Source organism: Amycolatopsis sp. NPDC088138 (genome assembly GCF_044741685.1).
Taxonomy (GTDB): domain Bacteria; phylum Actinomycetota; class Actinomycetes; order Mycobacteriales; family Pseudonocardiaceae; genus Amycolatopsis.
Genome location: NZ_JBIUTB010000008.1, coordinates 80,209 through 135,973, shown reverse-complemented (window position 1 = coordinate 135,973; position 55,765 = coordinate 80,209). Strand labels below are relative to the sequence as shown.

Below are 55,765 nucleotides of genomic sequence, written 5' to 3'. Positions count from 1 at the left end.
GGGCCGTGGGTCTTGCCGAAGGTGTGCCCGCCCGCGATGAGCGCCACCGTTTCCTCGTCACCCAGCCCCATCCGCCGGAAGGTCTCCCGGATGTCGCGGGCCGCGAGCCGCGGGTCGGGGTTGGTGGCCGGGCCCTGCGGGTCGACGTAGATCAGCCCCATCTCGGTGGCGGCGAGGGGTTCGTCGAGCTCGCGCAGGCCGCTGTAGCGGTCTTCGGCCAGCCATTTGCGTTCCGGGCCCCAGTACGTCTCGTCGGGCCCCCACACCTCGGCCCGGCCGCCGCCGAACCCGAAGGTCCGGAAACCCATGGACTCCAGCGCCCGGTTGCCGGCGAAGACCATCAGGTCCGCCCAGGAGATCCGGCGCCCGTGCTTCTTCTTGATCGGCCACAGCAACCGGCGCGCCTTGTCCAGGTTGCGGTTGTCCGGCCAGCTGTTCAACGGCGCGAAGCGCTGCATGCCGGCCGCCGCACCACCCCGGCCGTCGCTGACGCGGTAGGTCCCCGCGGCGTGCCAGGCCATGCGCAGCACGAGCGGGCCGTAGTGCCCGAACTCGGCGGGCCACCAGTCCTGGGACGTCGTCAGCACCTCGTCGACGTCCCGCGCCAGTTCGCCGAGGTCCAGCGTCGCGAATTCCGCGGCGTAGTCGAAGTCCTCGGGCCGGCGCCGGTGCAGGGCCGTCAGGTCGACCCGGTGCGGCCACCAGTCGTTCGGGTCACCGCTCGCCACCGGAGGGTTCCGCAGCCGGGCCGCCCGGGTCCGGCCCAGGATCTCGTCGTAGGTGCGGTAGACGTGGGTGTCGGGATTTTCGGGCATCCGGTGTCACCTGCGGTTCAGCCGAAGGCCAGTGGCAGCAGGATCGCCGCGCCGAGCAGCGCTATCCCGCTGAACAGGTCGGACCGGACCCGGACGACCTTGGCCGCCAGCCGCCCCACGTACAGGCCGGCGAACGACATGATCACGGTCATGCCGCCGAAGGCCAGCATCGGGACGATGAGGGAGAACCCGGCGATGCCCAGGCTCGTGCCGGCGATGAAGTTGTCGATGCTCAGCGAAAGCGGCATCCCGAAGAGCGTCACCCAGGGGTGGTCCATGTCCTCCGGTTCCGGGTGCCGGATCGCCCCGACGATGAAGTACACCCCGTACAGCCCGAGCGCGGCCGCCCCGACGTACTCCGCCCAGTCACCGAGGAAGTCACCCAGGAAGTGCCCGAGGAACCCGCCCAGCAGCGGCCCCACCGCGTCCCACACCCCGAAGACGAGGGCCACCTGCAGGGCGCGCCGCCAGCCGAACGGGATGGTGCCGATGGCGATCGACGAGCGGAAGTTGTCGAGGCTGAGGCCGAAGGCGAGGGCGATCAGCGGCAGGAATTCAAGCGTCACTCGAACCACCTCGGGAGAAGGACCAGGGTGGCGGAAGGCCCCGGTCGGATTCCGGGAGCCGGGGCCCTACGCCGACGCGGGGACTCTGCGGTCAGCCCCGGTAGAAGTAGCCGGTGACCTCAGCGCACACCTCGACGATCGTGTACTCCGGAGTTTCCCATTCCATGTCTTCCTCCTTTTCGCGGACTCGAAGAGCATCTGGGATCCGGCGGAGGCGCAACAACCGATCTTGGACCAGCGGTCGGCAACCGGTGCCGAACGGCGCCCCGGCACCCACGAGTGGGACTACCGCTCGCGCGCCGGAACCTTCGGCCTGCGGTAGATGAGCGGCCCGCTGGGATCCTCCTGGTTGGCCCGGAGCACGGCGTCCTGCACCAGGTGGTGGTCCGGCGAGAGCCGGCACACCGGATCGGTGCGTGCCGCGTCGCCGGTCAACGCGAAGGCCTGGCACCGGCAGCCGCCGAAGTCCAGCTCCTTGCGCGGGCAGCTGCGGCACGGGTCGGGCATCCAGTCCGTGCCCCGGAACGCCTCGAACGCGGCCGACTTCGCCCAGATCCACGCGAGGTCGTGGTCGCGCACCGAAGGAAACTCCATCGTCGTGATCCCGCCGGCCACCGGGCAGGGGTGGACCACGCCGTTCGGGGCCACGGTGAGCGCCGTGCGCGCCCAGCCGCCCATGCACGGCTTGGGGTAGGTCTCGTAGTAGTCCGGGAGGATCCAGAGCAGCTCCAGCCGCTCCCCCAGCTCGGCCTTCCGGCGTTCGTAGACGCCGACGGCGTCGTCCAGCTGGGCCCTGCTCGGCATCAGCAGTTCGCGGTTGCGCAGCGCCCAGCCGTAGTACTGGGTGTTGGCGAGCTCCAGCCGCTCGGCACCCCACTTCACGCAGACGTCGATGATCGCGTCCAGCCGGTCGAGGTTCAGCCGGTGCAGGACGACGTTCATGTTCAGCGGCAGCCCGGCGTCGCGGATGACGCGCGCGGCCGCTTCCTTCTTGTCGAAGCGCTTGCTCGCCGCGACCAGGTCCGTCGCCTCGGCGGCGTCGCCCTGGATGCTCAGCTGGGCGCTGTTGAGCCCGGCTGCGACGAGCGATTCCGCGCGGCGCTCGGTGAGCCCGAGGCCGCTGGTGATCAGGTTGGTGTACAGGCCGAGGCGGCGGCACTCGGCGACCAGTGTCTCCAGGTCGCCGCGGACGAGGGGTTCCCCGCCCGAAAAGTGGACCTGCAGGACCCCCAGCTCGGCCGCCTCGCCGAGCACCCGCAGCCAGTGCCCGGTGTCGAGCTCGTCCTGCTGTTCGAGCAGCGTCAACGGGTTCGAGCAGTAGACGCAGTGCAGCGGGCACCGGTGGGTGACCTCGGCCAGCAGGCCGTAGGGCGGCGGCGGGCCGTTCACTGGACCACCACCCAGCCGCGTCCGCTGGCGTCCTGGAGGAACGCCATGACATCGCCGGCGAGATCGGTCGCCTCGAAGTCGTGCTCGAGCCGCTCGACCAGCTGCCGCACGGTCCGGCTGCCGTCGCAGAGGCCCAGGATCGCCGCCCCGGACTTGTTCAGCAGCACCACCCGTTCCGGCAGCAGGAGCAGCTCGACGTCCCGGACGCTGTCGTGCTTGAGCATCGCCTTGGTGGCCAGCCGGGGTGTGGCCGTCAGGTCGTCGACGTCCATCACGAACTCTTGCCGTAGGCGAGCTGCACGGCGTCGAGCAGGCTCCAGAGGACGTCGCACTTGAACTCCAGCGCCCGTGCGCAGGCGTCCTGCTGCTCCCGGGACTTCGCGTGGCCGAGCACCAGGTCGAGCAGGTGCGCGATGTCCTTCGGCTGCTGGGTGAGCCGGGCCCGGAAGTAGTCCAGGCCGTCCGGCGCGATCCACGGGTAGTGGTGCTCGACGTCGGTGATCCGGCGGCTGAGCAGATCCGGCGCGAACAGCTCGGTCAGCGCCGACGCCACGGATTCCAGCCACGGCCGCCGTCGGCAGAAGTCCACGTAGGCGTCCACGGCGAAGCGCACTCCGGGCAGCACCGTGTCGTCGTCGAACAGCTGCTCGCGGGTCAGCCCGACGGCTTCGCCCAGGCGTACCCACTTCTCGAGGCCGCCTTCGTCGCCCGTGCGCCCGTCGTGGTCGATGATGCGCCGGATCCAGCGGCGCCGGTCGTCCCGGCCGGGGAGCTTGGTCAGGATGAACGCGTCCTTCACCGGCAGGTTCACCTGGTAGTAGAAGCGGTTCCGCACCCACCCGCGGAACTCCTCCTCGGTCAGCGAGCCCGCGTGCATGCGCTCGTTGAACGGGTGCAGATGGTGGTACCGCTTCTCCCCGATCGACCGGAGCCGCGCTTCGAACTCCTCCGTGTTTTCCGTGGACCAGGCGTTCACACTTCCACCTCCAAGCCGGCTCGGCCGACCTCGATGCCCAGGTCCGTCAGCCGGCGCCGTTCCGGGGACTCGTCGTCGAGAATCGGGTTGGTGTTGTTGATGTGCGTGTAGATCTTCCGGGTCGCGGGCAGCGCGGCCAGTGCGCGGGCCGAGCCGTCGGCGCCGCCGACGGGCAGGTGCCCCATCGAGCGCCCGGTCCGGTTTCCCGCGCCCTGAGCGGACATTTCGTCGTCCGTCCAAAAAGTACCGTCCAGGAAGACGCAGTCGGCCGACACGACCTGCGCGGCGAACGCCGCGTCCCACCGGGGCAGCGTCGGCGCGTACACCACGGTTCCGCCCGTCACCCGGTCTTCCAGGCGGAAGCCCACCTCCCACTCGGCCGAGTCGTGCGGACGCCCGACGTAGCGAGGGGCCTTGGAGCCGGTCGGGAAGGCGGTCACGCGCAACCGGTCGTCCAGGTCCAGGGGCCGCCCGGTTTCGAGCTGGGACCACGAGAGGTCCGCGTAGTCGCTCAGCAGGTCCCGGACCGGGAAGGACGAGGTCAGCGCGTCCAGCACCGGCGAAGTCCCGTACACCGTCAGCGCCGATCCCTCACGCAGCACCAGCAAGCCGATCGTGTGGTCGAACTCCGCGTCCGTCAGGAGCACCCCGGCCACCGGCGTTTCGCGGGTGCCCGGGCCCGGGTGCAGCGCGGGATCCGCCGCGATCTGGTGGTGGACGTCCGGGGTCGCGTTCAGCAGGAACCACCGCTCGCCGGTTCCGGAGACGGCGATCCCGGCGTGGGCCGTCGCGACTTCGGGCTTGGCACGGGCTTTCCGGCAGCCGGCGCACGCGCAGTTCCACTGCGGATAACCTCCGCCGGCCGCGACGCCGAGGCAGTGAACGAACATGTCCCTCCCGGGCTCGTTCTTCTCCCCCAACCTTCTTCGCCCCGCGCCGGGCCTGGCAACGGATCACGAACGACCGGCACCGGATCCCGGACGAACGGCGCCCGTCCCCCCACGAGCGGGCCGCTCAGCCCGCCGTGGTCCGGATTCCGGCCAGGCGGGCCGCCGCGGCGAAGCCGTCGTCGGTGCCGGGCCAGTGGGCGCGCACGGCCTCGAGCCCCGCGCGGCGGACGACGCCGCGCAGCACGGCCGTGACGATGATGGCGTCGTCGGCGTGGCCGAGCACCGGAATGAAGTCGGGAATCAGGTCGAGGGGCATGGCCAGGTAGACCAGCAGGAGGCCAAGCCGGATCCGGACGCCGCGCGGCAGGGTGGGGTCCGCGGCCAGGCGCCGGATGAGCCGCAGCACGTCGGGCAGCAGCCGCAGAGCCTCACGCAGGAGCCCGCCCCGCGGCCGGACGACGACGAGCGCGACGATCAGCGCGAGCCAGGCCAGCACGAGCGCGACGGCGACGCCGATCAGCAGGTCCCCCCAGAACGAGCCGGTCACCGCTGGTCGACGGCTCGGAGCCGGGGCGCCGGGCGTTCGGGGGCTTCGGCCTGGAGGGCGGCTTCTTCGAAGTCGGCGAGTGCGGCGGCGGCCTCGTCGACGGCGTTGCGGGCGTCCAGGCCACCCGGTGCGGCGAAGTAGTCACGGGCGGCGATCTTGTCCATCCAGCTCCGGAACCGCTGCAGGTCGGCCTCGGACTCCTCGACTTCGGCGTAGGTGAGGTTGCCGCGGGCCCGTTCGTCGGCGAGTTCCCGGCGCAGCGCGGGGATCCGTTCGAGGACTTCGCCGTACTCGATGTCGCGGGCGGTGTTGAGCTCGGCGATCACGGCCTCTTCCTCGGCCGGCTCGGTGAAGGTCATCGACAGCACCCGCGCGGTGCCGCCCTGGCGGCGCACCCGGTCGGCCAGGCGGCGGATCTCCCGCACCACCTCGGGCCGGGCCGGCAGCAGGCACACCGACTGCTGCAGGTAGAGCGCGCCGAGAGACCGGAGCTTGCGCCAGACCTGCACGCGCAGCGAGTCGGGCGCGCCGGCGGTCGACACGCTGATCACCAGCCAGGCGTGGTCACGAGGTTCGGCACCCATCCGGCGCACGTTACGCCCGTAACATCGGCCTGGTCCAGGCGTAACAGGGGCAGGGCGGTGGGGGCTGCGGCGACCCGGGTCACCGGGGGCCCGGCACACCGCACCCACACCGGGCGCACGATAAACACGTCTGGCGGTGTACCGGACCTCGCCGGTGCCCTTGCCTGGAGAAGCGAAACGACCGGGCCCGGTGGGAGAACCACGCGCCACGGGCCGACGGATCTGCTGGTGGGGCGGCGATGATCTGGTGACAGCCGACGACGGTCATGGCGGCGGACTGGTCAGGAAGTACAAGCGCCGACCCGAGGACGTACCGCCCGGCGAGGCCGCGGATCTCCGGCGACGCCACGACTCGGGCGAATCCCTGGCCAAGCTGATGGACGGTTTCGAGGGCAGCTACCGCACCCTGCGCGCGGTGCTCCGCTCGACCGGTGTCGTCTTCCGCCCACCGCCGACCACGCCACCCGCGCCGCCCGGCCTCGCCGAGGTCTACCTCAGCGGCAAGTCGCTCGCGGCCACCGGCGAGACGTTCGACCTCACGCCCGGCGTGGTCGGCCGCATGCTCGACAACGCCGGCGTTCCGCGGCGGCGGCAAGGACGGCCGGCCAGCCCCGATGCGGGCGAGCCGCCGGGGAAAGGGGCGTCCAGCGGCAGCTGAACACCCGCGAAGCCTTTAATAGAAGCGCCACCACATCGGCATGAGCGCCAGCACGCCGAACGCGAACATGCTCACGGCGATGATCTGGGCCTGGTACCGCTTCACGAGTCTCCTAGGTCTGGCGAATCTGGGCCGTCATATCAAGCGGATCGTCCACTCGTTATGGAACCGCGACCTTAGCCCTGCTCATTCAGACCGGGAACTTCGGGGTCCACCTTCTCAGCTACAGGCAACCCGTCCGCGCGCCGAATTCGACCCACACCACACCGGAGATCAACATCCACACGCGCACCGTACACCATTGAGTGACCGCGCGTGCCGGAGAGTAGTCAGCGGAAGAGGCGGAAGAACCCGCGCACCTGCTCGACCAGCGACTCCGGCTGCTCCAGCGCGGCGAAGTGGCCGCCACGCGGCAGTTCCTCGAACCAGCGCAGGTCGGTGAACCGCAGCTCGGCCTCCCGCCGCGACGGGCGGGTGATGTCGCGCGGGTAGACCGACAGCCCGGACGGCGCGGTGACCTTGTCCCGGAAGCTGGCGAAGCTCTCCCAGTACAGCCGCGCCGACGACGTGGCCGACGCGGTGAACCAGTAGACCGAGATCTCGTCGAGGATCTGCTGCCGCGACACCGCGTCCTCGGGACGGCCGTTGTTGTCCGTCCAGGCCTGGAACTTCTCGGCGATCCAGGCGGCCTGGCCCGCCGGGGAGTCGGTGAGGCCGTAGCCGAGGGTCTGCGGCCGGCTCGCCTGCTGCCCCGAGTACCCGCGGCCGGTGCGCTGGAACTGCTTCGCGGCCTCGAGGTTCGCCAGCTCCGACGGTGTCGGGTCGTCGAACGTGCCCGCCGCCACCGACCCCAGGTTCAGGTGCACGGCCGCGACCCGCTCGGGCGCCACCTCGCCCAGCGCGCCGGACACCGCCGAGCCCCAGTCACCGCCCTGCGCGCCGTACCGCCCGTAACCCAGCGAAACCATCAGCGTGTCCCAGGCACGCGCGATACGCGTGACGCCCCACCCGGTCGTCGACGGCTTGTCGCTCCAGCCGTACCCGGGCAACGAGGGCGCGACCACGTGGAACGCGTCGCCCGGATCGCCGCCGTGCGCGCGCGGGTCGGTCAGCGGGCCGAGGATCTCCAGGAACTCGAGCACCGAACCGGGCCAGCCGTGGGTGAGCACCAGCGGGAACGCGTCCGGCTCCGGCGAGCGGACGTGCACGAAGTGGATGCCCAGCCCGTCGACGGTGTCGCGGTACTGCGGGAAGGCGTTCAGCCGCTCGGCGAACCCGAAGTCGTAGTCCTCGGCCCAGCTGCGGCACAGCTCCTGCGCGTAGGCCAGCGGCAGCCCCTGTGACCAGTCGTCCACCGGCTCGGGCTCGGGCCACCGCGTCCGGCGCAACCGGTCCCGCAGGTCCGCGATCTCGGCTTCGGTGACGCTGACCTCGAACGGCTCGGCGGCCACGGCGGACTCCCCACCTCGGTACGATGTGACATGCGAAAGCCACTTTGAATGTCACCGTACGGACCGGTCAGGAGACACGTCAAATGCCGGATACGTGTTACACGCCGTCGGCGGTCCAGACGGCCGTCGATCTCGCCAACACCCTGAGACCGGTCAAGGGCGAGGACGCGCTCGAGACCGTGGAGCAGCTCCGGGCCTTCCTCGACGACCATTCCGCGGCCGAAGGGGCCGGTCCGCGGCGGCGGCTCACCCGCGCCGACCTGGCGGAGGTCCGCGAGGTGCGCGAGACGGTGCGTGCCGTGCTCGAACGGGCGAGCACCGACGCGGCCGCGACCGCGGCCCTGATCAACGGCGGCCTGCGTCGCAGCCGCGCCACCCCGGTGCTGCGCCACGAGCACGGCCGCTGGTGGACCGAGGTCACCTCCGACACCGGCCGCTGCTCGGCGCACCTGGCCGCGACCACGCTCAGCGCACTGGCCGCCGTGATCGCCACGCTCGGCCCGGCCCGGCTCGGGGTGTGTGCCGGGCAGTCATGCCGGGCCACCTTCGCGGATCTCTCACGCAACGGCTCGAAGCAGTACTGCACCCGGACCTGTGCGCACCGGGCCAGCGTCGCGGCCTACCGGAGCCGGAACAGCCCGCGCTGAGTGCCGGGACCTGCCGTCCCCGGACACTCAGTTCCGGCCGTCCGCGCCGCCCGGGTCACGACCCAGCCGCAGTCGCGGCGGCGGCATGGCCACCGTGTCACGCTCGCCCTCGCGAGCCGCGGGCACCAGCGGCCCGCCGGCGTCCAGCTCGGCCAGCAGGGCCTCGATCTGCTGCGCCTTCGTCACCCGCTCCCGCCCCCGGTACAGCTCCGCCGCCCGCTCCCACAACGACCGCGCATCCTCCCGGTTCCCGTGGGCGTGCAGGATTTCCGCGAGCACGGCGAAAGCCCGCGCCTGGCCGGTCGCATGCCGCGACCGGTCGGCCAGCTGCACCGCCCGGCCCGCGTGCCGCAGCGCCATCCGGTCGTCACCCTGGGCGTGCCGCAGCCGGGCGAGCACCGTGTTCAGCTTCATCGCCGCCGGGAGGTGCTGCCCCTCGTTCACCAGATCCGACGCACACCGGCACTGCCGCTCCGCGTCGGCGAGCCTGCCCAGCCGGACGTACAGCTCACCCAGCGCGATGTGCGACTGGATCTGCCCCGCGACGTCGTCCATGCCGGCCCGTCGAGCCAGCCCCTCCTGGTACAGCCGCAGCGCCTCCTGCTCACGCCCGTGCTGCTCCAGCAGGGCGTCGGCCAGCCGATGCGCGGCAGCGGCCCAGCGCTCGGGCTCGCCCAGCCCGCGTGCGAGCTCGAGCGCCTCCTCGTACATCGACGTCGCCTCCTTGGCCCGGTCGGCGTGCAACCGCCCGCGCGCCAGGTTCAGCAACACCGAAATCCGGCCGATCACGATGCCGTGCGCATCAACGAGCTCCAGGGCCCGCCGCAGGAACCGCTCGGCCTCGTTGTCGTTGCCGACCAGCAGGAGGACGTGACCGAGGTCGTTCAGGCTCGAGGCCTGAGCCGGGACGTCGCCGGCCGCGGCGGCGGAATCCGCCGCGACGGTCAGCCCGACGATGATGTCGTCGTAAAAACCGTGCCTGTCCAGCACGTCCCCGGTCACGGACGGGATCATCCAGGCGATGTCGTGCCGGCCGTGCCCGGCGGCGACGCGCACGGCACTGGTCAGGTTGGTCCGCTCCCGGAGCAACCACTGCCGCGCCGAGACCGCGGAGCCGAACAACGGCTGTTGCGCGGGTACCAGCGTCGGCGGCAACGGCGGCCGTTCCTTGTGCGGGTACAGCAGTCGATGGGCTTCGAAGGCGGCCTGCAGGTAGAACTCGAGCAGGCGCTGCCGGGCGGCGTCCACATCGGACAGCCGGCCGGCGAGGGACGCGGCGAACACGTGCAGCAGGTCGTGCACGCGGTACCGGTCCAGGTCGGCCGGATACTCGATCAGGTGCGCCGCCACGAGCACGTCGAGCGACCGCCGCACCGCCGCCACGCTCCGCCCGTCCGCCGCGGCGAGCGCCTCGGTGCTCACCTCGGCACCCGGGTGCAACCCCACCACGGCGAACACCCGCTGCTCGGCCGGCGGTAACGCCCGGTACGACACCGTGAACGCCGAGCGCAGGCTGCGAGCCGGCAGGTCACCCTCGTCACCGAGATCCAGCAGCATCTCCGCGTCCTGCAACGCGTTCGCCAAGGTCGCGAGCCGGGTCCCGGTCCGAGCCGCCGCACGGTCGGCCACCAGGGTCAGTGCCAGCGGGTTCCCCTGGCACATCCTGATCAGCGCGGCGACACCGTCCCGATCGTGGCGGGCCCGCTGCCCGATCCGGCGGACGAGAAGCCCGCCCGCGTGCCGCGGGTCCAGCGGCAGCACGGTGACCACCGGCGGCGTCAGCTTCGCCGACAGCGACTTCAGCTGCCACCGGGACACGACCACCACCGTGCACGACGCCAGGACCCCGATCAGGGAGTCCACCTGGTCGGTGCTGCGGACGTTGTCCAGCACGACCAGCATCGGCCGCCGCTCCAGCAGGCGCGTCAGTTTCGCGGCGCGCGCCACGGGACTCACGACCTGGTCCACCGGGTAGTCGAGCAGGGAGAGCAACGTGTCGACGACTTCGCCGGCCTCGGCGCGCTTGGCCTGGCTGTCTCCGCGCATGTCCAGCAGCACGACGTTGTCCCGGTAGCGTCCCGCGGCCCGATGCGCCCACCGGACGGCGACGGTCGTCTTCCCCACCCCGGGGCTGCCGGTCACCACCACGACGCCACGACGCGGGCGCCCGGCCGAATCCGTCGTGAACGCGTCGAGCTCCACCAAGAGCTCGTCTCGGCCGTCGACGTTCTCCAGATCCGGCGCCAGGTGCCGCACGACCGGCACCGGTTCGGCCTCCGCCCGCGGATCCGGCACCGGTGAACGGGGGAAGGTCCCCTCACCGCGGATGATCACCTCGTCGTGGACGGCGAGCAGCTCGTCCGCGGCGCGCAGTTCGCCGGCCGCGCGATACCGGCGATGCGTCGCGAGAAAGTAGTCGGTGGCCTCCGACGGGCGCTCGGCGGCCGCCAGCGCGCGGACCATCAGCTTGGTGAGGCTGAGCTGCATCGGATGAGAGCGCTCCAGCTCGCCCAGCCGGCCGACCGCGGCCGCCGCCTGGCCGGCCGCCAGCTGCTCGGCGGCGAGGAACGCGTTGGCCGGTATCCACTCCGACCTCAGCCACCTGGTCCGCCACTGCTCGGCGGGCTCGGTCTGCAGGTCCGCCAACGGCGTGTCCCGCCACAAGCCCACCGCTTCCGACGCCTGCGCGTGCGCTCGCTGCCCCTGTCCCGCGTCACGGAACCCGCGGGCCCGCGCCATCGCCCGGGCGAACCCGACGTGGTCGATGCTTTCCGGGGCCACCTCGAGCAGGCAGCCACGCTTGCCCGCCTCCACCCGGGCCGGCACCTGGTAGGTGTCGAAGACCTGCCGCAGCCGGGCCACGTACTGGTGGATCGTCGTCAACGCGTTGCGGGGCGGCTGTTCGTGTTCGGCCCACACCCACGACACCAGATCGTCGACCGGCACCCGGTGGTTCGCCGAAACCAGCAGCGCGGCCAGCACCTGCCGCACCCGGGGGCTGGACCACTTCACGTCCACGTTCCCGTGCAGGCGCATGGCCGTCCGACCGAGAATTCCGAACACGAAATCCATTGTTACCCCCTCGTCGCGGCACCCCGACGCCGCAGCCCTCGCAACCATCCGATAATCACATTCCCGGCCGGGAAATACCAGGTCACAAACGTGACAGAACGCCGATGACATCCGTTGATGATCGATTGTCAACGGCCGGGTGCACCGGCCGGAAGGCAATTCTCAAGATCCTCCGGAAACTGGTGACGGATACCGGACGCCGGCCGAAGGAGCACACGATGAGCCACGATTCCGTCCCGCGCACTTCGGCGCCGCCCGAGACCGCCACCGCGCACTGCACGATCATCGGGCTCGACATCGAGGGCTTCGGCCGGCCCGACCGCAGCAACACCCACCGCCTGCGGATCAGGAAAGGCCTCTACCAGGCCGTCCGGAACGCCTTCGACGCCGTCGGCATCGCGTGGGTGTCCTGCCGTCACGAAGACCTCGGCGACGGCGTGCTCATCCTCGTTCCCGCCGACATCCCCAAGCCCCTGTTCGTCGACGAGCTGCCCGAAACACTCACCGACCAGTTACGCCAGTACAACGCATCACGCCCGCGACAGGAAAAGATGCGGCTGCGCCTGGCGGTCCACGCCGGTGAGATCAGCTACGACGACCACGGCTTCACCGGCGCGTCGATCATCCACACGTTCCGCCTGCTCGACGCCCCCGAGCTCAAAGCGACTCTCGCCGCGAACGCGGCTCTCCTGGCCATGGTCAGCTCCGCGTGGTTCTTCGACGAGGTGATCCGGCACAGCGAGCACAGCAATTCCGGCTGCTACCGCCGGACCGACATCACCAACAAGGAGACCACCACCCAGGGCTGGATCCGGCTGGTGCCGGCGCGGCGGAACACCCGCCCGCGAATTCCGGCTCGCAGCACCCCGCTCGTTTCCTAGTGGCTCTTGCGGTCGGCCGATCGCTTGCGCCACGCCTTCAGCGGCGCGTCGCGCGGGGCGTCGGCCACCGAGGACGTCGGCGCGTCGAAGACCATCGTCGGGCGGCTCCCGTCCCAGCCGCGCCAGCCGGGGTCGCCTGTCGAGGCGAAGGCCACCCACGCCGCGTGCATCTCCTCCGCGAGCTTCCGCGGTGCGTCCGGGCCGGTCAACGGAGTCCAGTCCGGCGACGACAGCCGGTCGAACACGAACGGCAGCTCCATCACGTGCGCCGCGCCCAGGTTCTCGACCTGGCTCTGCCACGCGAACTCGTAGACGTACGTCGGCGCCGCGCCGCGGGCCAGGCGGGCGTCCGCCATGCGGTGCAACGGGATCCGCAGCAGCAGGTCGACCACGATGTTCCCGAACAGCTCGCCGCGCCCGGCCGACGGGTAGGCGGTGCGGTAGGCGCGCAGCACCCGGCGGCCGATGCGGAACCGCAGCCGCGCCGCGGTGAACAGCAGCCGGCCGACCCGGTCGATCAGGCCGGACGGGACGAACCACAGCCGGTACTCCTCGGCCGTCCAGCCCAGCAGCACCGGGATCGGGTCGCCGGCACCGTCCAGGATCGCCTCCAGCGGCGGTCGGGGGACGATCTCGTCGCCGATCGCCGCGCTGTAGCCGGCGCCGCCGGTCAACGGCGTCGACCCCGCCATCACCGTGGCCTCCGCCGCCAGCAGCCGATCCGGCGGGATGTCGGAAAACGCCGCCCGGGTCGGGGAGACGCCGAGCTTCCGGGCGATCTTCCGGGTGATGCGCCCGGCGCTCTTGCGCGTGCTCGCCATCGGGGCGCCGCTCTGGATGACCACCCGGTCGAACAGCTCGGCCGCCCCCGGTTTCGCCAGCAGGGTCCCCAGCGCGATCGCGCCCGCTGACTCGCCGAACGCCGTCACGCTGCCGGGGTCGCCGCCGAACGCGGCGATCTCGGCGCGGACCCAGCGCAGCGCCGCCACGACGTCGCGCAGGCCCACGTTCGTCGGCGCGTCTTCGAAGACCGAGAAACCTTCGGAGCCGAGCCGGTAGTTGACCGACACGAACACCACGCCGTCACGGGCGAAGGCGGTGCCGTCGTAGCCGTCGAGGGCGTTCGAGCCGTGCGCGAACGAGCCCCCGTGCACCCACACCATGACCGGCCGGTCGCGGGCGCCGGCGGGCGCCCACACGTTGACGTTGAGGTACTCTTCCCCCGGCGTGACGACGTTGGCGAGCAACCGCGCGGTCTCGGCGCCGTACGGGTTCTGCGGTGCGGTGGGACCCATCGTGGTCGCGTCGCGGACGTCGTCCCAGGCGGGCGCCGGGACCGGCTCGGCGAACCGCCGCTCACCGGTCGGCGCCGCCGCGTAGGGGACGCCGAGGTAGCGGTCGATCCCGTTCTCCCGCGTGCCGCTCAACCGGCCGCCGGAGATCCGGACGGTGGGCTCCGAAGTCATGCTGGTGTCGCCTTTCCGGTCCGGGCCCGGGGAGTCGTCGCGCTCGCGGTGAGCGTCGCGGGGTCCACCCCGGTCACGCGCACGAAACGGCGTTCGCCGTCCCGCAGGTCGAAACAGTTGTCCTCGAGACGCATTGTCGGTTCCGGGTGCGTGATGCGCACGCCGTAGCTGTAACCGTGCGAGTGAACTTCCAGCCCGCCTTCGACGGCGACGACGTCCACCTTGCCGTCCCCGACCTCCAGCTCGCCCAGTTCGGCGAAGTGCTTGCGGGCGTCCGGGAAGGCGCTGTCGGGGCTCGACGCCCAGGCGTAGTGCGCGGCGTCCTGCCGGACGTGCCCGGTCCACACGACCGCCGAGGTGCCGGGCGCCGCGGTGCCGGTCACACGCTCGACCCGCCAGTCCGCGCCGTCGAAGCGGCCGAGTTCGACGTCGATCGCGACCGTCGCGACCGCACGGGTGTTGTTGACCAGCCACAGTTCCACAGCGTCCTCAGTGGACCGGAAGCTGACGGCCAGCGGCGCCGACGCGCGGGCGACCGCGTAGTACGCGGCCTTGGGGACACCGTCGACGTCGACGAGCGACCAGCTCATCGCGGGCCAGGTGTCGTTGAACTGCCAGACCAGCGCCCCGGCGGTGTGCGGTTGCCGGCGCCGGAAGTGCTCGATCGCGAAGGCCAGGCCTTCGGCCTGCACCGCCTGGGTGAGGTCGGCGAATTCGTCCACATCGGACGGAACGCCGGTCGTGACGCCGAGGAGCGCGTCACCCTTGTCCGGCGGGTCGTCGGTGAGGTGCCGGTCGAAGATCTCGTCGTGCAGGGTGACGCCGGGCAGCCACCGGTCCAGCGTGCCGCGGTCCGGGGCGGACAGGATGCCGAACTCGCTGACGAACCGGCCGGTGTCGTCGGCGTAGCGGCGGTAGTGCCGGGCGTCGCCGGGTGCCGGGTAGTCCGGCGATCCGGTGGCGAAGCCCGGCGCGACCAGGCCGTGCCAGACCTCCCAGTCGTGCCGGTCGCCGTCCCGCACGCCGTTGACGCCGTCCTCGCCCCACGGGCTGCCCGGCCAGTACGGCACGAGCCCGTCGTGCTCCGTGACGGTGTCGGGCAGGACCTCGTGGAAGATCCGCCGGCCCCAGTCGCCGTGCTCCTCGCCGCCGTTGCGGATCAGGTGCAGGACCTCGACCTCGTTGTTGCCGCACCACAACGCGAGGCACGCGCGGTCGCGCAGCCGGGCGACCTGCGCCCGGGCCTCGGCCGCGACCTCGGCCCGGAACGGCGCCGAGTCGCCGGGATAGTCGGCGCAGGCGAACATGAAGTCCTGCCAGACGAGCACGCCCTCTTCATCACAAGCCGCGTAGAAGTCATCGTGTTCGTAAACCCCGCCGCCCCAGACACGCAGCATCGTGAGGTTGCCGTCCCGGGCCTGGCGGACGCGGTCACGCAGGAGGTCGCGGTCGCTGGAGCCCACGAACGGGCTCGGTGGCACCCAGTTGGCGCCGAGGGTGAAGGCCGGGACGTCGTTGAGCACGAACCGGAAGAACCGGCCGGGCTCGACGGGGTCCACGCTGCGGTCGAGCGTGATGGTGCGCAGGCCGACCCGGTCCGCCACGACGTCAACGAGGACGCCGTCGGCGGTCAGCTCGATCCGGACGTCGTGCAGCGCGGGGTCGCCGAGGTCGTGCGTCCACCAGAGGACCGGGTCGTCGAGGTCGACCTCGGTGGCCGCCACGCCCCCGATGACGGCGGCCTGAGCCCGCACGGTGCGTCCGTCCGGAGTGGACAGGGTGAAGGTGACTTCCGCGTCCTGGGCGGCGAAGGTGTCGACCTCGGCGCGCAGCCGGACGGTGGCGCGGGAGTGGTCGGCCGCCAGGTCCGTGAGACCGACGTGGTGCCCGGTGAGGACCGCGCGGTGCTCGACGCTCAGCCACACCGGGCGCCAGATCCCGATGGACGGCAGCCGGGGCGCGAAGTCCCAGCCCCAGGAGAAGCCCGCCTTCCGCAGCCCGGTGACGAGCCGCATCGGCCCGCGCGGTCCGGTGCCCTCAGGCTGTTCGCCCGCCGGAAGCGGCGGGGAGAAGCGCACGAGCAGTTCCGTGTCCGGCGGCAGGCCGGTCACGTCGAACACCGCCGGACGGAACTGGTTTTCGTGATGACCCAAGGGTTTTCCGCCGAGCCAAAGGTCGGCGATCGTGTCGAGCCCGTCGAAGACGAGCCGGACGCGGTCACCGTGCTCCGGGACCGTGAGGCGGGTGCGGAACCACCAGGCGCGCTCCTCCACCCAGGCCGCGCCGAACTCCTGTCCGCCGGCCCGGGGATCGGCGATGCGGCCGGCCGCGAGCAGCGACTCGTGGACCCCGCCCGGCACGACGGCGGGCAGCCAGTCCGCGACCGCGTCCTCGCCGGGCGCCGAGTCGCCCACCTCGAAGCCGGTCACGGGAACGGTGGACCGCGCGGTCATGGGGTGGCCTCCTTCGGGGCGGCGTCGAGCAGCGCGTACCGCGGGTCGCCCTCGCGGCCGAGCTCCGGCAGGCGCAGCACGCACAGCCCGCCGAGCACCCCGAGCACCCCGAGCACGAGGTACAGCGCCGGGAAACCGCCGAGCGCGAGCAGGGCGGGCGCGGCGAACGGCACCAGCGACTGCGGCAGCGTGCTGGCGAGGTTGAGCACCGCGAAGTCCTTGCCCACGTCGGCGGAGTTCGGCAGCATGCGGGTGCTGAGCGCGACGTCGACGGACAGGAACACCCCGGCGCCGAGCGCCGAGATCGCCGTGGCGACGTAGACGAGCGGCATCGACCGCGCCACCGCGAGGGTGATCAGGCCCACCGCCGAAAGCACCGCGGCGAGCACGACGAACGGCTTCTGCCGGTGGAAACGGTCGGACAGGACTCCCCCGGCCAGGCTCGCGCAGGCCCCCAGTCCGACGTACAACGCGGACAGGCCCAGGACGAGCCCGGCCAGCCGGTCCTCGGCGACGTCCATGCGCTGCAACAGGTAGACGCCGTTGTAACCGAACGCCGAGCCGGCGGCGGTGACCAGGAACCGCACGGCCCACGCCCAGCCGAACGCCGGGTGGCGGCGCGGGTTCAGCCAGAACGAGGTCACGAGCGAGCGCAGGCTGAGCGGCGGACGCTCACCGGCCGGCGGGCGTGGCTCGCGCAGCAGCACGACCGCGAGCACCGCGCAGACCAGCGCGAGCAGCCCGAGCACGAGCCACTGCAGCGCCCCGGAGACGGCCGAGACCGCGCCCAGCCCGAGCAGCGGGGAGAACGCGACGGTGAAGCCGAGCGCACCGGAGATCGCGCCCCGCCGGTCCGCGGGCACCTGGTCGGCCATCAGCGCGCCGGTCGTGGCGAGCTGGAAGTTGAACATCGCCTGCACCAGGCTCCAGGCGACGACCACCTGCCAGAGCTCGGTCGTGAAGCCGGTGGCCGTCACCACCACCGCACCGCCCACGCCGCCGAACAGGATCCACGTGCGCCGGCGCCCGAACCGCAGCCGGGTCCGGTCGCTGATCCGCCCGGCGATCGGGTTGACGAGCATCGCCGCGACCGCGCCGCACCCGGTGACCAGCCCGAGCGCGCCGGCGACGTGGTCCTTGCCGACCATCGCGGACAGGTGCAGCGTGAGCAGCAGGCTCACCGGGACGAGCAACGCGATCATCGCGCCCGCGTAGGACACCACCATCGACGTCATCGTCCGGGCCAGCAACGGCGGGGCGGACACCCGGGCCGCGGTGGCCGTCACAGCGCGCCTTCGCGCGCGGCGGCGGCGACCTCGCGGCGCAGGATCTTGCCGGTGGCGCCCTTCGGCAGCTCGTCGAGCAGCCACACGTGCCGGGGGTACTTGTAGGGGGCCACGCGGCTCTTGACGAACTCGCGCAGCTCGTCCGCCGACGCGGTGCGCCCGGGACCGAGCACCACCGCGGCCGCGACCTCTTCGCCGAGCGACTCGTGCGGCACCGCCACGACGACGGCCTCGGCGACCGCCGGGTGCTCGTGCAGCACGTCTTCGATCTCGCGGGGGTAGACGTTGAAACCGCCGCGGATGACGAGGTCCTTCTTGCGGTCGACGATGTAGAGGAACCCGTCCTCGTCGAGGCGGCCGAGGTCCCCGGTGGACAACCAGCCGTCGTAAAGGACTTCGGCGGTCGAAGCGGGCCGCCGCCAGTAGCCCTTCATCACGTTGTGCCCGCGCACTTCCACCTCACCGACCTCGCCGGCCGGCAGCGACGCACCGAGGTCGTCGACCACGCGCACCGCCACCCCGGCGATCGGGCGGCCGACCGAACCGGGCCGGCCGCGGTCCCCCGGCAGGTTGACCGAGACGATCGGCGACGTCTCCGACATGCCGTAGCCCTCCAGCACCGGGGCGCCCATCGCCGCTGCGAACTCGCGAGCCAGCGGCTGCGGCATAGCGGCACCACCGGAGACGGCGAGCCGCAGCGAAGTGTCCCCTTCCCGCCGGGCGGCGAGCAGGGCGGCGAACATCGTCGGCACGCCGACGAAGACGCTCACCCGCTGCGCGTCGATGAGGTCGAGGGCGGCCCCGGCGTCGAACCGTTCGACCAGCGCGAGCCGGGCACCGGCGCGCACCGCCGCGCCGACCAGGCAGACGAGCCCGAACACGTGGAACAGCGGCAGCGCGGCGAAAAGAACGTCACCCGGCCGCAGCTCGGTCGCCTCGATGAACGCGACGGCGTTGCACGCGAGGCTCCCGTGGGTGAGCTCGGCGCCCTTGGGCTGCCCGGTGGTGCCGGAGGTGTAGAGGATGACGGCGGTGTCGCCGTCGGCCCGGTCGACCGGCTCGGCTTGTGGGGCGAGCACAGCGACCGCGGCCGGCAGGGCCCCGGCCGTCAGCACCCGCGGCGGCTTCTCCAGTCCCTCGATGGCGCTTCGCACCTCTTCGAGCGTCCGGCCGTCGGTGCACACCAGGCCGACCTCGCCGTCGGTGAGGTGGTGCTCGATCTCCCGGGCCTTGAGCAGCGGGTTCATCGGGACGACGACGGCGCCCGCGCGCAGGATCGCGTAGTAGAGCACCAGGAACTCGACCGAGTTGGGCAGCACCAGGGCGACCCGGTCGCCGGGACGCACGCCCTGGTCGACGAGGAGGGTCGCGGCCCGCGCGGAAAGGCCGTCCAGCTCGGCGAAAGTCCGCGAAAGTCCATTGTGGACCACGGCGGCCGTGTCCGGCCGGGCCCGGGCCGCGTCGCTCAGCACACCCGACAGGTTGGTCACCGCGGAGCCTCCTCGCTCGTACCGGACGGTCCTCCCGTGGGAGTCCGGTTCGGCGAGCATGACATCGGGAGGCGCGGTTCCGGCCTGGGGAAAAACCGGAACTTCGGCGGGCCTGGTTGTGACGGAACCACAACCCGCGGAGGTCAGCCGGCGCGGCCGGCCCGGTGGGCCGCGACGGCGGCCGTGAGGCGGGAGACGCCCGCCGGGTGGACCGGGTCCACGCCGGTCAACTCACGGATGCGGCGCAGGCGGTAGTCGACCGTGTTCGGGTGGATGCGCAGGCGGGCCGCGGTGCGGCGGCGGTTCGTGTCCAGCTCCAGGTACGCCTGCACCGTCTCCAGCAGCTCCGGGTGCACGGAAAGGGGATCCAGCAGCGCGGCCAGCCGGTCGCGGGCCTCGCCCGGGCGGGTCAGCTGGTACTCGACCAGGACGTCGTCCAGGCGGTACAGGTCCGGCTCGCGGCCGAACCAGCGGAGCACCTCCAGCACCTCCGTGGCCCGGACGACCACGTTCCGGACCTGCTCCGGGGCCGCCGTCTCGGCGGCCGCCAGTACCGTGACGCCGGCCGCGCGCCCCGCCGTCGCCAGCAGCTCGCGCCAGCCCGCGACGTCCTCTTCGGACAGCCGGCCGCCCAGCGGCAGCAGGACCAGCCCGCCCGGGCCGTCCAGGGACGCCAGCACCTCGTCGCCGCAGGCGCGCTCGAACGCGGCCAGGAACCGGCGCAGCTTGCGGCGGACGGCGATCCCGGCGTCCACCCCGGCCGCCGCCTCGTCGGCGTGCGCACCCAGCCCGACGCTCAGCACCAGGTACCGCACCGGCAGGGTGATCCCCGCGCTGCGGGCGGCCACGTCGACCGGGCCGCCGTCGACGAGCACCGAGAGCAGCGTCCGCCGCGCGGTGTGCTCCTGCCCGACCTTCGTGCGCAGCTCCTCGAGGTAACCACTGGTGACCGCGCCGGTGACCGCGCTGGCGAACTCCAGCACCCGGTCCGCGACGTCCAGGACGTCGGCCAGGTCCCCGTCGGCCGCCTCGGCGGTCGCGACGGCGAGGATCTCGCGCGCGCCGATGTGGTAGGCCGACAGCACCGCCTCCAGCGGGAACCCCTCTTCGGCCCGCCGCACCGCCGAGCTGCCGATCCGCCGCAGTTCGGCGGCGTCCAGCGAGCGGTCCTCGCGCAGGCTCCGGGCGAACGCCCGCACGACCTGGCGCGTGATGCCCGCGATGTCGCCGGTGACCTGCTCGACGGGCAGCCGCCGGTAGTCCGCGATGTCGGTCTGGAGCCGCGCCAGGATCCGCCGCTGCAGCTGCGGCTCCTCCTGGGTCAGCCGCTCGTGCACGAGCCGCCCGCCCAGCACCGGATCCGCGCCCCGCTGGTGTCCCGTCACAACCGGTCCCCTTCGCCTCGGCCTGAACCCCCTGGTCACCGCCACCACGATCGTGCCGATGATGTCACGGAGTCCAGCCGGGCACCGGTCAAGGAAGGGAGCCGGCCGCGGCTGTCACACCTCGCGGGCCAGGTCGTTCCGGAGCACCTTCGACCACGTCGCGCCGGTGGACAGCGTCGACGGGGAGCCGAAGATCGCGTCCTTCGCCCGCTGGTCGCCGGACAGCCAGTACCGGAACCACGCGGTGATCGCGCCGCGGAAGCCGCCGGCGTCACCCGTCCCCGTCGTGTGGGTGGCTCCGGCGAGCTCGCCGTACACCGCGGGGACCCGCCACGCCGCGTAGTAGCGCGGGATGACGAGCAGGAGCGGCGCGACGACCAGGTCGAACTGGCCGCCGAGGAAGAGCACCGGGCCGTGCAGCGACGGCACCCAGCCGAGCGGCCCCGGCGCGATCGGCACGGTCGTCGTGACGAGCGGGTCCGCGCCCGCGGCGATCGCCCCGCCGCCGCCCTGCGAATGCCCGGTCGCGCCGATGTGCGCGGTGTCGATCCGGCCGAAGTAGGCACTGCCGGGCCGGGCGTTCTCCGCGACGAGCGTCCGGGCGCCGTCGAGCATTTCCCGGCCGGTGCCGGAGTTCACCGTGTCGGCGGCGGCCACGACGAAGCCGTACGACGCCAGGTGCCGCAGCAGCGGCGCGTAGTCGGCCGGTACCTGGCCGGTGCCGTTGCCCCAGAGGATCACCGGGTGCGCGGCCCCGCCGAGATCGGCGGGGCGGAAGACCGTGTGGCTGCCGTCGAGAGCTTCGCTGACGACGGCGAACGGGCCGGGCTGCTGCCAGTCCACCGCCGCCGCCTCGGCCGGCCGGGGAAGGGCCAGCAGGACCGTCACCACCACCACGAGCCACAGACGCCGCATCGGCAGGTCTCCTCTTTCGACGCTGGAACAGAGGAAACCATGATCGGCCTGGCCGGCCGGGAACGTGTTGGGGAAAACGGCCGAATCGGGCCGATCCGGTTTGTGACGGCGCCCAGTGTCCCTAGGCCATCGCGACGAGCAGACAGCCCATTCCGACGCTCGTGAGGATCCGGCAGGTCCCCAGGATCCGCGGCGACCGGTTGGTGCCCTCCGCGGTGACCAGGGTCGCGCCGAGGCGGACCGTGTGCGCCGCGAAGTAGGCCGCCAGCACCCACGCGATGATCGGCACGGCCAGGCCCGTCCCGACACCCGCCACGGTGGTCATTTCGTGCATCCCGGACATGTCCATGCCGGACATCCCGGCCATGTCGCCCATGTCGTGGGCGGGCGGGATGCCGAACATCGGGGGCAGCGCGGGCATCGCGACGACCATGTACAGCATGGCCGCGCCGCCGACGACGTGGTGCAGCTCCCCCGCCAGGGCCTTCCGGCGCAGGATGCGCACGGCGAACCAGGCCGTGAAGCCGCCGAACAGCGCGATCCACGCCGGGGCGGGCAGGGGGTCCATCGCCGGCTCGACCAGCACCGCCATCCCGGCGCAGAGCACGAGGTGCGACGCGTGGGCCGCGCCGTCGCCCCAGCCGGCGCCGGGCCCGTCGCGGCGGGAGAGCACCCACCGGCCGCCGTAGTAGACGGCCAGCAGGAGGAACACGACGCCGAGCGCCAGGCGCAGCGCGAACGAGGCTGTCATCGCACCACCTTTCCGAGAGACCGCGCATTGGTCGGACGGCCGCGGTGAAAAGTTCCCGGCGATCCGCGCGGCCCGGGGTTAACCTGGCTCACCCGGATGGTTACGGTGGGTGGGACTTCTCAACCGTGAGCAGGAGGCGCCTGGAAATGCCGTCGAACGATGTCGATTCGCTGAACGCCCCGGTCGGCGTCGACCCGGACCGGGCCAGCGTCGCGCGCGTCTACAACTACCTGCTCGGCGGCAAGGACAACTACGAGATCGACCGCAAGACGGCCGACCAGCTGTCCGCGGCGATGCCGGACGTCGTCGAGGTGGCCCGCGAAAACCGCCTGTTCCTCATCCGCGCGATGCGGTTCCTGGCCCACCAGACCGGGATCACGCAGTTCCTCGACTGCGGCTCCGGGCTGCCGACCGCGGAGAACGTCCACCAGGTCGTCCAGCGGTTCGACCGCCTGTCCAAGGTCGTCTACGTCGACAACGACCCAGTGGTGACCGCGCACGGCCGGGCGCTGCTGGAGGACAACGAGCTGACGCGCTACGTCGAGGGCGACATCTTCGACCCGCGCAGCATCCTCGACCACGAGACGGTGCGCAGCCACCTCGACTGGACTCAGCCGATCGTGTTGTCGCAGGTCGCGACCCTGCACCACCACAAGGGTGACCGGCACGCGCCCGCCGAGGTCATGCGCGAGTACATCGACGCGCTGCCGCCGGGCTCGCACGTGCTCATCTCGCACCTGCTCGACCCGCAGGAACCCGCGGACAGCGACGCGGCCCGCCAGCTCTCGGACGTCGTCGCCCGCGGCTCCCTCGGCGGCGCGACCTGGCGCACCCACGACGAGATCGCCGAGCTGTTCGACGGCCTGGAGCTGATCGACCCGGGCATCGTCCCGCTCTACCAGTGGTGGCCCGACGGCCCCCGCCTCAAGCCGGTCACGGTGGCACACCGCATCATCGCGGGTGGCTTGGGCCGCAAGCCCTGACCCACGCCGAACGCCGGTAGCAGCGGAACCCCGCCCGGCGCAGGTTCTCGGCGCAGGACCGATCCCGCTCGCGCCGCCGCGACACCCACGCCGAACGCCGGTGGCATCGGAACCCCGCCCGGCCGAGATTGATGGCGCTGACCGAGCCGCGCGCGCCGTAGCCACGGCTCGCGCCTCAAGCCGGCGCGCTGACGGCAGCGGAACCCGGCCCGGCCGAGGTTGGCGGCGCTGACCGATCCCGCGCGCTGTCGTCACGGCCGGCGCCTCAAGTCGGCCAGCGTCGCGCACCGCAAAATCGCCAGCGACCTCGCCGAAAACCCTGGCTCACGCCAAACGCCGGTAGCTGCGGAACCCCACCCGGTCGAGGCCGACAGCACTGACCGAACCCCGCGAGCGCCGCTCCACTGTCCGCTCCTCAATCCGGTGCGCTGACAGCAGCGAAACCCCGCCCGGCCGAGGCCACCCGCACGCGCCGTCGCCACGGGCCAGCACCTCAACCCGGTCACCGCCGACGGCTGAGCCCTCAAGCCCTGACCCACGCCGAACGCCGATAACAGCGAAACCCCGCCCGGCCGAGATTGGCCGCGCTGACCGATCCGGCAACCGCCGTCGCGACGGCCAGGGCGCAGCCCGCGTCGGCCGCCACGCGCAGGCGGTGCCGCAGCAACCGCGGCTGGGCACCCCGGCCGCGGTGCGCCGGAAGGGTCGACGCGCCCCCGAGCACCGCCACCTCGCCGTGGATGGTCATGGCCGCCGCCGCGATCGGCGTGCCGTCCTCGACGACGAAGAACCGCCGCACCTGCGGGAGCCGATGCTCCGCGGCGACGAACTCCGCGACCACCCCCTCCGCTTCGTACCCGGCCAGCAGCACGTCCACGAAGGCGCCGGAAGCGTCGACGACCTCCTCCGAAGGCTCGGGCCCGAGCCGGCGCACGGCCAGCACTCGCTCCCCCGCCCGCACCAGCCCGGCCGCCGGCGGCACCTCGACGTCCGTCGTGAGCACGGTCGGCCGCACGCCGTCCCAATCGGGCGCGTCCAGCAGGCCGGGCAGCGCGGGCAGCGTCTCCGGCGCGACCCCGGACACCGTCGACAGGAACCCCAGCGCGGGGTCGGTGGCCAGCACCGCGAGCAGCCCGCGGTGCTCCCACACCCGGAACCGGCCCGGCACCCCCGCCGCGACGGCGGCCGCGCAGGCCAACCCCATCCGGTGGTGCAGGGCCCGCTCCGCCGAGAGCACGTCAGGCATCGTTGTGAAGGTACGCGGCCAGCTCGGCCACCGTCGGGTGGTCGAAGAGGGCCGCCGCCGCGACGTCGCGTCCCGACAGAGTCGTGATGCGGGCGCGGACCTCCAGGGTCGTCAGGGAGTCGAACCCCAGCTCGACGAACGGGCGGTCGTCGGTCACGACCTGGGGATCCGGGTGGCCGAGCACGGCCGCCACCTCGGCGCGCAGCAGCTCCCGGAGTTCGCTCTCCGACGGCTGCGAAGGCCACTTGCGGCCGACGACGGACAGGGGCGCCGGTGGGGTCTCCGCCGCGGCGGGCGTGAACCGGACCGGGACCAGGACCGGCTCGGCGGATCCGAGCGCCGCGTCGAACAGGGTGAGTCCCTGCTCGGCGGTCAGCCCGGTGACGCCGGACGCGTGGATCCGCTGCCGGGCCGTGGCGGAGATGCGGTCGCCGAGCCCGGTGCCGACGTCCCACAACCCCCAGGCCAGCGACAGGCCAGGCAGCCCGGCCGCGCGCCGGCGGGTGGCCAGCGCGTCCAGGACGCGGTTGGCGGCCGCGTAGTTGGCCTGGCCCGCTTTGCCGAACGTCCCGGCGATGGAGGAGAACAGCACGAACGCGCTCAGCGGCCGGTGCCGGGTCGCCTCGTCCAGCGCGACGGCGGCGTCCGCCTTCGGGCCCAGCACCGTGTCGAACCGGCCGGGCGTCTGCGCGGCGAAGACGCCGTCGTCGACCACGGCCGCGGAGTGCACGACGGCGGTCAGCGGCGGGTCGCACGCCTCGACGAGCCGCGTCACCGCGGCGCGGTCGGCGACGTCCGCGGCGACGATCCGGACGTCGGCGCCCAGGTCGGCCAGCTCGGCGCGCAGCTCGTCGGCACCCGGTGCGGCCGGGCCGCGGCGGCTCACCAGCACCAGGTGCCGGACGCCGTGGCCGCGGACGAGGTGGCGGGCCAGCAGCGCGCCGAGGGCCCCGGTGCCGCCGGTGACCAGCACCGTCCCGGCGGGGTCGATCGGCCGCGCGTCCGACGGCGCGGCACGCACGACCCGGAACACGTGCGGGACGCCGTCGCGGACGGCGATCTGCGGTTCGCGGCCGTCCCCGGCGAGGTCCGGCACCCGGTCCAGCGGGAACCCGGGCTCCAGGTCGACCATCGTCAGCTGCCCCGGGTACTCGGCCGCGGCCGAGCAGCCGAGCCCCCAGACCGCCGCCGCGGCCGGATCCGGGTCCCGGCCGGTGGCGTTCCGCGTGACCAGGGCCAGCCGGCCGCCCTCGGGCAGCCGCTTCTGCAGGAGCAGGAGCGCAGCGGTGGTCGCCTCGCGGACGTCGCCGGTAGCGGCCTCGACGACGGCGATCGGGCCACCGGCCGCGGCGGGCGTCATGACTGTCCACTTCGGACGGTAGAGCATCGTGTTGCGGGGGTTCACCGGCCGGGTGACCAGGGACCGCACCCGCGCGACCGGTTCGCCACCGACGTCGAAGAGTTCGGCGTGCAGGGCGCCGGAGTCGTCGAGGACGCCGTGCACCCGGGCCCGCCGGGCGCCGGCGGTGTACAGCTCGACCCCGTTCCACAAGAACGGCAGCCTCGGCTCGGCGTCCGCGCCGCCGGTCAGGGCCACGGCGTGCACCGCGGCGTCCAGCAGGATCGGGTGCAGCCCGAACCGCCCGCCGGCACCCGGCGGGAGTTCGACGTCGGCGAACACCTCGCCGTCGCGCTGCCAAAGCCGTTTCACCGCCTGGAAAGCCGGTCCATAGGAGAGAAATCCGTAGGTGACGTCGATCTCCGTCGCGCCTTCCGGCGGCCACTCCCCCGTCCGGCGGGCGGGGAGCGGGCCGCGCGGCCGCACCCGGCCCGTGGCGTGCCGCCGCCAATCCTTTTCGGACTCACGCCGGGCGTAGACGTCCAGCCGGGGCCCGTCGACGACGACCTGCAGGTGCGTGTCCTCGGCCGCGTCGAACGGCAGCGGCGCCTCCAGGACGAGTTCGTCGACGGCCTCCCCCGCGTGCAGCGCGAGTTCGACGAACAGCGCGCCCGGCACCAGGGGCGTCCCGCCGATGGCGTGGTCGGCCAGCCAGCCGTGGGACCGCGCGCCGAGGGAACCACCGTGCACGACCCGCGGCGAGTCCGGGGCTTCCAGCGCCGGCCCGAGCACGGCGTGGCCCGGCCCGGTCACAACCGGAACCGACGGCTCCAGCCAGTAGCGCGCCCGCTGGAACGGGTACGTCGGCAGCGGCACGGTCCGGGCGCCGCTGCCGTCGAACACCTTCCGCCAGTCGATCGGGACGCCGGCCGTGTGCAGGGCGCCGAGCGCGCCGAGCACCCCTTCGCCGGACGAAGTCGTTGCGGCAGCGGGAAAGTCCGCGAGGCGGCTCAGGACGGCGGCCGGGCCGAGTTCGAGGCCGACGTCGGGGGCGGCGGTGGCCAGCGCGTCGGCGAAGCGCACGGTCTGGCGGACGTGCCGCACCCAGTGCCCGGGCTCGAGGGCCTCGACCCGCTCGCCGGTCAGGCTCGACACGAACGGGATCGCCGGACGCTCGTGACGCAGGCCCGCCACGGCCGCCGCGAACTCGTCAAGCATCGGGTCCATCAGCGGCGAGTGGAACGCGTGGCTGACACGCAGCCGGGTCCCGCCGCCGAGGCGCCGGGCGACTTCCGCGGTCGCCGCTTCCTCACCGGACAGGACGACGGACCGAGGCCCATTGACGGCGGCGATCGCGACCCGCCCGGCCAGCAGTGCCGCGACGTCCTCTTCGGACGCGGCGACGGCGATCATCGCGCCCCCGGCCGGCAGTGCGGCCATCAGCCGTCCGCGCGCGGTGACCAGGGCCGCCGCGTCCCCCAAGGACAGGATCCCCGCGACGTGGGCGGCGGCGACCTCGCCGATCGAGTGCCCCACCACGACGTCCGGGCGCACGCCCCAGGATTCGAGCAGCCGGAACTGCGCGACCTCGAACGCGAACAAGGCGGCCTGGGCGTGATCGGTGCGGTCAGCCAGTTCACCGTCAAAGGCGATGTCTCCCCCGAGCGCTTCGCAGGTCGCGTCGAAAGCGTCCGAAAACACCGGGAAGGACCGCGCCAGCTCACTTCCCATGCCCGCCCGCTGGGCGCCCTGACCGGAGAACAGGAACGCCAGCCGCGACCCGCCGCGGGCCGTCCGCCCGCGGACCCGGCCGTCGGCGACGGCTCGCAGCGCTTCCCGGTCACCCGCGGGCACCAGCACCCGGTGCCCGGCCGCAAGACGAGTGGCGAGCGTGAACGCGACGTCGACGCTGTCCGGCACGTCCATGAGCCCAGCGGCGACCGCGCGCAAGGCGTTGTCATCGGCCGCGGCGAGCAACCACGGCGCTGCCGGGAGTTCCTTGTACTGCAAGGGTTTCTCCGGTGGTGGTTCCTCCAGCAGGACGTGGGCGTTGGTCCCGCCGATGCCGAACGCCGACACCCCGGCTCGCCGTGGCCGGTCGCCGGCGGGCCACGGCCGCTCCCGGTCGAGCAGCGCCACGCTCCCGGCCGACCAGTCGATCCGCGGGCTCGGGTTGTCCGCGTACCGGGAGGGCGGCAGCTGCTCGTGCCGCAGGGCCAGCACCATCTTGAGCAGGCCGGCGACCCCGGCGGCGGCCTGGGTGTGGCCGATGTTGGACTTCACCGAGCCGAGCCACAGCGGCCGGTCCCGGCCGGGGCCGTACGCGGCGATCAAGGCCTCCGCCTCGATCGGGTCGCCGAGCGGGGTCGCCGTCCCGTGCCCCTCCACCGCGTCGACGTCGGCCGGGGCCAGCCCGGCGTCGGCCAGTGCCGCGGCGACCACCGCGCGCTGCGCCCGCCCGCTCGGGGCCGTCAGCCCGTTGGAGGCGCCGTCGGAGTTGACCGCGGATCCGCGCAGCAGTGCCAGCACCGGGTGGCCGAGCCGCTGGGCGTCGGAAAGCCGTTCCAGCAGCACGACTCCCGCGCCTTCGGCCCAGGCGGTGCCGTCGGCGTCGGCGGCGTAGGGCCGGCACCGGCCGTCCGGGGACAGCCCGCGCTGGCGGCTGAACGCGAGGAACGTCCGCGGGGTCGCCATCACCGTGGCGCCACCGGCGACGGCGAGGGAACATTCGCCCGCTCGCAGGGCTTTCGCCGCCAGGTGCAGGGCCACCAGCGAGGACGAGCACGCCGTGTCGACGGTGAGTGTCGGCCCGGTCAGCCCGAAGGTGTAGGCGATCCGGCCGGACGCGACCGCGTGCGACGACCCGATCCCCAGCCACGCCTCGAGTTCGTGCGAGTCGAACCGGCTGGCGTAGTCCTCGTTCATCACGCCGACGTACACGCCGGTGTCGCTGCCGCGCAGCGCCGTGCGGTCGAGGCCGGCCCGCTCGAACAACTCCCACGTCGTCTCGAGCAGCAGCCGCTGCTGCGGATCCGTCGCCAGCGCCTCGCGCGGCGAGATCCCGAACAGCCCGGCGTCGAAATCTCCGGCGTCGTAAAGGAAACCGCCCCGCCGGGTCACCGACGTGCCGAGCCGGTCCGGGTCGGGGTCGTAGAGCCGCTCGACGTCCCAGCCGCGGTCGGCCGGGAACTCCCCGGTCGCGTCGACCCCGTCGCGGACCAGGCGCCACAGGTCCTCCGGGGACCGCACCCCACCCGGAAAACGGCAGGCCATCGAGACGATGGCAATCGGCTCCTCGGCCGGTGCCGTCGCGGTCACCCGCGCCGCGGACGGGGTCCCCGACGTCAGCCGCGTCAGCTCCGCGATCACCTCACCCGGCGTCGGGAAGTCGTAGACCAGCGACGCGGGCAGCGGCACCCCCGCGACTTCGGTGAGCCGGTGCCGCAGCTGCACCCCGGCCAGCGACGTGAGCCCGAGTTCGCTGAACGGCCGGTCCCGCCACCCGTCCCCGACGTCGGCGCCGCACAGGGCGACGACTTCCGCGCGGACCAGCGCGATGAGATCACCTTGCGGCGCAAGGATTTTCGGCGCGGTCAGCACCCCGCGCCGCGGCTTTCCCGAGGCGGTCCGCGGGATCTCTTCGACCCGGTGGAACGCCACCGGGACCTTGTAGAGCGACAGCCGCGCCAAGCTCAGCCGGCGCAGCTCCGCCGGATCGACGTCGTCGCCGGACGGCACGACGAACGCGATCGGCACCTGGCCGACGACCTCGTCGGGGCGGCTGCCGACCAGCACGTCCCGCACCGACGGCGACTCGGCGAGCACGGCCTCGACCTCGGCCGGGTGCACGTTCTGGCCGCCGCAGACGATCACGTCGTCGATCCGGCCCTCGATGACGAGCTTGCCGTCCTCGAGGCGGCCCGCGTCGCCGGTGCGGTACCAGCCGTCCTCGAACGGGGACGCCGCTTGCCCGTGGTACCCCAGCATCAACCCCGGGCCACGCACCAGGATCTCGCCGTCGTCGACGCGGATCTCGTTGCCCAGCAACGGGACGAGCCCGGTTTCGCCGGGTACCTCGACGGCGATCTTGCCGCCCGTTTCGGTGGCACCGTAGCCGTTCAGCAGCGGGACGCCGAACAGGTCGCGCACCGCGGCCCGCGCGGCCGGCCCGCACGGCGCGCCCGACGTCAGGCACAGGCGCGGCGGCACCACCGGGCCGCGGATTTCCTGCCGCAGCCCCGCGTACGTGGCGGGAACCCCGGCGAGCACGCACCCGGGGTGCTCGGCCAGCAGCTCGGCCGAACACCGCTCGGTGAGCCGGGTGTGCGCGCCGACCGCGATCGTTCCGAGCACGGCCAGCGAAAGCGCGTAGGCGTGGTGCAGCGGCAGGGGCCAGAGGATCGTGTCGTCCCGGGCCAGGCCGAACAGCGGGACGTACCCCGCGGCGGTGGACCACAGCATCGCCCGCTGTGTCGTCAGCACACCCTTCGGCCGGCCGGTGGTGCCGGAGGTGTAGAGCAGCCAGGCCGGCTCGCCGAGCCCGAGGTCGTCCCGCGGCGCGCCGGATCCCGGTGGTGGCGCGTCTTCCACGAACAGCACCCGCAGGTGCGGGCGGCTCGCGGCCAGCCGCCGCGCGAGGTCCGCGTGCCGCGCCTCGGTGACCAGTAGCACCGCGCCCGAGTCGTCGGCGACGGCGGCGAGTTCCGCTTCGGTGGCCCGTGCGCTCACCGGCACCCCGACCGCGGCCGCGCGCACGACGGCCAGCAGGAATTCGACGTACTCGACGCGGCTTCCGGCGTGCAGCAGCACCCGGTCCCCGCGGTCGACGCCCAGCGCGGTGGCGAGCCGGCCGCTGGTCCGATCCAGCTCCCCGTAGGTCACCGTGCGGGTGCCGTCGGAAAAGGCGGTGCGGTCCCGGTCAGCGGTACCCAGCAGAATGGGCAACGGGCGCAGCAAATCTTCTCGGATCTCCCCCATGCCACCAAGATAGCCACGTTTTGGCGTGACGAGTCTTGCAGACTTCTGTACGTAAATTTCTGAAATCGGTCCGAGTCTTGCCACCTCTTATCCGAAAGCCTACAGTCCGTTCACCAGCAGATGTACTCGAGCAGCGTGGCGAGAGGAACTGGCATGGCGATCTCGCGCAGGACGTTCATCGGCTCGGCCGCGGCCGCTTCGGCATGGGGAGCGCTTTCCCTCGCCGGCGCCCCGGGTGCCTCGGGAGCCACCGCCGCCAGCCCGCCGGGGGACGTCGTCGGCAAGATCACCGTCGGGTACCAGGGCTGGTTCGCCTGCGCCGGCGACGGCGCGCCGATCAACGGCTGGTGGCACTGGAGCCAGGACTGGGGCCGGACGCCGTCGCCGACGAACAACGTCATCAAGGCCTGGCCGGACATGCGTGAGTACACCCGCACGTACCAGACCGCGTACAGCAACTTCGGCAACGGCCAGCCGGCGACGCTGTTCTCGTCTTACGACCAGCAGACCGTGGACACGCATTTCCTGTGGATGCAGCAGAACGGCTGCGACACCGCCGCGCTGCAGCGCTTCAACCCCAACAGCAGCGAAGGCCCGACGCGCGACGCGATGGCCGCGAAGGTCCGCAGCGCCGCCGAGTCGCACGGGCGCAAGTTCTACATCATGTACGACGCCACCGGCTGGGCGAACATGCAGCCGGAGATGAAGGCCGACTGGACGGCGAAGATGTCCGCGCACACGGCGTCGCCGGCCTACGCGCGCCAGAACGGCAAGCCGGTCGTCTGCATCTGGGGTTTCGGGTACAACGACGGCAACCACCCGTGGGACGCGAACACCTGCCTCGACGTCGTGAACTGGTTCAAGGGCCAGGGTTGTTACGTCATCGGCGGCGTGCCGCGCGAATGGCGGACCAGCGACGGCGGGTCGCGGCCGGGCTTCGGCGACGTCTACCGCTCGTTCAACATGATCTCGCCGTGGATGGTCGGGGCCGTCGGTGATGTGGCGGGCTCGGACTGGATGTACCAGAACCTGAACGTGCCCGACCAGGCCGACTGCAACGCCCACGGCATCGACTACCAGCCGTGCGTGCTGCCCGGCGACGTCTCCGGGCGGCAGCGCGCGCACGGCGACTTCATGTGGCGCCAGTTCTACAACATGGTGCGCGCCGGGGCGCAGGGCATCTACATCTCGATGTTCGACGAATACGGTGAAGGCAACCAGATCGCGAAGACGGCGGAAAACGCTTCCATGACCCCGGTCGGCTCGGGTTTGCTCGCCCTCGACGAGGACGGGACGGCGTGCTCGTCGGACTACTACCTGCGGCTGACCGCCGACGGCGGCCGCATGCTCAAGGGCCAGCTCGCCCTGACCGCGACCCGGCCGACGTCCCCGACCCTGACCACCGGCGGCTCGACCGACCTGGCGCGCGGGCGGGCCACGGCCGAAAGCAGCCACAACCAGAACTACGGCGCCGGCAACGCCGTCGACGGAAATCCCGACAGCTACTGGGAAAGCGTGAACAACGCGTTCCCCCAGTGGCTCCAGGTCGACCTCGGCTCGGCGGCGACGGTGACGCGGGTCGTGGTGGCGGTGCCGCCGTCGAGCGCGTGGGGTGCCCGGACGCAGACGCTGGCGCTGTCCGGTTCCGCCGACGGCACCACGTTCACCACCCTCGTCCCGGCGACCGGCTACGCGTTCGATCCGGCGCGGGGCAACAGCGTCACCATCACCGTCCCGGCCGGCAGCCGCCGGTTCCTGCGGCTGACCTGCACCGGCAACACCGGCTGGCCGGCCGGGCAGATCGCCCGGTTCGAGGCCTACAGCTGAGTGCACCAAGGTAAATCGTCAGTGTTGAATTCGGCATTTGACGCACTCGGCCGTCCGGGGTTGGAATTTCCCCATGGACACCACGAAAACCGAAGACCTGGCCTTGCTGCCCCACCTCGTCGATGTCGCCCGGGAAGCCGGCCGGCGCGTGCGGGAGCTCTTCTCCCCCGCCGCGCGGCCGGCGAGCCGGGACGACCTGTACGCCGGCAACCAGCGTGTCGAAGAGGCCGGTGCCGGAGGGGTGCGCGAGGCCCTGACCGCGTTGCGCCCGGAAGCCCGCTGGCTCGACGACGACCCCGAAACGCACCGGACCCGGCGGCACCTGGCCGGTGAGTGGTGGGTCGTGGACGGCGTCGAAGGCGCCGTGAACTTCCTGCACGGCCTGCCCGAGTGGGCCGTGAACCTCACGCTGGTGCGGGACAACCTCCCGGTGGCCGCCGTGGTGTACCAGCCGATCGGCGAGCGGACCTTCACCGCCGTGCGCGGCGGCGGTGCCCGTCTCAACGGGACGCCGCTGCGCACGTCGGCCAAGGCGGACCTGTCCGCGGCGATCGTCACCACCAGCCAGGCGGGCGGGAGTCCCGAGCTCAACCGCCGGACGGCCGACACGATCGACACCATGTTCGGCCGCGCTTTGCTGGTACGCCAGACGGTTCCCAGCACGTTCCCGCTGCTGGACGTCGCCGCCGGGCACTTCGACGTCTACTGGCGGTTCGGCCCGGACCTGCCCGCCCTGGCCCCGGGTGTCCTGCTGGCGACGGAGGCCGGCGCGATCGCCACCGGCCCGGACGGTCAGCCGTGGCAGGCCGACAGCGCCGACGTCGTCGTGGCCGCGCCCGGCCTGCACACCGCCGCCCTCAATGCGCTAAGCACCGGGTGACAGCGTGTGCGCCGCGATTTCGTCGCTGGTGGTCACCCACACGCCGGGGTGGCCGACGATGTACTCCAGCGCCTCCTCGACGTACTTGAGCCGGAACGGCTGGCCGGTGACGTACGGGTGGAGCGACAGCGCCATCACCCGCCCGCCGGCCGCCGAGTCCTCGTAGAGCTGGTCGAACTGGTCCTTGACGATCCGGACGTAGTCCGCGCCCGTGTGGCTCTTGAGGTGGAAGAGCTGCATGTCGGCGAGTTCGAGGGTGTACGGGACGCTGAGCAGGCCGGGCACGTTCAGCGGGTACGGCTGGTCGTCGTTGGTCCAGTCCAGCACGTACCCGACACCGAGCTCGGCGAGCAGGCGCGGGGTGGCGAACGTCTCGGTCAGGCCCGGCGCGAGCCACCCGCGCGGCCGCTGCCCGGTCGTCTTCTCGATGCTGTCGAGGATCCCGGCGAGGAAGGCGCGCTCCTCGGCCTCGGCCATGCCGGCCTGCGGGATCGAGTTCGACTTCCCGTGGGCGAGCCAGGCCCAGCCGCGCTCCCGGCCCGCGGCGACGATCTGCGGGTAGCGCTCGCCGGCGTCGGAGTTCAGCAGGGCGCTGGCCCGGATCCCCTGCCGGTCCAGGACGTCGATGAGCCGCCAGATGCCGACCCGGGCACCGTAGTCGCGCCACCCGTAGTTCATCGGGTCCGGCACCAGCTTCGCGGTCGCCTCGTTGAAGCTGACCGACGGCCGGTCGACGTGGAAGTGCTCGATGTTGAGCCCGGCGTAGAACGCCACGCGGGCGTCGCCGGGCCAGCGCACCGGCGGGCGGCCGACGATCGGGTCGTAGTCGAAGAGTTCGATGTCCACAACGGACTCCTATGGGGGAAGGGGTGGTCAGCGTTCGAGCGGGACGGCGATCCGGCCGCCGTAGCGCCGCTGCTCCGCCTCGTCGAGCATCGCCGCGGCCACCGTGGCGCGGCTGATGCGCGCGGGGAACAGCCGCCGGGGCGCGTCGTCGAGGGAGACCGTGCGCCGGGCCGGGCCGAGGGGGCCGTTCGACAGCGGGCCGGCGTGGAAGACCGCGCCGCCGCCGGCGCGCACGGTCGCGTCCGCGGTGGTGCGGTCCGCCATCTCGTTCTTCATGAAGGTGTTCAGGAGACCTCGGGTGAGGACTCCGGCGTGCGGCGCCGAGTCGCCGGTGCCGAAGGCGGCGAGCCAGACGACGAAGTCCGGTCCGGCGTCGACGGCCGCGCGGGCGCCGGCGGTGAGCACACCGGGCGCCTCCTTGCCGGTGATCCCGAGCCCGGACACGACGACCCGCGCGCCCTTGAGCGCCCGGCCGATGGAGTCCGGGTCGAGCACGTCGCCGGCCACGCGTATCAGGTGATCGGACGGTGGCAGGGTGATGCGGTCCGGGTTGCGCGCGACCGCGGTCACCCGGTGACCCCGCTCCAGCGCCTGGCGGACGAGTTCGGCCCCGGTCGCGCCGGTGGCGCCCAGTACGGTGATTTCCATGGCGGTCTCCGGAGTTCGTCAGTCTACAGTGGACAGAGTGGCGAGGGACGCGGCCTGCAGAGCGGGCGCGGTGGCGAGGATGCCGTCGCTGCCGGGCCGCCACGGCGCACCGGCGAGGTCGGTCACGAGCCCGCCGGCCTCGGTGACGAGCAGCGCGCCGGCGGCGACCCCGGGCAGCGTCGGCCGGTACTGCCAGAAGAGGTCGGCGTGCCCGGCGGCGACGAGCAGCAGCGGGAACGTCGACGGCACGGTCGCGCGGACGAGCAGCGCGCTGCCGAGCATCGCCGTGATCGACTCGCCGATGCGCCGGTAGGTCTCGCGCTGGCCGGCCTCGGCCTGCCCGGTGGTGGCGATGGCGGCGCCGAGGTCGGTCTTGGCGGAGACACTCAGGCGCCGTCCGTCCGCGAACGCGCCGCCGCCGCGGATCGCGGTGTGCACGACGTCACCGACCGGCTGGTGGACGGCCGTCAGCACCGGGACGCCGTCCCGGACCAGGGTCGCGGTGACGCACCACTCCGGCAGCCCGTGAATGTGGTTGACGTTGCCTTCGACCGCGTCCACCGCCCACCACTCCCCCGGCGGCAGCTCGGCGGTTTCCTGCTCTTCGGTCAGCCAGCCCGCTTCGGGCCGGGCCGCGGCGAGGGCGACACGCAGGTCGTCGATCGAGGCCTGTTCGTTCTCCTCGATCGCGGCGAGCAGGCCGGCGCGATCGGCCGGGCGCGACTCGGCGGAGTAGCGGGCGAGCAGGCGGCGACCGGCGTCGCGCACCGCGTCGATGGCCGCCGTCAGCACGGCGGCGTCCTCGGTCGTGGCCTGCGGAAAAGACGATGTTGTGCTCATGTCTCCGACCGTAGGCAGGAATGGGCATTAATTCAAATGAATGCTTTGCACTCGTTGATTTACCCAGACGCAATCGTCGAAGTATGACCACCGCTCCGGTATCTGATACTCCGGGATGATCCCCTTCGTGTGAAGGTGTGGAACGGTTTCGTCCTCCACACTCCACCGGGAGGAATTCAGATGCCAGGTTTCCGAGCAGGGCTGGTGGTGACCGTCGCGGCCCTCGTGGCGGCCGCGACCCCCGCCGCGGCCGCCGACGACGACCCGCTCGCGCCCTACACCACCCAGCAGGTCACCTGGGGCGGCTGCGCGTTCACGCCGTCGGCCGGCGCCAAGCCCGCCGAGTGCGCGCTGATCACCGTGCCGCGGGACTGGGCGAACCCCACTTCGGGCGCCGACCTGCAGGTCTCGATCAGCCGGGTCGCGGCCACCGGCGAGCGGCTCGGCGCGATCCTCGTCAACCCCGGCGGGCCGGGCGGGCAGGGCACCTCGCTCGCCGGCGCGCTGGCCGGCCTCGAACCGTCGGTCAACGAGCGGTACGACCTGGTCGGCATGGACCCGCGCGGAACCGGCCGGGAAGGCAGCGACGACCACGGGTTCCAGTGCCAGGTCCCGACCGGGCGGATCCCGACCGGGCTCGACGCGCGTGACCGGTCGGCGCAGAGCATCGCGCTGCACCAGCAGACCCCGCGGGCCATCGCCGAGGCGTGCCAGAGCAACGCGCTCACGCCGTACGTCACGACGTGGCAGACCGCGCACGACATGGACCTGATCCGCACGCTGCTGGGCGACGAGAAGCTGAACTACCTCGGCTACTCCTACGGCACCTGGCTGGGCGCGAAGTACGCGTCGCTGTTCCCGCAGCACACCGGGAAGACCGTGCTCGACTCCAGCGTGAACTTCGAAGGCCGGCTGCAGGCCGACTTCGAGGCGTTCCCGGTGATCGACCAGCGCCAGTACGACGACGTCTTCCTGCCGTGGGTCACCCGCCGCTATGGCGACCGGCTCGGGACGACCGTGCCCGAGGCCAAGGCGAAGATCGAGCGGATCCGCGCCCTCTACCGGACCCAGGGCATCGACGGCGACACGTTCGACCGGATCTTCGTCGGCAACGGCAGCCAGTTCCAGTGGTACCTCGGGGTCCTGATCCTGGTCATCGGCGCGAACTCCCTGGATCCCGGGAGCGCGCCGCCGAGCGGTGAGCTGGATGCGGTGTCCCGCAGCGCTTTCGGCGTTCCGGCGGCCCAGCTGACCACGGCGAAGATCGCGGCCGCCGCGCCGGACTACACGGCGGTCCCCGGCACCCGCTACGCCGTGGCGTGCGGTGACCAGCCGACGCAGTCCGCCGCCTGGTACAAGCGGCTCAGCGACCGGCAGGGCCCGCAATATCCGTTGTACGGCTGGCTTTACGGCCTGAGCGAGCCGTGCGGCTTCTGGTCCGACGCACCGCAGCATGAGCTGCCGAACCTGCCGGCGGAGGTCGCCGGGAACGTGCTCGTCGTCCAAGGTGAGTTCGACCCGCAGACCGGGTACGAGCAGGCGAAGGCGGCCACGCGCGCGGCCGGCGTCCCGCTCGTGTCGGTGGACGACTCGCCGTTCCACGGCCAGTACGCCCTCGGCGGCGACCCGTGCGTCGACGGGGTGGTGAACACCTTCCTGGTCAAGAACTCCCGGACGGCGAGCATCACCTGCCCCGGCGTGCCGCTGCCGGACGAGGACGCCGTGTACCCGGTGACCGGCCCGCTCGGCCCCGCGCACAGCAGCAGCCTCACCACCCGGAGCGCCGACGCGCTTTCCGGCCTGCGCGAGGACGTCCGGCGCAGGATCAGCGAGCTCAACTGACGCTGTCCCGGCGGGCGGTCGTTCTCGTTTCGGGAGCGGCCGCCCGTCGTCAGCGGACCGAAAAGCCGCCGTCGACGGTCAGGACGGCGCCGGGGCGAGCGGCCGCGAGCGGGTCGTCGCGGTGGTCCTCGACGGTCTCCGCGCTCCCGGCCGCGACCCGCTGCCGGGCGACCCGCCGCGGGATCAGCGTTCGTAGACGCCGGTCAGCCGGCCGCGGCCGAGGACCGGCCCGGTTACGGCGGGCAGGAACGCGCGGGGCCGGGCCGTCGGCGTGGTGCCGACGGGCGCCGCGAGGGCGAACAGCTGGAAGACGTAGTGGTGCGGCCCGTGGCCCTTCACCGGTGCGGGACCGTGGTAGCCGCGCCCGATGGTGGAGCGGAGCACCCGCACCCCCTTGCCGGGCTCGCGCGCGGCCAGGGCACCAGGCTCCAGCTCCCCGGCCGCCGGGTCGATCAGGGCGACGCAGTGCACGGCGGGCTTGCCCAGCGGGACGTCGATGTCTTCGACGACCAGGAGCAGCTCCGCGGTGCCGGCCGGGAGCGAGGTCCAGGCCAGCTGCGGCGACAGATTGCTGCCGCCGACGGGCTTCGCGGCGTGCTCCAGCGGCATGGCGCCGCCGTCGTCGAAGCTTCGGCTGGTGAGCGTCAGCAGGTCGGGGCCGTGCAGGTTCGGCAGGTTCCACGCCGTGTCGGCGTCCCCCGCCCTGCGGTTCTTCAGGAGCCGGCCGAGCAGCGTCATCGGGTCGCCTCGATCCGGTCGGCGATCTCGGCGGTGGTGGCGGTTTCGCCGAGCTTCGGGAAGACGCGCTCGACGCTGTGGCGGTGGGCCTCGGCGTCGGGGTCGGTCATGGCGTCGGTGGCCAGGACGACGTGGTAACCGTGGTCGGACGCCGAGCGCGCGGTCGATTCGACACCCGAGCTGGTGGAGATCCCGGCGAGCACGACCTGCGTGACGCCCAGGTCCCGCAGCAGCGTGTCGAGGCCCGTGTCGTGGAAGGCGCTGCGCCGCCGCTTCGTGATCAGGTGGTCGGTCGGCGCCGCGTCGAGTTCGCCGACGAGGTCGGCCCAGCCGGGCGGCACCGCGCCGCCGCCTCTTCCGGCGTCGGTGCGGCCCGGCGCGCGGCCCGTGACGGTGACGAGCACCACGGGCAGGCCGTGCCGGCGGAACTCGGCGGCCAGGTGCGCCGCCTGCTTGACGGCGGCGGTCACCGAGGGGTCGTCGAAGGCCGAGACGATGCCCTGCTGCAGGTCGATCACGACCAGCGCGGACCCCGGATCGATCGTGGTCAAAGCCATGGTTCTCCTTGGGAGGTCAGACGGTCCGGGCCAGCCGCTCGAGCAGCGGCGCGGCCGCGGCGAGCTGCTTCAGCTCCCGGGCGGTGAACGCGCCGCCGGTCAGGGCCCCGGTGATGAGCTCGGCGCGCGCGTTCCGCTTGTCCTTCAGCGCCCGCGCACCGGCTTTGGTGAGCAACAGGACGCCACGCCGGCCGTCGTGCGGATCCGGACGCCGTTCGACCAGGCCGCGGTCCCGCAGCCCGCTCAGCGTCGCGCCCATCGCCTGCGCGGTGATCTGCGCTTCCCGCGCGAGCGCCGAGGAGGTGGTGGGACCCGAGCTGCCGAGCAGGGACAGCGCGGCGCGCTCGGGCATAGTGAGCCCGCCCTCGGCCGGCACCTGCCGAACCCGCCGCACGAGCACGCTGATGCTCGCCAGCAGCTCCGCGGCCACCTCGGCGGGATCCGGATCATCGGTCATGTACTAAGGCTACCTTATCAATCTGCCTTAGTTATCGGCCGGGCGGGCTCCACCATGGACTCCAGGTTCTTGCGGGCGATCTGCTTGCGGAAATCCCCTTCGTAGGAAGCGTCACCGGAGTCGTGCATCGTCTCGGTCATCCAGACCGCCGCCGCCTGCCGCTCCCACGTGTGACTCAGGCAGGTGTCGGAGTAGCTGTCGAGCAGGGTCGTGTCGTCCTTCTCGACCTGGCGGGTGACCGCGCGGGCCAGCACCTCGGCGTCGTGGAGGGCAAGGCTCATCCCCTCCGCGCTCATCGGCGAAATGAGGTGCGCCGCGTCGCCGAGCAGGTAGAGCCGGCCGTGGCGCATCGGGCTGAACACCACCCCGCGCAGCGGCACGACCTGCTTGCTCGTGATCGGCCCGGGCGCCACGGGTTCGCCGAACCGGGTCCCCAGCTCACGCCACACGCGCTCGTCCGGCCAGTCGTCGACGCTGTCGGTCAGCGGGCACTGCAGGTAGAGCCGGCTCGCGGCCGGGCCGCGGGTGATCCGCGCCGCGAAGCCGCGGGAGTGCACCGCCAGCACCGCCGGCGGATCGGCCGGCACGCCCGCCATGACCGTCAGCCAGGCGTACCCGAACTCGTGGATGTCGCAGGTGAGGGCGTCCGCGGGGACGGCCGTCCTGCTGACGCCCTGGTACCCGTCGGCGCCGGCGACAAATTCGCAGCCGAGCGCGTGTGACGCTCCTGCGGCGTCCCGGTAGCGGACCACCGGACGTTCGGTGCCGATTCCTTCCAGCGCAACGTCTTCCGCCTCGAAGCGCAGGTCGCCGCCGTCGCGGAGGAAGACCGCGATGAGGTTCCGGACGAGGACCTGCTGAGGGCAGAACGCGCCGCCGTCGTCCTCCCCCGTTTTCCACAGCCGCACCTTCCCGTCGATCAGCAGCGGCATGCCCGCATCGGCGGTGTCGTGGCCGGTACTGCCTTCCACGACTTCGCCCAGTCCCCACGCCTGCAGCAGGTGCACCCCGCGGGCGTCGAGGGATCCGGCGCGTTGGCGGTTTTCGACGTGTTCACGGCTGTGCTTCTCCAGGACCGTGCAGCCGATTCCGTTGCGCAGCAGGAAGTTCGCCAGCGTGAGGCCGGCGACGCCGCCGCCAACGACGACCACGGTGGTGTTCTCGTTCTCGGTCATGTGACCACAGTGGACCGGCCAGCACCGGCCGACCACCGATATCCGGCCAGTGGATACCGGAAAGCCGCCAATCTCAGCCGTCGTGGTCGTGGAGGCCGGCCTGGTAGCGGCCCGGGGTCTGGCCGACGACGGCGGTGAAGGCTTCGATGAAGGTCGACGGGTTGGACCACCCGCACGCGATCGCGGTGTCGGTGACGGACTGGCCGCCGGTCAGGTGCACCACGGCGTGGTGGATGCGCAGAATGGTGCGCCAGCGGTGAAAACTCATCCCGAGGCCGGTGTGGAACAGGCGGCTGAGCGTGCGTTCGCTCGCCCCCGCGGCGCGCCCCAGCTCCGCCAGGGTCGTGGTCCGGCCGGGGTCGGCGCGCAGGAGATCGGTGACGACACGCAGCCGGTCGTCGTGCGGCTCGGGCAGGTGGAGGGACTGCTCGGGCGCCACGCCGAGCTCGTCGGCCACGACCGCGCGCAGCCGCTTCTCACTCCCGGGCGACCGGCCGCCCCGACCGGTCAGCGCGAGCAGCACCTCCCGCAGCAGCGGGCTCACCGCGAACACGCTGGGGTACGCCACGAGGCCGCCGCACTCGTCGGCCGGGATGACGACGAGCCGGGCGTCGGTCCGGCCGTAGAACCGGTGCGAGTGCTCGAAACCGGGCGGTGTCCAGGTGACCCGGCTGGCCGGGGCCACCCACGTCCCGCGCTCGGTCGTCGTGGCCAGCGCCCCGGCGGCCGCGTAGACGAGCTGGCCGTCGGGGTGGGAGTGGGTGCCGAGGTGGTAACCGTGGGGCAGCCAGCCGCCACCGCGAGGCGTCGCGCCTCCGGGCTTCTCGAACTGGCGGGTTTCCGGCATCACCAGCCAGATTACCGCCGATCCCTCACCAGGGCACCACGCCCTCGTCGTCGAAGAAGCCGCCCGTCGGCCCGTCGTCGGGCAGGGTCGCGAGCCGGATCGGGGTCGCCGCGCCCTGTTCGGGGGTGCGCACGCCGCGGAAGCCGTTCAGGTCCGTCGCCACGTACCCCGGGCAGGCGTTGTTGATCAGGATGCCGGTGTCGCTCAGCTCCTTGGCGTACTGGACGGTGATGGCGTTGAGGAAGGTCTTCGACGGCATGTAGCCGGCCGAGAGGAACGAGAAGTCGCTGCCCGGCTCGCTCTGGCGGGCCAGGGAGCCGGTTTCGCTCGAGAGGTTGACGATCCGCGGCGAGGCCGAGCGGCGCAGCAGCGGGAGCATCGTGTTGATCACCCGGACGACCCCGATCACGTTGGTCTCCACGACCGCGCGGATGACGTCGGGGCTGATCTTGGTGGGCTCCTGCGGGAACCCGCCGACCACGGCGGCGTTGTTGACGAGCACGTCGAGGCGGCCGAAGCGCTCGTCGAGCAGCGCGGCCGCGGCGGTCACGCTCTCGTCGCCGGTCACGTCCAGCGGCACGCCGAACGCGTCGGCCCCGCCCGCGCGCAGCTTCTCCACCGCGCTCTCGCGCCGCTGTTCGTCGCGGGCGCCGACGCCGACCTTCCAGCCGAGCGCACCCAGGCCCGCCGCGATCTCGTACCCGATTCCCTTGTTGGCGCCGGTGACCAGCGCGATCGTCTGTTCGTTCATGCCTTCGATCCTGGTCGCGCCCGGCCCGGGCACCAACACCGTCTGGGCAAGCATTGATACCCGGCCGGTATCGATCCGCGGTAGCGTGTGGTCATGGAGACCCGCGAGCTGCGGTACTTCGTCGCCGTCGCCGAGGAGCTGCACTTCAGCCGGGCGGCCGAGCGGCTCGGCATCGCCCAGCCCCCGCTGTCGCGCGCGATCAGCGGCCTCGAACGACGTCTCGGCGTCGCCCTGTTCGAACGCACCAGCCGCGCGGTGACGCTCACCGAGGCCGGCTCGGTGCTGCTGGCCGAGGGACGCGCCGTCCTCGGCGCGGTGGCCGCGGCCGAGCGGCGCACCCGGCGAGCCGCGACCGGCCGGGCCGGGCTGGTCCTCGTCACCAAGGCCGGCGTCGCCGGCGACCTGTTGAAGAAGATGCTCGCCGCCTACGCCGCCGAGCCGGACGCCGTGGACGTCGACGTGGTGCTGTGCGAAGCCCACGAGCAGGAGCGGCTGTTGCGGGACGGCCAGGCCGACGTCGCGCTGATGCACCGGCCCTACGACTCGACGGCCGGGTTCGACACCGAGGAGCTGTTCACCGAGGGCCAGGTGGTGATCCTCCCGGCCGGGCACCCGCTCACCGCCCGGTCGCACGTCCGCACCGCCGACGTCACCGCGCTCGCCGATCTGCCGATGGCGCGCTGGCCAGCCCCCGACGGCACCTATCCGGACGGGCCGGGCGCCGAGGTCCGGAACCTGACACAGCTCTACCAGCTGATCGCCCTCGGCCGGACCACGGTCATCCTGGCGGAGTCGTGCCGCGCCCACCTGCGCCAAGACCTGGCCGCCGTCCCGGTCGCCGACGCGCCGGCCGTGACGACGCTGATCGCGTGGCCGCCGCACAGCCGGTCCCGCGCCGTCGCGAACCTGGTCCGCGCCGCGTCCCCCAGCGCGTCGGAGACCTACGCGTTGGGCTGAAGCAGGATCTTCTGAGCGCCGTCGAGCTTCTTCTGGAAGAGGTCGTACGCGCGCGGCGCTTCGGACAGCGGCAGCTTGTGCGTGGCGAAGCCTTCGACGCCCAGCGGATCGCCGTCGGCGGTCAGCACCGGCATGATGTCGTCGATCCAGCGGCGGACGTTGGCCTGGCCCATCCTCAGCTGGATCTGCTTGTCGAACATCGCCATCAGCGGCATCGGGTCGACCATGCCGCCGTAGACGCCGGACAGCGAGATCGTGCCGCCGCGGCGGACGCTGTCGATGGCCGCGTAGAGCACGCTCAGCCGATCGATGCCGACCTTCTCGGTGACCTTCGCGCCGATCTGCTGCGGCAGCAGGTTGACGAGGTTGTGCGCGAGCTTGCCGACCGGGGCGCCGTGGGCTTCCATGCCGACGGCGTCGATCACCGAATCGGCCCCGCGGCCGTTCGTCAGCTGGCGGATGGCGTCCCCGATGTCCTTGTGGTCACGGGTGTCCAGCGTGGTGGCGCCGTGCTCGCGGGCGCGGGCGAGCCGCTCGGGCACGAGGTCGACGCCGATGACCTGGCTCGCCCCGCGATGGCGGGCGACGCGGCAGCTCATCTGCCCGATCGGCCCGAGCCCGAAGACGACGACCGTGCCGTCGCGGGGCACGTTCGCGTACTCGACGGCCTGCCACGCCGTGGGCACGACGTCGGAGAGGTAGACGAACCGCTCATCCGGCGGGCCCTCCGGGACCTTGATCGGGCCGTACTGCGCCTGCGGGACCCGCAGGTACTCGGCCTGGCCGCCGGGCACCTGGCCGTAGAGCTTGGTGTAGCCGAGCAGCGCGGCCCCCTTGCCCTGCTCGGTGACCTGGGTGGTCTCGCACTGCGACTGCAGGCCGCGTTCGCACATCCAGCAGTGGCCGCAAGAGATGGTGAACGGGATCACCACGCGGTCGCCGGGCTTGATGCCGGTGACCGCGTCGCCGACCTCCTCGACGACCCCCATCGGCTCGTGCCCGAGGATGTCGCCCTCGGTCATGAAGGCCCCCAGCACCTCGTACAGGTGCAGATCGGAGCCACAGATACCGGTCGAGGTGACGCGGATGACGGCGTCGGTCGACTCCTCGATCTTCGGGTCCGGCACCTCTTCGACGCGGACGTCGCGCTTGCCGTGCCAGGTCACTGCCTTCATGGTCTCCTCTTCCCGTATGGGTATCGGACCCGGTTTCCCTGACACGGCCGAGGCAAACGCGGGGCACCGAACGGGTGAGTGAGCTCAGGTCCTCGTCCCGGCCCGCCGGGTGAGCCACGTTTCCGTGGGACGGCACCGCAGCGTGGTGCCGTCGGCCCGGCACCAGGTTTGGTAGTCACCGGAGTACAGCCGCTCGCCGACCCAGTGGTAGCCGGGGCCGGGCTCGCTGCGCGGCGTGACGGGCACGAAGTTGGCCGCGTCGTCGACGCTGCCGGTGCCGTCGTAGCGGGCGACCGCCGGGTACGGGTACACCGGGCGGCTGCGCGTCGCGTTCGACGCCACCACCTTGCCCGGCGGTCGGCCGCTCTCGGCCCAGGCCATCACCGGGGTCAGGATGTCGAAGGTGTTCGGGCCGTCCCCGCCGCCGCAGTGCGCCACCCCGGGGAACAGGTACAGGCGGGCGAACGCGTCGACCCGGCCGCCGCCCATCGACGACCGCATCGCGTCCCAGTAGGCGAGGGTCGACTGCGGCGAGATGTGCTGGTCGTTCCAGCCCTGCCACAGCAGGAGTTTGCCGCCGCCGCGCTGGAACCCCGTCAGGTCGGGGTCCATCGCGGCCAGGTAGCTCGACGACTGCACGGTCTTCCAGAACGACGCCACGGTGAATTTCAGGTCCGTGAGCCGGAAGTCCGGGTTCTGCGCGCCGGGGAACGCGAGATAACGCAAGTAGGACAAGGCGAAGTTCTCGCTGGCGGACGGCTGGGTCGGCGTGGCCGGCACGAACAGCGTCCACTCGAGTTCGGAGCCCCATTCGTGCGCGACAGCCGGTTCGAGCCGGGCACCGTTCGCATCGACGGCGCCGTCGTGCAGCCGCCGGACGACCCCGGCTTCGGCCGGGCTGAGGCAGGTCGCCGGGTCCTGGCCGGCCGCGCAGGCGAGCGCCGCCGGGTCGAATCGGCACAGCCGGGGGTCGCCGAGCAGGCCGTCGCGGAGCCCGTCGAGCGCGTCACAGGCGTTGAGCACGGCGGTGTGCACCAGCGGCAGCTTGCCGGCGAGCAGGATCGCGTGGCCGGCGTCGTCGAGGTTGGTGACGACGTTCCAGGCGTGGTGGAAGGTGTTCTGCACGGCCATGTCGTTGGCCGGCGCACCGGCGGCGATGCCGTCGAAGTCGTCCGGGTACCGCTGAGCCTCCATGAGGGCCTCGCGGCCGCCGTCCGAGCAGCCGGTGAAGTAGGAGTAGGCCGGCCCGCGGCCGTAGAAGCGGCCAATGAGCGCCTTGGCCACCTGGGTGGTCACGTGCACGCCCCGGTAGGCGAAGTCGATCTGCGCCTGCGGGTTGTCCAGCGCCCACGAGCCGTCGTTCTGCCCTTGGTGACCCATGTCCGTGGTCGCGCTGGCCAGAGTGCCGTCGACGACCGGCGGGCACGTCGAGGCCTGGCCGTAGTCGATGCGGGCGCTGCCGCACAGACCGCCGCAGCCGGTCTGGACGAACCGCTGCGTCCACCCGTTCACCGGCAGGCGCACGACGAAGGTGTTCGCCGGCGCGACGGTCCCCCGGACCTCGCAGTACGGCGCGGGTGCGCCGGTGGTCACCACGGCCGCGGACCGGACGGTGACCGGCGCGTCGGTGACGCCGCCGAGATCGAGGGAGAGGACGTCGGCGCAGGTGAGCACCGGTTTCAGGGCGGGCAAATCCGCCAGCCCACCGTCCGGCACCGGCCTCGGCCCGGCGGCGTCGGCGCTGCCGAGCGGCACCTGGGCCACGAGCAGGAGGACGGCGGCGACGAGCCCGGCGCGCCGGGCGAGGTGCTTGGTACGAGCGAAGGAACCCGGCATTGCGCATCTCCTCTGGACCGAGGACGAACACACACGAGCAGGTGAGCGGTTCCGCACGCTACGGCGTTGTCGACACGATTGTCAACGATTTCATCGCCAACATGTCAGGGTGTGCCGCCCAGGGCTCGCAGGCCGCGGTCGAGGAAGTCGATCGTCCAGGTGAAGGTGGCGTCGACGTCGACGTCGATCTGGAACCCATCGGCCACCTCCAAGGTGGCGAACCCGTGCAAAACCGTGCGCACCAGCCGCAGAGCGTGGATCTCCTGATCGGGGTCGATCCGGTACCCGTGCAGCATGGCCGCCCAGGACGCGAGCACCTGGTCGCCCGCGGCGATGAGCGGGTCGTCGTCCCCCGTCGTGCGCGCCGCGTTGGCCGCCGCGTACCGGCCGGGGTGCTCCTTGACGTACCCGCGCATCGCCTGCGCGCCGGCGGCGAGGGCTTCGCTACCGGCCCGGCCCTGGGTCGCGTCGCGGATGGCGGCGGTGACCTCGGTCATGGCCTGGACGGCGATGCGGTGGGCGAGCTCGGCCTGGCTGCTGACGTGCTTGTAGAGCGACGGCGTCTTGACCCCGAGCCGCTCGGCGAGCAGGCCCATGCTGAGCTGGGCGAACCCGACCTCGTCGACCAGCGCGGCGCCGCCTTCGGTGACCGCCGCCGGGGTCAGCCCGGCCCTAGGCACGGGCGAGCGTCCGGTCCAGGAAGGGCAGGGTCAGCTCGGCGACCCGCTCGGGCGTCTGGACGTGCGGGTAGTGCCCGGCGCCGTCGATCACCACGAGTTCCCCGAGGCCCCGCGGCAGGTCGGCGAGGATCTTCTCGCCCTCGGCGCGGGGGTCGGCCCAGTCCGGGTCGAGGCTGCCTTCGACGATCAGGACCGGGCACCGGACGTTCGCAAGCTGGTTTCCGGCGTCGGCCGGGCTGGTCTTGCACATGGCCTGCAATGCTTTCATGCGGCCCGGCTCGTTCAGCTTCGCCTCGATGCGCGCCAGTTCGGCGTCCGCGTCGGCGGGTTTGACCGGCAGCGCCACGTCGAGGTACTTCAGCCAGTTCGCCACCTTCCCCCGCATGATGACCTGCGCGAGCTGGATGTAGCCGGCCCGGAAGCGCTTCACCCGCAGCAGCCCGCCGAGGTCGAACGCCTGCGCCCGGGTGAACGGCGCCAGCTCGACGACCCCGGCGATCAGCTCGGGCGCGGTGGCGGCCGCGATGGTCGCCGCGCCACCACTGATCGACTGCCCGACGAGCACCGCGGGCCCCCCGAGCTGCCGCACGACGGCGACCAGATCACCGGCGATGTCGGTGCGGCTGTAGCCGTCCCAGCCGAGGCTCGAGTCACCGCACCCGCGGATGTCGACGTTCGCGACCCGGTACCCCGCCGCGGCCAGGGCCGGAGCGAGGAACCGGTAGGAGTGCCGGCTGTCGCCGATGCCGTGCGCCAGCACGACGAGCGGCCCCTCCCCGGTGACGTCGTAGGCGATGGCGTTGCCGTTGATGCTCAGGTGCTCGGTCATGGCGCTCTCCCTGCGTTGGCTAACTTCGATAGCTTTAAGCTAGTCACGTTAGCCAACGGTGTCAACACCCCACGCCGGGCGATATCCTGCGGTCCCGGGCAAGACCCTCGAAGGAGCGCAGGCCGATGGCCGACGACCGGCTGCACCCGCTCGCGTACCCGCCGCGGCGCATCGGGTTCGCCATCACCTGCTGGTTCCTGGCCGCGGCCGGCGGAGTCCTGGCTTTCCTGTTCGGCTCCGCCGCGGCGATGAGCACCGACTCGTGCCGACCGGACGACACCGTCTTCCCGTGCACCGGAACCGGGCAGCAAGTCGTCTTCTGGCTGCCCCCGATCGGCTGGCTCGCCGCGATCCTCATCGGCTGGGCGACCACCGCGGCCCTCGTCCGGAGCGGCCGTCCTCGCTGGCCCGCCATCCCGGTCGGCGTGGTGAGCTACGCGGCGGTGCTGGCCGCCGGCTGGTTCGTCGCGGTGCGCTGATCCCGGCGTCCGTTTGAGCCCGCCGCCCCGGTGGTACTGAACGAGTCCATCGCTGTCTCGTTTCGGAGGATGCCCGTGCAGATCCAGGTCAACACCGACCACAACGTCCACGGTGGCGAGCGTCTGGCCACCTTCGTGACCACCGACCTGGAGAACAGCCTCTCCCGGTTCGGCGGGTGGTTGACCCGGGTGGAGGTGCACCTCAGCGAGGACGGCGGAGGCAAGCCGGAAGACAAGAAGTGCGTGATCGAGGCGCGGCCCGGCGGCAAGCAGCCGGTCGCGGTCACCCACCACGCGGCCACCGTAGACGACGCGTACGCCGGAGCGGCGCACAAGCTCGGGCGGTTGCTGGACACCCGGTACACCCGCGCCCACGACCACAAGGGCAGCGAGAGCATCCGGCACATGCCCGGCCCGGAAGACCCTGAGCAGGTCGGCGCGCTCGAAGACGAGCCGAAGGCCTGATCCTGGTTCCCGTCAGAACAGCGGCTGCACGGTCTCGTCGGGCGCGGGAAACCCGTGCTCGGCGATGACCGGCAGGATCTTTTCGCTCAGCCAGTCGCGGTACCGCCGTGGCGTCTCGGATCCCTTCGAGTACACCTCGGCGTAGCGGTCCACCAGGTACAGCGGCGTGTACAGCACGCTGGTCGCGCCCACTTCGGCGACCGCGTGCACCAGCTGGCGCAGCTGCGCCGTCGCGGCGGATCGGCGTTCCCTTGGTGAGCACGGAAAACGGCACTCCCGCCGCGGCGAGCGCGTCGATGATGCCCGGCATCAGCCGGTAGCGGCCTTCGGCCCACTGGTAGACGTCCATGCTGGTGCCGAACGCGACCCGCGGTCGAAGTCCTCGGCGATGTTCAGCTCGAGCCGGGTGTGGGTGTTGCGGACGAAGCAGTACCGGCAGGCGTGGGTGCAGTGTGCAGCAGTTCCTGCGGCGCGTCGGCAATGTCCGGGTACCCGGCGGTGAGCCGCGGCTCGGTGAACCGCTTGCCGGACAGCACCCGGTGCCGCTGCTCCCACGGCGCCGTGTCCACCGAGCTCCTTCAGCGGTTGAGATTCGGCAGCGCGGTGACAGCACCGATGCCGGCCAGCACGGCGACCGCGCCGGAGAACACCAGGGCGACGGTGTGGGCCGGGTAGTGGGTCTGCGCGATGCCGGCCAGCACGATCGGCACGGAGAACGCCAGGTAGGACACGATGTAGAGCGAGGCGAGCGTGCCGGCTCGCTCGTCCGCCGGGGTCACGGCGCCGACAGCCCGGAAGGCCCCGAGAAACGCCAGCCCGAAGCCGACTCCCGCGACGACCGTGGCGATGATGAACAGCGGGCCGTCGGTGACGGCGATGGCGACGGCGGTGACACCCACTCCGACGAACAAGGCGGCACAGCCGTAGAACATCGCCGTCCACGCCGAGACGCCCTTGAGCAGCACCACCGCGAGGCTTCCGGCCATGCACAGGCAGAAGATGGCCGCACCGCCCCACAAGAGGTTCCTGGACTGCTCGATCGACGCGATGAGGCCGGGCGCCAGGGAGAGGTAGAAGCCGATGAGCGCCCACAGGGCGACCAAGCTGGGCGACACCTGGACGAAGGCCGGGCGGGCGTCCCGGTGGATGTTCGCGACCGGCTTCAGCGACGCGAGCGCGCCGGGCCGTCGCTCGCCGGTTTCCCGCACCAGCAGGACAAAACCGAACCCGAGGACGAGCGCGGCGAAGATCAGCCAGTAGACCAGCCGCAGCGGCGCCGGCCCGTACTGCACCAGCGCGCTCGAGCCCAGCGCGCCGGTCGCCAGGCCGAACGTCGGGGCGGCGCTGCTCACCATGGGCGCCAGGCCCGGCCCGACGGCGCCGGACAGCTCGACGAGCGCGGCGGAGAGCACTCCGATCACGGCTCCGGTGGCGAAGCCCTGCACGGCCCGCGCGATCCCCAGCACCTCGGTCGAGTTCGCGAGGATGAACAGGACCATGCCGGCGATCTCGACGGCGATCCCGCCGAGGATGACCGGCCGGCGTCCCAGGTGGTCGGACAGCCGGCCCGTGACGAGGAGACCGAGCAGGAGCGCGAACGCGTACAGCGCGAAGACCACCGTGAGGGTCGACGCGGAGAAATGCCAGAGCGCCGCGTAGGTCCCGTACAACGGGGAAGGCGCGCTCGCCGCGAACAGGAACACGGCGATCAGGGCACCCGTCCCCCAGAACGCGACGGAGTCGGGCACCACGGCGAAACGCTTCTTTGTCGGACTATGCACACCGATGAGCATGCCGAAATTTTGTTCACGGGGCCAGCCGATTTGCGGCGGTTCCGTGAATATCGAGGCTCGGTCGTCCATTCCTGGCCAGCCCGGTCACCTGAATAGGAAAAACCAAGTCCGACCGCGGGTAGTGCGCGACCTGAACGTGGTTCCACCAGCACCGGAAGGTATCTTCGAGGCATGGCACAACCGGAATCCACCGTCACCGCGACCGGGGACGTCTCCTGCACCATCGGCCGGGTGCTCGGCGCGGTCGGCGACAAGTGGAGCCTGCGCCTGCTCTGCGAGGCGGCGCTCAACGGGGTGACGCGCTTCAAGGACTTCCAAGCGGTGCTGGGAGTGGCACCGGACGTGCTGGGCCAGCGGCTCACCAAGCTCGTCGACGAGGGGCTGCTCACCAAGCACCCGTACCAGGAGCCCGGCCAGCGGACCCGGTACCGGTACGGCCTCACCCCGGCCGCGGAGGAACTGCGCCTGGCGCTGACCGCGCTCCAGCAGTGGGGTGAGGTCCACCGGCCCAAGGACGGCGGCGAGCCGCTGACCGAGGTCGGCCGGACCGTGGACACGGGCAAACCGGTCCACGTGGCGTTCGTCGACGACGAGGGCCGGGTCGTTCCCGCCGACAACATCGACTACCGGTATTCGATTTAACCGGACTCTGGATTCTTTCGCCGACGCTGGCTTGGAAAAACCATTCCAGCGGGCTCGTGCCCGACCCGGGAATACCTTCGCTACGTTTCGGTTGACCACGGCGTCACCAGCGAGCAAAAGGAGCCGGGCAATGAGCAAGACCCAGCAGCGGAAAGCCGCCGAGCTGCAGGACCTCACCAAGAGCGGTACCTACGTCCTGCCGAACGCGTGGGACGCGGGAAGCGCCGTGCTGTCGGCGAACGCCGGCGCCCGGGTCATCGCCACCACGAGCGCCGGGGTGTCGTGGGGCAAGGGCCTGCCCGACGGGCAGCACCTGACCCGCGACCTCGCCGTGAGCGTCGTCCGGGAGATCGCCGCGGCGGTCGACGTGCCGGTGAGCGCCGACATCGAAGGCGGCTACGGTCCCGGGCCGTCCGATGTGGCGCGGACCGTGCGCGACATCGTCGGCGCCGGGGCCGTCGGCATCAACCTCGAAGACAGCGGCGCCCCCGAGGGCGGCCTGTTCGGTGCCGAGGCGCAGGCGGCGCGGATCACGGCGGCGCGGGACGCGGCGACCGAAGCCGGGCTGCCGAACCTCACGATCAACGCGCGGACCGACGTCTACCTCGCCGGGATCGGCGCGCCGGAAGGCCGGTACGACGAGACCCTGCGCCGGGCCCGGGCCTACGCGGACGCCGGCGCGGACACGATCTTCGTGCCGGGCCTCACCGACCTGGACGTCATCACGAAGCTCGTCGAGGAGGCCCCGATCCCGGTGAACATCATGGCCGGGCCGGGTGCGCCGACGGTCGGCGAGCTGGCGGAGGCCGGCGTCCGGCGGGTCAGCCTGGGCGCGTCGGTCGCGTTCGCGGCCTACTCGCTCGTCGTGCGGGCGACCCGCGAGGTCCTCACCACGGGCACCTACACGGCGGTCGCGGACATCGAGTCCTGGGACGTCATCAACGGCGGTTTCGCCGCCCGGTAGTTGCGATTCCTTGAGCACGGGCGGTCCCGGACGGCCCCTGGGCGCCGGATTCACAGAGTTCTCCCAGAAGCTCCCAGGAACCGGCCGGACCGGCCGGGCACGCTCGCCGCATGACCACGATCGACGTACGGGGCCTGACCAAGCGGTACGGGCCCGACACCGTGGTGGACGACCTCTCGTTCACCGTCGAACCCGGGCAGGTGACGGGTTTTCTCGGGCCCAACGGCGCCGGCAAGTCCACGACCATGAAGATGATCCTGGGCCTGGCGGCGCCGACCCGGGGCTCGGCCACCATCGGCGGCCGCCGCTACGCCGACCTTCCCGCACCGCTCACCGAGGTGGGCGCGCTGCTCGACGCCGGTGCCGTCCACGGCGGCCGGAAGGCCAGCGACCACCTCCTGGCCCTCGCGGTCAGCAACGGCTTCCCCCGCCGCCGGGTCGGCGAGGTGCTCGCGCGGACCGGCCTCGAGGACGTCGCCGGCAAGCGGGCCGGCGGGTTCTCCCTCGGCATGCGGCAGCGGCTCGGCATCGCCGCGGCCCTGCTCGGCGACCCGCGGGTGCTGATCTTCGACGAGCCGGTCAACGGGCTCGACCCCGAAGGCATCCGCTGGATCCGCGACTTCATGCGGTCGCTGGCCCGTGACGGCCGGGCCGTCCTGGTGTCCAGCCACCTCATGAGCGAGATGGCACAGACCGCCGACCACCTGGTCGTCATCGGCCGCGGCCGGCTCATCGCCGACACCGGCGTCGCCGAGCTCATGCGCGCGGGCGGTGAAGGCACCGTGCTCGTCCGCACCCCCGATCCGGGCTTCGCGCACCGGCTCACCGCCGCCGGCGCCACCGTGCGGGAGGGGCTCGAGGCGTCCCTCGTCGTCTCCGGCCTGAGCAGCGAGGAAATCGGCAAGCTCGCCGCCTACCACGGCGCCGCCCTCAGTGAGCTCACCCCGCAGCGCGCCTCGCTGGAGGACGCCTTCATGGAGCTGACCAAGGACAGCGTCGAATACCAGGGGGTCGCCGGATGAACGCGTTCGCCTGCACCCTCCACACCGAGTGGGTCAAGCTCCGCAGCCTGCGCTCCACCTGGTTCACGCTGGCGTGCCTGTTCGTCGTCGGGCTCGGCATCACCGCCCTCACCGTGAACGCCGCCGGGAAGGGGTACGCGACCGCGACGCTCGCCGACCAGCAGGCGTGGGACCCGGCCGGGCGCAGCCTGATGTCGTACGTCGTCGCCCAGCTGGTGCTCGGGGTGCTCGGCATCCTCGTCGTCACCTCGGAGTTCGCGACCGGGCTGATGCAGACGTCGCTCATCGCCACGCCGCGCCGGCACCGGACGCTCGCGGCGAAGGTGGTGGTGGCCGCGGCCGTCGCCGTGGTGGCCGGCCAGGCGCTGATGTTCGCCGCCTTCTTCCTCGGGCAGGGCGTCCTCGCCCTGCAGGACGTGCCGCGCGCGAGCCTCGGTGATCCCGGCGTGCTCTCCGCTGAGACGGGCGGCGGTGTCTACCTGACGGCGATCGCGCTGCTCGCGGTCGGCCTCGGCGTGCTCGCGCGGGCGACGGCGGGCGCGCTCGCCACGCTGGTGGGCATCGTCTTCCTGGTCCCCGGGATCGCCGGGGCGTTCCCCGGGTGGCTCCAAGGCCTCTTCCGCTTCTGGCCGACGCTGGGCGCGGCCGAGGTCCTCAAGACCGTGCCCGATCCCGAGTTCCCGCACCCGTGGCTGAACCTGGGCGGACTGTGCCTCGGCGTCGCCGCCGTGCTGGCCGTCGCGTTCGCGGTCTTCCGGCGCCGGGACGTCTGATGCGGGACGTCCGCCGGGGCCTCGGCGCGGCGGCCGCCGCCCTGCTCGTCATGGCGGCCATCGCACTGGCCGCGCTGCTGCTGCTCGGCGCCGGCCGGTTCGGCGACCTCACCGCGCTGACGGCGGCGGTCGTCGCACTGGCCGTCGGCGGCTCGGCGGACGTCGCCGCCGTCCCGTCCGGCGCGCTGCCGATCACCGTGCACGGCGCCGTCGACGTCATGCCGCTCGGCGTCTCCCTGGCGGGCGCGGTGGTGCTCGGGGCGCTGGTCCTGCGTCCCGGCCGGGACGGGCTGGCCGTCCGCGCCACGACGGCGGCCGTCTCCGCCGTGGCGGGACTGGCCGCGATCTCCTTGCTGGCACAGGGAAATCTGACGCTCCGGGTGCCGGGTGGCGCGTCCGCCTGCGGGCCGGGCACGGGCGTGACGTCGCGGCTGGGCGGTGCGGTCGACGCCGGGTTCTCCGCGGCCGTCCTGCCGACGGTGGCGGGCGCGGCCGTCTGGGCGCTCGTGGTCGCCGGGGTGTGCGGCCTCGCCGTGCGGTTCCCGGTCGTCGTGCCGGGATTGCGTTGGGCCGCAACGGTGTTCGGGGTGCTCACCGCGGGATGTGCGCTCGTCGCGGGGGTGTTCGGTGGTGCGGCGGCGGCCGGAGCCGTCCTGCTGGCCCTGCCGCAGGCGGTGTCCGGTGCCCTGGTGCTCGGGCTCGGTGTGCCGTGGACGGTGACGTCCAGTGGCGTGCTTTCCTGCGCTTTCCCGGGGATCGAGCCGGGTGGCGCGTGGATCTGGGTGCCGGTGGTGGTGCTGACGGCCTGCGCCGTCGTGGTCGCCGCGCGGTCCGGCCCTGGTGGCGCGCTACGCCGTGCCGGGGTCTTCGCCGCGGTGACGGGTGGCGTGCTGGCGGTCGTGACGCTGCTGTCCCGGGTTTCCGTCGACCTCGGGGTCACCGCGTTCGGGCTGTCGATCCCGGTCCTCGACGCGCGGCTGTCGGCGAATCCGCTGCTCGCGCTGGCCGCCGGCGCGGTGGCGGGGTTCGCGGGCGGCCTGCTCGCCGGCGCGATCTCCGTATCCTCGCGGGCATGGAAGCGATGACGTCCGGGCGGCTCCTGGTGGTCGACGATGAGGCCACCGTCCGCGAGCTGCTCTCCGCCGCGCTGCGGTTCGCCGGCTTCGAGGTGACGTCCGCGGCGACGGCGGGCGAGGCCGTCGCCGCGGCCACCGAACAGCCGCCCGACCTGGTGCTGCTCGACGTCATGCTGCCGGACATGGACGGCTTCGAGGTCGTCCGGCGGCTGCGCGAACGGCACGCCCCGGTGCCCGTCCTCTTTCTCACCGCGCGCGACCGCCAGGCCGACAAGGTCACCGGCCTCTCGCTCGGCGCGGACGACTACGTGACCAAGCCGTTCGACCTGGCGGAGCTGATCGCGCGGATCCGCGCGATCCTCCGCCGGACCACCGGCCAGCAGGCAGGCGTGCTGACCGTGGGCACGCTCGCCCTCGACGCCGAGGGCCACCAGGTGACACGCGAGGGGCGGCCCGTCCGCGTCTCCGCCACCGAGTTCCGGTTGCTGCACTACCTGATGGAGAACGCCGGGCGCGTGGTGTCGAAGGCGCAGATCCTCGACCGGGTGTGGCGCTACGACTTCGGCGGCGACGCGAGCATCGTCGACACCTACATTTCTTACCTGCGAAGGAAAGTCGACACCGAGGAGCCCAAGCTGATCCACACCGTGCACGGGGTGGGCTACGTGCTGCGGGAGCCCCGGCGGTGAAGCGGCTTTCGTTGCGGGCCAGGCTGTTGCTGCTCACCGCGGGCCTGCTGCTGGCCGGGCTGGGCCTGATCGGCGCGGTCGTCTCCGACCACGTCGAGCGTTACCAGCTCGACCGCCTCGACGGCCAGCTGCGGTCGCTGACCGAGCTGATCTCCCGGGTGCCGGCCGCCGGGCCGCCCGGGCTCGAGAGCACGAACGCGCGTCCCGAGC

52 protein-coding genes (2 of these 52 running past the window's edge) are annotated in these 55,765 nt (G+C 72.4%); 17 read left to right on the top strand and 35 right to left on the bottom strand.

Going from position 1 to position 55,765, the window contains the following annotated elements; translation table 11 throughout:
• From katG to ACIOD2_RS41620, 8 genes are all read right to left on the bottom strand, one after another.
• Positions 1–815 carry the 5' end (the start) of a catalase/peroxidase HPI gene (gene katG, locus ACIOD2_RS41655; RefSeq protein WP_400550900.1) on the bottom strand. Its footprint begins 1,402 nt before the window's first position, so the window shows 815 of its 2,217 coding nt (coding positions 1–815); it begins with the start codon at positions 813–815; its stop codon lies beyond the left edge, outside the window.
• 17 nt (positions 816–832) lie between these two features.
• Positions 833–1,381, bottom strand: a complete 549-nt coding sequence (locus ACIOD2_RS41650) for a manganese efflux pump MntP family protein (protein ID WP_400550899.1) — start codon at positions 1,379–1,381, stop codon at positions 833–835.
• Positions 1,382–1,666: 285 nt separating this feature from the next.
• Positions 1,667–2,770 (bottom strand): pyrroloquinoline quinone biosynthesis protein PqqE, encoded by a 1,104-nt coding sequence (gene pqqE / locus ACIOD2_RS41645; RefSeq protein ID WP_400550898.1) that lies wholly within the window; start codon positions 2,768–2,770, stop codon positions 1,667–1,669.
• Positions 2,767–3,042 (bottom strand): pyrroloquinoline quinone biosynthesis peptide chaperone PqqD, encoded by a 276-nt coding sequence (gene pqqD / locus ACIOD2_RS41640; protein WP_400550897.1) that lies wholly within the window; start codon positions 3,040–3,042, stop codon positions 2,767–2,769. Before pqqD ends, pqqE begins: the two co-directional genes overlap by 4 nt.
• Positions 3,042–3,746: a pyrroloquinoline-quinone synthase PqqC gene (gene pqqC / locus ACIOD2_RS41635; RefSeq protein WP_400550896.1), complete on the bottom strand. Its 705-nt coding sequence runs from the start codon at positions 3,744–3,746 to the stop codon at positions 3,042–3,044. The genes pqqD and pqqC overlap by 1 nt, the downstream gene beginning before the upstream one ends.
• Positions 3,743–4,636: a pyrroloquinoline quinone biosynthesis protein PqqB gene (gene pqqB, locus ACIOD2_RS41630; RefSeq protein WP_400550895.1), complete on the bottom strand. Its 894-nt coding sequence runs from the start codon at positions 4,634–4,636 to the stop codon at positions 3,743–3,745. The genes pqqC and pqqB overlap by 4 nt, the downstream gene beginning before the upstream one ends.
• A gap of 124 nt (positions 4,637–4,760) precedes the next feature.
• Complete coding sequence (locus ACIOD2_RS41625) at positions 4,761–5,183, bottom strand: YkvA family protein (RefSeq protein ID WP_400550894.1); 423 nt, start codon at positions 5,181–5,183, stop codon at positions 4,761–4,763.
• A complete protein-coding gene (locus tag ACIOD2_RS41620) occupies positions 5,180–5,767 on the bottom strand; it encodes a Chromate resistance protein ChrB (protein ID WP_400550893.1) in 588 nt (195 codons plus the stop codon). The genes ACIOD2_RS41625 and ACIOD2_RS41620 overlap by 4 nt, the downstream gene beginning before the upstream one ends.
• Before the next feature lie 247 nt (positions 5,768–6,014).
• Between ACIOD2_RS41620 and ACIOD2_RS41615 the strand changes: the two genes are divergently transcribed.
• On the top strand, positions 6,015–6,425 hold the full coding sequence (locus ACIOD2_RS41615) for a hypothetical protein (protein ID WP_400550892.1): 411 nt from the start codon (positions 6,015–6,017) through the stop codon (positions 6,423–6,425).
• A 329-nt stretch (positions 6,426–6,754) separates the two neighbouring features.
• Here ACIOD2_RS41615 and ACIOD2_RS41610 read toward each other — a convergent pair whose 3' ends face one another.
• Complete coding sequence (locus ACIOD2_RS41610; RefSeq protein WP_400550891.1) at positions 6,755–7,876, bottom strand: epoxide hydrolase family protein; 1,122 nt, start codon at positions 7,874–7,876, stop codon at positions 6,755–6,757.
• A gap of 83 nt (positions 7,877–7,959) precedes the next feature.
• Here ACIOD2_RS41610 and ACIOD2_RS41605 point away from each other — a divergent pair, with 83 nt between their 5' ends.
• On the top strand, positions 7,960–8,523 hold the full coding sequence (locus tag ACIOD2_RS41605) for a CGNR zinc finger domain-containing protein (RefSeq protein ID WP_400550890.1): 564 nt from the start codon (positions 7,960–7,962) through the stop codon (positions 8,521–8,523).
• Between the two features lie 27 nt (positions 8,524–8,550).
• Here ACIOD2_RS41605 and ACIOD2_RS41600 read toward each other — a convergent pair whose 3' ends face one another.
• On the bottom strand, positions 8,551–11,595 hold the full coding sequence (locus ACIOD2_RS41600) for an AfsR/SARP family transcriptional regulator (protein WP_400550889.1): 3,045 nt from the start codon (positions 11,593–11,595) through the stop codon (positions 8,551–8,553).
• A gap of 218 nt (positions 11,596–11,813) precedes the next feature.
• Here ACIOD2_RS41600 and ACIOD2_RS41595 point away from each other — a divergent pair, with 218 nt between their 5' ends.
• A complete protein-coding gene (locus ACIOD2_RS41595; protein WP_400550888.1) occupies positions 11,814–12,476 on the top strand; it encodes a hypothetical protein in 663 nt (220 codons plus the stop codon).
• Here ACIOD2_RS41595 and ACIOD2_RS41590 read toward each other — a convergent pair.
• The 7 genes from ACIOD2_RS41590 to ACIOD2_RS41560 all read right to left on the bottom strand — a co-directional run bounded on the left by ACIOD2_RS41590 (position 12,473) and on the right by ACIOD2_RS41560 (position 22,222).
• Positions 12,473–13,942, bottom strand: a complete 1,470-nt coding sequence (locus tag ACIOD2_RS41590; protein ID WP_400550887.1) for a carboxylesterase/lipase family protein — start codon at positions 13,940–13,942, stop codon at positions 12,473–12,475. The genes ACIOD2_RS41595 and ACIOD2_RS41590 overlap by 4 nt on opposite strands.
• Positions 13,939–16,395, bottom strand: coding sequence for a glycoside hydrolase family 2 protein (locus ACIOD2_RS41585; RefSeq protein ID WP_400550886.1), 2,457 nt, complete (start codon positions 16,393–16,395; stop codon positions 13,939–13,941). The genes ACIOD2_RS41590 and ACIOD2_RS41585 overlap by 4 nt, the downstream gene beginning before the upstream one ends.
• Positions 16,392–17,681 carry an MFS transporter gene (locus ACIOD2_RS41580; RefSeq protein WP_400550885.1) on the bottom strand — a complete coding sequence of 430 codons (1,290 nt, stop codon included), beginning with the start codon at positions 17,679–17,681 and terminating at the stop codon, positions 16,392–16,394. Before ACIOD2_RS41580 ends, ACIOD2_RS41585 begins: the two co-directional genes overlap by 4 nt.
• Entirely contained in the window at positions 17,678–19,171 is a 1,494-nt protein-coding gene (locus ACIOD2_RS41575; protein ID WP_400550884.1) for a long-chain fatty acid--CoA ligase, read from the bottom strand. Before ACIOD2_RS41575 ends, ACIOD2_RS41580 begins: the two co-directional genes overlap by 4 nt.
• A 143-nt stretch (positions 19,172–19,314) precedes the next feature.
• A complete protein-coding gene (locus ACIOD2_RS41570; RefSeq protein ID WP_400550883.1) occupies positions 19,315–20,556 on the bottom strand; it encodes a PucR family transcriptional regulator in 1,242 nt (413 codons plus the stop codon).
• Between the two features lie 114 nt (positions 20,557–20,670).
• Positions 20,671–21,471: an acetylxylan esterase gene (locus tag ACIOD2_RS41565; protein WP_400550882.1), complete on the bottom strand. Its 801-nt coding sequence runs from the start codon at positions 21,469–21,471 to the stop codon at positions 20,671–20,673.
• Between the two features lie 121 nt (positions 21,472–21,592).
• Positions 21,593–22,222 carry a DUF5134 domain-containing protein gene (locus tag ACIOD2_RS41560; RefSeq protein ID WP_400550881.1) on the bottom strand — a complete coding sequence of 210 codons (630 nt, stop codon included), beginning with the start codon at positions 22,220–22,222 and terminating at the stop codon, positions 21,593–21,595.
• A gap of 146 nt (positions 22,223–22,368) precedes the next feature.
• Here ACIOD2_RS41560 and ACIOD2_RS41555 point away from each other — a divergent pair, with 146 nt between their 5' ends.
• A complete protein-coding gene (locus tag ACIOD2_RS41555) occupies positions 22,369–23,205 on the top strand; it encodes an SAM-dependent methyltransferase (protein WP_400550880.1) in 837 nt (278 codons plus the stop codon).
• 523 nt (positions 23,206–23,728) lie between these two features.
• Here the strand turns inward: ACIOD2_RS41555 and ACIOD2_RS41550 are convergent.
• Together ACIOD2_RS41550 and ACIOD2_RS41545 are read right to left on the bottom strand one after the other, a co-directional pair.
• Positions 23,729–24,451: a GNAT family N-acetyltransferase gene (locus tag ACIOD2_RS41550; protein WP_400550879.1), complete on the bottom strand. Its 723-nt coding sequence runs from the start codon at positions 24,449–24,451 to the stop codon at positions 23,729–23,731.
• Positions 24,444–30,767 (bottom strand): SDR family NAD(P)-dependent oxidoreductase, encoded by a 6,324-nt coding sequence (locus tag ACIOD2_RS41545; RefSeq protein ID WP_400550878.1) that lies wholly within the window; start codon positions 30,765–30,767, stop codon positions 24,444–24,446. Before ACIOD2_RS41545 ends, ACIOD2_RS41550 begins: the two co-directional genes overlap by 8 nt.
• Positions 30,768–30,920: 153 nt before the next feature.
• On the opposite strand from ACIOD2_RS41545, the gene ACIOD2_RS41540 reads away from it, so the two are divergent.
• Together ACIOD2_RS41540 and ACIOD2_RS41535 are read left to right on the top strand one after the other, a co-directional pair.
• Positions 30,921–32,594 (top strand): discoidin domain-containing protein, encoded by a 1,674-nt coding sequence (locus ACIOD2_RS41540; RefSeq protein ID WP_400550877.1) that lies wholly within the window; start codon positions 30,921–30,923, stop codon positions 32,592–32,594.
• Between the two features lie 73 nt (positions 32,595–32,667).
• Positions 32,668–33,474 carry an inositol monophosphatase family protein gene (locus tag ACIOD2_RS41535; protein WP_400550876.1) on the top strand — a complete coding sequence of 269 codons (807 nt, stop codon included), beginning with the start codon at positions 32,668–32,670 and terminating at the stop codon, positions 33,472–33,474.
• On the opposite strand, the gene ACIOD2_RS41530 is transcribed toward ACIOD2_RS41535, so the two are convergent.
• Genes ACIOD2_RS41530 through ACIOD2_RS41520 form a run of 3 tightly spaced genes read right to left on the bottom strand, consistent with a single transcriptional unit; the run spans position 33,460 to position 35,808 of the window.
• Positions 33,460–34,320 carry a polysaccharide deacetylase family protein gene (locus tag ACIOD2_RS41530; protein WP_400550875.1) on the bottom strand — a complete coding sequence of 287 codons (861 nt, stop codon included), beginning with the start codon at positions 34,318–34,320 and terminating at the stop codon, positions 33,460–33,462. The two genes, ACIOD2_RS41535 and ACIOD2_RS41530, sit on opposite strands and share 15 nt — an antisense overlap.
• Before the next feature lie 27 nt (positions 34,321–34,347).
• Positions 34,348–34,968, bottom strand: a complete 621-nt coding sequence (locus ACIOD2_RS41525) for an NAD(P)-dependent oxidoreductase (protein WP_400550874.1) — start codon at positions 34,966–34,968, stop codon at positions 34,348–34,350.
• A gap of 18 nt (positions 34,969–34,986) precedes the next feature.
• Positions 34,987–35,808 (bottom strand): inositol monophosphatase family protein, encoded by an 822-nt coding sequence (locus ACIOD2_RS41520; protein ID WP_400550873.1) that lies wholly within the window; start codon positions 35,806–35,808, stop codon positions 34,987–34,989.
• Between the two features lie 180 nt (positions 35,809–35,988).
• On the opposite strand from ACIOD2_RS41520, the gene ACIOD2_RS41515 reads away from it, so the two are divergent.
• Complete coding sequence (locus tag ACIOD2_RS41515) at positions 35,989–37,650, top strand: alpha/beta fold hydrolase (protein ID WP_400550872.1); 1,662 nt, start codon at positions 35,989–35,991, stop codon at positions 37,648–37,650.
• A gap of 183 nt (positions 37,651–37,833) precedes the next feature.
• Here ACIOD2_RS41515 and ACIOD2_RS41510 read toward each other — a convergent pair whose 3' ends face one another.
• The 6 genes from ACIOD2_RS41510 to ACIOD2_RS41485 form a co-directional block, all read right to left on the bottom strand.
• Positions 37,834–38,388, bottom strand: a complete 555-nt coding sequence (locus ACIOD2_RS41510; RefSeq protein WP_400550871.1) for a YbhB/YbcL family Raf kinase inhibitor-like protein — start codon at positions 38,386–38,388, stop codon at positions 37,834–37,836.
• Complete coding sequence (locus ACIOD2_RS41505; RefSeq protein WP_400550870.1) at positions 38,385–38,945, bottom strand: isochorismatase family protein; 561 nt, start codon at positions 38,943–38,945, stop codon at positions 38,385–38,387. Before ACIOD2_RS41505 ends, ACIOD2_RS41510 begins: the two co-directional genes overlap by 4 nt.
• A 16-nt stretch (positions 38,946–38,961) precedes the next feature.
• Positions 38,962–39,402 (bottom strand): MarR family winged helix-turn-helix transcriptional regulator, encoded by a 441-nt coding sequence (locus ACIOD2_RS41500; RefSeq protein ID WP_400550869.1) that lies wholly within the window; start codon positions 39,400–39,402, stop codon positions 38,962–38,964.
• A 17-nt stretch (positions 39,403–39,419) separates the two neighbouring features.
• On the bottom strand, positions 39,420–40,577 hold the full coding sequence (locus tag ACIOD2_RS41495) for a 4-hydroxybenzoate 3-monooxygenase (protein ID WP_400550868.1): 1,158 nt from the start codon (positions 40,575–40,577) through the stop codon (positions 39,420–39,422).
• Between the two features lie 73 nt (positions 40,578–40,650).
• Complete coding sequence (locus ACIOD2_RS41490) at positions 40,651–41,424, bottom strand: helix-turn-helix domain-containing protein (RefSeq protein ID WP_400550867.1); 774 nt, start codon at positions 41,422–41,424, stop codon at positions 40,651–40,653.
• A gap of 25 nt (positions 41,425–41,449) precedes the next feature.
• Positions 41,450–42,175 carry an SDR family oxidoreductase gene (locus ACIOD2_RS41485; protein WP_400550866.1) on the bottom strand — a complete coding sequence of 242 codons (726 nt, stop codon included), beginning with the start codon at positions 42,173–42,175 and terminating at the stop codon, positions 41,450–41,452.
• A 93-nt stretch (positions 42,176–42,268) separates the two neighbouring features.
• On the opposite strand from ACIOD2_RS41485, the gene ACIOD2_RS41480 reads away from it, so the two are divergent.
• Positions 42,269–43,132, top strand: a complete 864-nt coding sequence (locus ACIOD2_RS41480; protein ID WP_400550865.1) for a LysR family transcriptional regulator — start codon at positions 42,269–42,271, stop codon at positions 43,130–43,132.
• Here the strand turns inward: ACIOD2_RS41480 and ACIOD2_RS41475 are convergent.
• The 4 genes from ACIOD2_RS41475 to ACIOD2_RS41460 form a co-directional block, all read right to left on the bottom strand.
• Entirely contained in the window at positions 43,117–44,307 is a 1,191-nt protein-coding gene (locus ACIOD2_RS41475) for a zinc-dependent alcohol dehydrogenase (protein ID WP_400550864.1), read from the bottom strand. The genes ACIOD2_RS41480 and ACIOD2_RS41475 overlap by 16 nt on opposite strands.
• 84 nt (positions 44,308–44,391) lie before the next feature.
• Positions 44,392–46,143: a tannase/feruloyl esterase family alpha/beta hydrolase gene (locus tag ACIOD2_RS41470; RefSeq protein WP_400550863.1), complete on the bottom strand. Its 1,752-nt coding sequence runs from the start codon at positions 46,141–46,143 to the stop codon at positions 44,392–44,394.
• A 104-nt stretch (positions 46,144–46,247) separates the two neighbouring features.
• Positions 46,248–46,823 (bottom strand): TetR/AcrR family transcriptional regulator, encoded by a 576-nt coding sequence (locus ACIOD2_RS41465; protein WP_400550862.1) that lies wholly within the window; start codon positions 46,821–46,823, stop codon positions 46,248–46,250.
• Entirely contained in the window at positions 46,816–47,652 is an 837-nt protein-coding gene (locus ACIOD2_RS41460; protein ID WP_400550861.1) for an alpha/beta fold hydrolase, read from the bottom strand. The genes ACIOD2_RS41465 and ACIOD2_RS41460 overlap by 8 nt, the downstream gene beginning before the upstream one ends.
• A 125-nt stretch (positions 47,653–47,777) precedes the next feature.
• On the opposite strand from ACIOD2_RS41460, the gene ACIOD2_RS41455 reads away from it, so the two are divergent.
• Together ACIOD2_RS41455 and ACIOD2_RS41450 are read left to right on the top strand one after the other, a co-directional pair.
• A complete protein-coding gene (locus ACIOD2_RS41455; RefSeq protein ID WP_400550859.1) occupies positions 47,778–48,131 on the top strand; it encodes a hypothetical protein in 354 nt (117 codons plus the stop codon).
• Between the two features lie 69 nt (positions 48,132–48,200).
• Entirely contained in the window at positions 48,201–48,596 is a 396-nt protein-coding gene (locus tag ACIOD2_RS41450) for an HPF/RaiA family ribosome-associated protein (RefSeq protein WP_400550857.1), read from the top strand.
• A 12-nt stretch (positions 48,597–48,608) separates the two neighbouring features.
• On the opposite strand, the gene ACIOD2_RS41445 is transcribed toward ACIOD2_RS41450, so the two are convergent.
• From ACIOD2_RS41445 to ACIOD2_RS41435, 3 genes are all read right to left on the bottom strand, one after another.
• Complete coding sequence (locus tag ACIOD2_RS41445; RefSeq protein ID WP_400550855.1) at positions 48,609–48,806, bottom strand: hypothetical protein; 198 nt, start codon at positions 48,804–48,806, stop codon at positions 48,609–48,611.
• A gap of 182 nt (positions 48,807–48,988) precedes the next feature.
• A complete protein-coding gene (locus ACIOD2_RS41440; RefSeq protein WP_400550853.1) occupies positions 48,989–49,165 on the bottom strand; it encodes a hypothetical protein in 177 nt (58 codons plus the stop codon).
• Positions 49,166–49,174: 9 nt separating this feature from the next.
• Positions 49,175–50,347: an MFS transporter gene (locus ACIOD2_RS41435; protein ID WP_400550851.1), complete on the bottom strand. Its 1,173-nt coding sequence runs from the start codon at positions 50,345–50,347 to the stop codon at positions 49,175–49,177.
• A gap of 213 nt (positions 50,348–50,560) precedes the next feature.
• Between ACIOD2_RS41435 and ACIOD2_RS41430 the strand changes: the two genes are divergently transcribed.
• The 7 genes from ACIOD2_RS41430 to ACIOD2_RS41400 form a co-directional block, all read left to right on the top strand.
• Positions 50,561–51,031: a winged helix-turn-helix transcriptional regulator gene (locus tag ACIOD2_RS41430; protein ID WP_400550849.1), complete on the top strand. Its 471-nt coding sequence runs from the start codon at positions 50,561–50,563 to the stop codon at positions 51,029–51,031.
• Positions 51,032–51,161: 130 nt separating this feature from the next.
• Positions 51,162–51,995 carry an isocitrate lyase/phosphoenolpyruvate mutase family protein gene (locus ACIOD2_RS41425; protein ID WP_400550847.1) on the top strand — a complete coding sequence of 278 codons (834 nt, stop codon included), beginning with the start codon at positions 51,162–51,164 and terminating at the stop codon, positions 51,993–51,995.
• Between the two features lie 110 nt (positions 51,996–52,105).
• The gene (locus ACIOD2_RS41420) at positions 52,106–53,017 is read left to right on the top strand and encodes an ABC transporter ATP-binding protein (RefSeq protein WP_400550845.1); all 912 of its coding nucleotides are present in this window, start codon (positions 52,106–52,108) and stop codon (positions 53,015–53,017) included.
• Positions 53,014–53,790: an ABC transporter permease gene (locus ACIOD2_RS41415; RefSeq protein WP_400550843.1), complete on the top strand. Its 777-nt coding sequence runs from the start codon at positions 53,014–53,016 to the stop codon at positions 53,788–53,790. The genes ACIOD2_RS41420 and ACIOD2_RS41415 overlap by 4 nt, the downstream gene beginning before the upstream one ends.
• Positions 53,790–54,875, top strand: a complete 1,086-nt coding sequence (locus tag ACIOD2_RS41410) for a streptophobe family protein (protein ID WP_400550841.1) — start codon at positions 53,790–53,792, stop codon at positions 54,873–54,875. The genes ACIOD2_RS41415 and ACIOD2_RS41410 overlap by 1 nt, the downstream gene beginning before the upstream one ends.
• A complete protein-coding gene (locus ACIOD2_RS41405) occupies positions 54,872–55,555 on the top strand; it encodes a response regulator transcription factor (RefSeq protein WP_400551610.1) in 684 nt (227 codons plus the stop codon). The genes ACIOD2_RS41410 and ACIOD2_RS41405 overlap by 4 nt, the downstream gene beginning before the upstream one ends.
• Positions 55,552–55,765 carry the 5' portion of a sensor histidine kinase gene (locus tag ACIOD2_RS41400; protein WP_400550839.1) on the top strand. The gene runs 1,232 nt beyond the window's last position, so 214 of the gene's 1,446 nt are visible here — the first part of the coding sequence; it begins with the start codon at positions 55,552–55,554; its stop codon lies beyond the right edge, outside the window. Before ACIOD2_RS41405 ends, ACIOD2_RS41400 begins: the two co-directional genes overlap by 4 nt.

Excerpts from the sequence above, each read along its gene's own strand:
- pqqD (WP_400550897.1), bottom strand. The coding sequence starts at position 3,042 with ATGGACGTCGACGACCTGACGGCCACACCCCGGCTGGCCACCAAGGCG.
- pqqB (WP_400550895.1), bottom strand. The coding sequence starts at position 4,636 with ATGTTCGTTCACTGCCTCGGCGTCGCGGCCGGCGGAGGTTATCCGCAG.
- ACIOD2_RS41620 (WP_400550893.1), bottom strand. The coding sequence starts at position 5,767 with ATGGGTGCCGAACCTCGTGACCACGCCTGGCTGGTGATCAGCGTGTCG.
- ACIOD2_RS41605 (WP_400550890.1), top strand. The coding sequence starts at position 7,960 with ATGCCGGATACGTGTTACACGCCGTCGGCGGTCCAGACGGCCGTCGAT.
- ACIOD2_RS41600 (WP_400550889.1), bottom strand. The coding sequence starts at position 11,595 with ATGGATTTCGTGTTCGGAATTCTCGGTCGGACGGCCATGCGCCTGCAC.
- ACIOD2_RS41595 (WP_400550888.1), top strand. The coding sequence starts at position 11,814 with ATGAGCCACGATTCCGTCCCGCGCACTTCGGCGCCGCCCGAGACCGCC.
- ACIOD2_RS41590 (WP_400550887.1), bottom strand. The coding sequence starts at position 13,942 with ATGACTTCGGAGCCCACCGTCCGGATCTCCGGCGGCCGGTTGAGCGGC.
- ACIOD2_RS41585 (WP_400550886.1), bottom strand. The coding sequence starts at position 16,395 with ATGACCGCGCGGTCCACCGTTCCCGTGACCGGCTTCGAGGTGGGCGAC.
- ACIOD2_RS41565 (WP_400550882.1), bottom strand. The coding sequence starts at position 21,471 with ATGCGGCGTCTGTGGCTCGTGGTGGTGGTGACGGTCCTGCTGGCCCTT.
- ACIOD2_RS41560 (WP_400550881.1), bottom strand. The coding sequence starts at position 22,222 with ATGACAGCCTCGTTCGCGCTGCGCCTGGCGCTCGGCGTCGTGTTCCTC.
- ACIOD2_RS41555 (WP_400550880.1), top strand. The coding sequence starts at position 22,369 with ATGCCGTCGAACGATGTCGATTCGCTGAACGCCCCGGTCGGCGTCGAC.
- ACIOD2_RS41550 (WP_400550879.1), bottom strand. The coding sequence starts at position 24,451 with ATGCCTGACGTGCTCTCGGCGGAGCGGGCCCTGCACCACCGGATGGGG.
- ACIOD2_RS41545 (WP_400550878.1), bottom strand. The coding sequence starts at position 30,767 with ATGGGGGAGATCCGAGAAGATTTGCTGCGCCCGTTGCCCATTCTGCTG.
- ACIOD2_RS41540 (WP_400550877.1), top strand. The coding sequence starts at position 30,921 with ATGGCGATCTCGCGCAGGACGTTCATCGGCTCGGCCGCGGCCGCTTCG.
- ACIOD2_RS41535 (WP_400550876.1), top strand. The coding sequence starts at position 32,668 with ATGGACACCACGAAAACCGAAGACCTGGCCTTGCTGCCCCACCTCGTC.
- ACIOD2_RS41525 (WP_400550874.1), bottom strand. The coding sequence starts at position 34,968 with ATGGAAATCACCGTACTGGGCGCCACCGGCGCGACCGGGGCCGAACTC.
- ACIOD2_RS41520 (WP_400550873.1), bottom strand. The coding sequence starts at position 35,808 with ATGAGCACAACATCGTCTTTTCCGCAGGCCACGACCGAGGACGCCGCC.
- ACIOD2_RS41515 (WP_400550872.1), top strand. The coding sequence starts at position 35,989 with ATGCCAGGTTTCCGAGCAGGGCTGGTGGTGACCGTCGCGGCCCTCGTG.
- ACIOD2_RS41510 (WP_400550871.1), bottom strand. The coding sequence starts at position 38,388 with ATGACGCTGCTCGGCCGGCTCCTGAAGAACCGCAGGGCGGGGGACGCC.
- ACIOD2_RS41505 (WP_400550870.1), bottom strand. The coding sequence starts at position 38,945 with ATGGCTTTGACCACGATCGATCCGGGGTCCGCGCTGGTCGTGATCGAC.
- ACIOD2_RS41500 (WP_400550869.1), bottom strand. The coding sequence starts at position 39,402 with ATGACCGATGATCCGGATCCCGCCGAGGTGGCCGCGGAGCTGCTGGCG.
- ACIOD2_RS41495 (WP_400550868.1), bottom strand. The coding sequence starts at position 40,577 with ATGACCGAGAACGAGAACACCACCGTGGTCGTCGTTGGCGGCGGCGTC.
- ACIOD2_RS41490 (WP_400550867.1), bottom strand. The coding sequence starts at position 41,424 with ATGCCGGAAACCCGCCAGTTCGAGAAGCCCGGAGGCGCGACGCCTCGC.
- ACIOD2_RS41485 (WP_400550866.1), bottom strand. The coding sequence starts at position 42,175 with ATGAACGAACAGACGATCGCGCTGGTCACCGGCGCCAACAAGGGAATC.
- ACIOD2_RS41480 (WP_400550865.1), top strand. The coding sequence starts at position 42,269 with ATGGAGACCCGCGAGCTGCGGTACTTCGTCGCCGTCGCCGAGGAGCTG.
- ACIOD2_RS41475 (WP_400550864.1), bottom strand. The coding sequence starts at position 44,307 with ATGAAGGCAGTGACCTGGCACGGCAAGCGCGACGTCCGCGTCGAAGAG.
- ACIOD2_RS41470 (WP_400550863.1), bottom strand. The coding sequence starts at position 46,143 with ATGCCGGGTTCCTTCGCTCGTACCAAGCACCTCGCCCGGCGCGCCGGG.
- ACIOD2_RS41460 (WP_400550861.1), bottom strand. The coding sequence starts at position 47,652 with ATGACCGAGCACCTGAGCATCAACGGCAACGCCATCGCCTACGACGTC.
- ACIOD2_RS41455 (WP_400550859.1), top strand. The coding sequence starts at position 47,778 with ATGGCCGACGACCGGCTGCACCCGCTCGCGTACCCGCCGCGGCGCATC.
- ACIOD2_RS41450 (WP_400550857.1), top strand. The coding sequence starts at position 48,201 with ATGCCCGTGCAGATCCAGGTCAACACCGACCACAACGTCCACGGTGGC.
- ACIOD2_RS41430 (WP_400550849.1), top strand. The coding sequence starts at position 50,561 with ATGGCACAACCGGAATCCACCGTCACCGCGACCGGGGACGTCTCCTGC.
- ACIOD2_RS41425 (WP_400550847.1), top strand. The coding sequence starts at position 51,162 with ATGAGCAAGACCCAGCAGCGGAAAGCCGCCGAGCTGCAGGACCTCACC.
- ACIOD2_RS41420 (WP_400550845.1), top strand. The coding sequence starts at position 52,106 with ATGACCACGATCGACGTACGGGGCCTGACCAAGCGGTACGGGCCCGAC.
- ACIOD2_RS41415 (WP_400550843.1), top strand. The coding sequence starts at position 53,014 with ATGAACGCGTTCGCCTGCACCCTCCACACCGAGTGGGTCAAGCTCCGC.
- ACIOD2_RS41410 (WP_400550841.1), top strand. The coding sequence starts at position 53,790 with ATGCGGGACGTCCGCCGGGGCCTCGGCGCGGCGGCCGCCGCCCTGCTC.
- ACIOD2_RS41405 (WP_400551610.1), top strand. The coding sequence starts at position 54,872 with ATGACGTCCGGGCGGCTCCTGGTGGTCGACGATGAGGCCACCGTCCGC.